The sequence below is a fragment of the Vibrio sp. ED002 genome, assembly GCF_023277445.1.
GTDB lineage: Bacteria > Pseudomonadota > Gammaproteobacteria > Enterobacterales > Vibrionaceae > Vibrio > Vibrio jasicida.
Genome location: NZ_CP080239.1, coordinates 460,762 through 518,432, shown reverse-complemented (window position 1 = coordinate 518,432; position 57,671 = coordinate 460,762). Strand labels below are relative to the sequence as shown.

Annotated in this window: 50 protein-coding genes and 1 pseudogene (1 of these 51 running past the window's edge); 13 read left to right on the top strand and 38 right to left on the bottom strand. The window is 44.9% G+C overall.

The genetic code is table 11. The features are described from left to right. The 3 genes from ITG12_RS19100 to ITG12_RS19090 form a co-directional block, all read right to left on the bottom strand. Nucleotides 1-239, bottom strand: partial view of a BCCT family transporter gene (locus ITG12_RS19100; RefSeq protein ID WP_248874733.1) — the 5' portion only. Its footprint begins 1,297 nt before the window's first position; 239 of the gene's 1,536 nt are visible here — the first part of the coding sequence; it begins with the start codon at nucleotides 237-239; the stop codon falls past the left edge of the window. Next, entirely contained in the window at nucleotides 226-1,128 is a 903-nt protein-coding gene (locus ITG12_RS19095) for a homocysteine S-methyltransferase family protein (RefSeq protein ID WP_038878044.1), read from the bottom strand. The genes ITG12_RS19100 and ITG12_RS19095 overlap by 14 nt, the downstream gene beginning before the upstream one ends. A 188-nt stretch (nucleotides 1,129-1,316) precedes the next feature. Next, nucleotides 1,317-1,742: a TraR/DksA C4-type zinc finger protein gene (locus ITG12_RS19090; RefSeq protein ID WP_020196339.1), complete on the bottom strand. Its 426-nt coding sequence runs from the start codon at nucleotides 1,740-1,742 to the stop codon at nucleotides 1,317-1,319. Between the two features lie 190 nt (nucleotides 1,743-1,932). On the opposite strand from ITG12_RS19090, the gene zigA reads away from it, so the two are divergent. Further along, a complete protein-coding gene (gene zigA, locus ITG12_RS19085; protein WP_038878045.1) occupies nucleotides 1,933-3,132 on the top strand; it encodes a zinc metallochaperone GTPase ZigA in 1,200 nt (399 codons plus the stop codon). A 144-nt stretch (nucleotides 3,133-3,276) separates the two neighbouring features. Here the strand turns inward: zigA and ITG12_RS19080 are convergent, their stop codons facing one another. Beyond that, nucleotides 3,277-4,491, bottom strand: a complete 1,215-nt coding sequence (locus tag ITG12_RS19080) for a GTP-binding protein (RefSeq protein WP_038878046.1) — start codon at nucleotides 4,489-4,491, stop codon at nucleotides 3,277-3,279. A 276-nt stretch (nucleotides 4,492-4,767) separates the two neighbouring features. Between ITG12_RS19080 and ITG12_RS19075 the strand changes: the two genes are divergently transcribed. Next, a complete protein-coding gene (locus tag ITG12_RS19075) occupies nucleotides 4,768-4,929 on the top strand; it encodes a hypothetical protein (RefSeq protein ID WP_162998339.1) in 162 nt (53 codons plus the stop codon). Nucleotides 4,930-5,115: 186 nt separating this feature from the next. Here the strand turns inward: ITG12_RS19075 and ITG12_RS19070 are convergent, their stop codons facing one another. Both ITG12_RS19070 and ITG12_RS19065 read right to left on the bottom strand, forming a co-directional pair. Further along, nucleotides 5,116-5,745, bottom strand: coding sequence for an SGNH/GDSL hydrolase family protein (locus ITG12_RS19070; protein WP_038878047.1), 630 nt, complete (start codon nucleotides 5,743-5,745; stop codon nucleotides 5,116-5,118). Between the two features lie 205 nt (nucleotides 5,746-5,950). After that, complete coding sequence (locus ITG12_RS19065) at nucleotides 5,951-6,796, bottom strand: enoyl-CoA hydratase/isomerase family protein (RefSeq protein ID WP_033006300.1); 846 nt, start codon at nucleotides 6,794-6,796, stop codon at nucleotides 5,951-5,953. A gap of 326 nt (nucleotides 6,797-7,122) precedes the next feature. Here ITG12_RS19065 and ITG12_RS19060 point away from each other — a divergent pair, with 326 nt between their 5' ends. Then, nucleotides 7,123-8,109 (top strand): zinc-dependent alcohol dehydrogenase family protein, encoded by a 987-nt coding sequence (locus tag ITG12_RS19060; RefSeq protein WP_038878048.1) that lies wholly within the window; start codon nucleotides 7,123-7,125, stop codon nucleotides 8,107-8,109. Nucleotides 8,110-8,175: 66 nt separating this feature from the next. Here ITG12_RS19060 and ITG12_RS19055 read toward each other — a convergent pair whose 3' ends face one another. Beyond that, on the bottom strand, nucleotides 8,176-8,616 hold the full coding sequence (locus ITG12_RS19055; RefSeq protein WP_038871730.1) for a YtoQ family protein: 441 nt from the start codon (nucleotides 8,614-8,616) through the stop codon (nucleotides 8,176-8,178). Between the two features lie 375 nt (nucleotides 8,617-8,991). Here ITG12_RS19055 and ITG12_RS19050 point away from each other — a divergent pair, with 375 nt between their 5' ends. Further along, nucleotides 8,992-9,597, top strand: a complete 606-nt coding sequence (locus ITG12_RS19050; RefSeq protein ID WP_038878049.1) for a transcriptional regulator — start codon at nucleotides 8,992-8,994, stop codon at nucleotides 9,595-9,597. 68 nt (nucleotides 9,598-9,665) lie between these two features. Here the strand turns inward: ITG12_RS19050 and ITG12_RS19045 are convergent, their stop codons facing one another. The 5 genes from ITG12_RS19045 to ITG12_RS19025 form a co-directional block, all read right to left on the bottom strand. Beyond that, on the bottom strand, nucleotides 9,666-10,127 hold the full coding sequence (locus ITG12_RS19045) for a hypothetical protein (protein WP_038878050.1): 462 nt from the start codon (nucleotides 10,125-10,127) through the stop codon (nucleotides 9,666-9,668). Further along, nucleotides 10,124-10,810 carry a winged helix-turn-helix domain-containing protein gene (locus ITG12_RS19040; protein WP_038878052.1) on the bottom strand — a complete coding sequence of 229 codons (687 nt, stop codon included), beginning with the start codon at nucleotides 10,808-10,810 and terminating at the stop codon, nucleotides 10,124-10,126. The genes ITG12_RS19045 and ITG12_RS19040 overlap by 4 nt, the downstream gene beginning before the upstream one ends. Before the next feature lie 120 nt (nucleotides 10,811-10,930). Then, entirely contained in the window at nucleotides 10,931-12,256 is a 1,326-nt protein-coding gene (locus ITG12_RS19035) for a diguanylate cyclase (protein WP_038878053.1), read from the bottom strand. A gap of 360 nt (nucleotides 12,257-12,616) precedes the next feature. Continuing rightward, entirely contained in the window at nucleotides 12,617-13,747 is a 1,131-nt protein-coding gene (locus tag ITG12_RS19030; protein ID WP_248874731.1) for an AI-2E family transporter, read from the bottom strand. A 233-nt stretch (nucleotides 13,748-13,980) separates the two neighbouring features. Next, nucleotides 13,981-14,610: a DJ-1/PfpI family protein gene (locus ITG12_RS19025; protein WP_104027206.1), complete on the bottom strand. Its 630-nt coding sequence runs from the start codon at nucleotides 14,608-14,610 to the stop codon at nucleotides 13,981-13,983. A gap of 308 nt (nucleotides 14,611-14,918) precedes the next feature. Between ITG12_RS19025 and ITG12_RS19020 the strand changes: the two genes are divergently transcribed. Next, the gene (locus ITG12_RS19020) at nucleotides 14,919-15,491 is read left to right on the top strand and encodes a YceI family protein (RefSeq protein WP_038878057.1); all 573 of its coding nucleotides are present in this window, start codon (nucleotides 14,919-14,921) and stop codon (nucleotides 15,489-15,491) included. Nucleotides 15,492-15,609: 118 nt separating this feature from the next. Here ITG12_RS19020 and ITG12_RS19015 read toward each other — a convergent pair whose 3' ends face one another. The 7 genes from ITG12_RS19015 to ITG12_RS18985 all read right to left on the bottom strand — a co-directional run bounded on the left by ITG12_RS19015 (nucleotide 15,610) and on the right by ITG12_RS18985 (nucleotide 25,287). Beyond that, on the bottom strand, nucleotides 15,610-16,242 hold the full coding sequence (locus tag ITG12_RS19015; RefSeq protein ID WP_038878059.1) for a cytochrome b: 633 nt from the start codon (nucleotides 16,240-16,242) through the stop codon (nucleotides 15,610-15,612). Between the two features lie 138 nt (nucleotides 16,243-16,380). After that, complete coding sequence (locus ITG12_RS19010) at nucleotides 16,381-19,269, bottom strand: Ig-like domain-containing protein (RefSeq protein WP_038878061.1); 2,889 nt, start codon at nucleotides 19,267-19,269, stop codon at nucleotides 16,381-16,383. Nucleotides 19,270-20,100: 831 nt separating this feature from the next. Continuing rightward, entirely contained in the window at nucleotides 20,101-20,961 is an 861-nt protein-coding gene (locus tag ITG12_RS19005; RefSeq protein WP_038878064.1) for a hypothetical protein, read from the bottom strand. A 123-nt stretch (nucleotides 20,962-21,084) separates the two neighbouring features. Next, nucleotides 21,085-21,963, bottom strand: coding sequence for a helix-turn-helix domain-containing protein (locus ITG12_RS19000; protein ID WP_038878070.1), 879 nt, complete (start codon nucleotides 21,961-21,963; stop codon nucleotides 21,085-21,087). 241 nt (nucleotides 21,964-22,204) lie between these two features. After that, nucleotides 22,205-23,524, bottom strand: coding sequence for a murein DD-endopeptidase MepM (mepM, locus tag ITG12_RS18995; protein WP_038878071.1), 1,320 nt, complete (start codon nucleotides 23,522-23,524; stop codon nucleotides 22,205-22,207). A gap of 235 nt (nucleotides 23,525-23,759) precedes the next feature. Continuing rightward, a complete protein-coding gene (locus ITG12_RS18990) occupies nucleotides 23,760-24,308 on the bottom strand; it encodes an AAA family ATPase (protein WP_038878072.1) in 549 nt (182 codons plus the stop codon). 43 nt (nucleotides 24,309-24,351) lie between these two features. Further along, the gene (locus tag ITG12_RS18985; protein ID WP_038878075.1) at nucleotides 24,352-25,287 is read right to left on the bottom strand and encodes a LysR family transcriptional regulator; all 936 of its coding nucleotides are present in this window, start codon (nucleotides 25,285-25,287) and stop codon (nucleotides 24,352-24,354) included. Between the two features lie 135 nt (nucleotides 25,288-25,422). On the opposite strand from ITG12_RS18985, the gene ITG12_RS18980 reads away from it, so the two are divergent. From ITG12_RS18980 to ITG12_RS18960, 5 genes are all read left to right on the top strand, one after another. Then, nucleotides 25,423-26,511 carry a DUF1254 domain-containing protein gene (locus ITG12_RS18980; protein WP_038878078.1) on the top strand — a complete coding sequence of 363 codons (1,089 nt, stop codon included), beginning with the start codon at nucleotides 25,423-25,425 and terminating at the stop codon, nucleotides 26,509-26,511. A gap of 712 nt (nucleotides 26,512-27,223) precedes the next feature. Beyond that, entirely contained in the window at nucleotides 27,224-28,555 is a 1,332-nt protein-coding gene (locus ITG12_RS18975) for a cytochrome ubiquinol oxidase subunit I (protein ID WP_038878081.1), read from the top strand. Nucleotides 28,556-28,557: 2 nt separating this feature from the next. Continuing rightward, a complete protein-coding gene (locus ITG12_RS18970; protein WP_038878084.1) occupies nucleotides 28,558-29,550 on the top strand; it encodes a cytochrome d ubiquinol oxidase subunit II in 993 nt (330 codons plus the stop codon). Nucleotides 29,551-29,823: 273 nt separating this feature from the next. Further along, entirely contained in the window at nucleotides 29,824-30,825 is a 1,002-nt protein-coding gene (locus ITG12_RS18965; RefSeq protein WP_038878086.1) for an NADH:flavin oxidoreductase, read from the top strand. Between the two features lie 244 nt (nucleotides 30,826-31,069). Continuing rightward, on the top strand, nucleotides 31,070-31,747 hold the full coding sequence (locus ITG12_RS18960; RefSeq protein ID WP_038878088.1) for a response regulator transcription factor: 678 nt from the start codon (nucleotides 31,070-31,072) through the stop codon (nucleotides 31,745-31,747). Between the two features lie 343 nt (nucleotides 31,748-32,090). Here the strand turns inward: ITG12_RS18960 and ITG12_RS18955 are convergent, their stop codons facing one another. The 8 genes from ITG12_RS18955 to ITG12_RS18920 form a co-directional block, all read right to left on the bottom strand. Then, entirely contained in the window at nucleotides 32,091-33,362 is a 1,272-nt protein-coding gene (locus ITG12_RS18955; RefSeq protein WP_038878091.1) for a HAMP domain-containing sensor histidine kinase, read from the bottom strand. A gap of 11 nt (nucleotides 33,363-33,373) precedes the next feature. Continuing rightward, nucleotides 33,374-34,066, bottom strand: coding sequence for a response regulator transcription factor (locus tag ITG12_RS18950; RefSeq protein WP_283102945.1), 693 nt, complete (start codon nucleotides 34,064-34,066; stop codon nucleotides 33,374-33,376). A gap of 17 nt (nucleotides 34,067-34,083) precedes the next feature. After that, nucleotides 34,084-34,626, bottom strand: a complete 543-nt coding sequence (locus ITG12_RS18945) for a prepilin-type N-terminal cleavage/methylation domain-containing protein (RefSeq protein WP_038878094.1) — start codon at nucleotides 34,624-34,626, stop codon at nucleotides 34,084-34,086. A 38-nt stretch (nucleotides 34,627-34,664) separates the two neighbouring features. Next, nucleotides 34,665-36,434: a GGDEF domain-containing protein gene (locus ITG12_RS18940; protein ID WP_038878097.1), complete on the bottom strand. Its 1,770-nt coding sequence runs from the start codon at nucleotides 36,432-36,434 to the stop codon at nucleotides 34,665-34,667. Nucleotides 36,435-36,693: 259 nt separating this feature from the next. Then, the gene (locus ITG12_RS18935; RefSeq protein ID WP_038878100.1) at nucleotides 36,694-37,167 is read right to left on the bottom strand and encodes a type II secretion system protein; all 474 of its coding nucleotides are present in this window, start codon (nucleotides 37,165-37,167) and stop codon (nucleotides 36,694-36,696) included. Nucleotides 37,168-37,389: 222 nt separating this feature from the next. Next, complete coding sequence (locus ITG12_RS18930) at nucleotides 37,390-39,051, bottom strand: SpoIIE family protein phosphatase (protein WP_038878103.1); 1,662 nt, start codon at nucleotides 39,049-39,051, stop codon at nucleotides 37,390-37,392. A 26-nt stretch (nucleotides 39,052-39,077) separates the two neighbouring features. Next, complete coding sequence (locus ITG12_RS18925; RefSeq protein ID WP_038878106.1) at nucleotides 39,078-39,338, bottom strand: hypothetical protein; 261 nt, start codon at nucleotides 39,336-39,338, stop codon at nucleotides 39,078-39,080. Nucleotides 39,339-39,592: 254 nt separating this feature from the next. Further along, on the bottom strand, nucleotides 39,593-40,207 hold the full coding sequence (locus ITG12_RS18920) for a glutathione S-transferase (RefSeq protein ID WP_005450075.1): 615 nt from the start codon (nucleotides 40,205-40,207) through the stop codon (nucleotides 39,593-39,595). Between the two features lie 284 nt (nucleotides 40,208-40,491). Here ITG12_RS18920 and ITG12_RS18915 point away from each other — a divergent pair, with 284 nt between their 5' ends. Next, entirely contained in the window at nucleotides 40,492-41,067 is a 576-nt protein-coding gene (locus ITG12_RS18915; RefSeq protein ID WP_005375904.1) for a TetR/AcrR family transcriptional regulator, read from the top strand. 1 nt (nucleotide 41,068) lies between these two features. After that, nucleotides 41,069-41,473, top strand: a complete 405-nt coding sequence (locus ITG12_RS18910) for a PPC domain-containing DNA-binding protein (RefSeq protein WP_038878110.1) — start codon at nucleotides 41,069-41,071, stop codon at nucleotides 41,471-41,473. A gap of 98 nt (nucleotides 41,474-41,571) precedes the next feature. Here the strand turns inward: ITG12_RS18910 and nirD are convergent, their stop codons facing one another. From nirD to ITG12_RS18855, 11 genes and pseudogenes are all read right to left on the bottom strand, one after another. Then, a complete protein-coding gene (gene nirD, locus ITG12_RS18905) occupies nucleotides 41,572-41,907 on the bottom strand; it encodes a nitrite reductase small subunit NirD (protein ID WP_038878113.1) in 336 nt (111 codons plus the stop codon). Next, complete coding sequence (gene nirB, locus ITG12_RS18900) at nucleotides 41,908-44,427, bottom strand: nitrite reductase large subunit NirB (protein WP_050568836.1); 2,520 nt, start codon at nucleotides 44,425-44,427, stop codon at nucleotides 41,908-41,910. A 10-nt stretch (nucleotides 44,428-44,437) separates the two neighbouring features. Then, nucleotides 44,438-45,274, bottom strand: coding sequence for an ABC transporter ATP-binding protein (locus tag ITG12_RS18895; RefSeq protein WP_038871668.1), 837 nt, complete (start codon nucleotides 45,272-45,274; stop codon nucleotides 44,438-44,440). Between the two features lie 11 nt (nucleotides 45,275-45,285). After that, a complete protein-coding gene (locus ITG12_RS18890; protein ID WP_042604122.1) occupies nucleotides 45,286-46,251 on the bottom strand; it encodes an ABC transporter permease in 966 nt (321 codons plus the stop codon). 80 nt (nucleotides 46,252-46,331) lie between these two features. Next, on the bottom strand, nucleotides 46,332-47,696 hold the full coding sequence (locus ITG12_RS18885) for a CmpA/NrtA family ABC transporter substrate-binding protein (protein WP_005387573.1): 1,365 nt from the start codon (nucleotides 47,694-47,696) through the stop codon (nucleotides 46,332-46,334). Between the two features lie 265 nt (nucleotides 47,697-47,961). After that, nucleotides 47,962-48,543: an ANTAR domain-containing protein gene (locus tag ITG12_RS18880; protein WP_248874726.1), complete on the bottom strand. Its 582-nt coding sequence runs from the start codon at nucleotides 48,541-48,543 to the stop codon at nucleotides 47,962-47,964. 73 nt (nucleotides 48,544-48,616) lie between these two features. After that, nucleotides 48,617-49,534 carry a dienelactone hydrolase family protein gene (locus tag ITG12_RS18875; RefSeq protein WP_038878122.1) on the bottom strand — a complete coding sequence of 306 codons (918 nt, stop codon included), beginning with the start codon at nucleotides 49,532-49,534 and terminating at the stop codon, nucleotides 48,617-48,619. A gap of 229 nt (nucleotides 49,535-49,763) precedes the next feature. Further along, nucleotides 49,764-50,717 carry a glycosyl transferase family protein gene (locus ITG12_RS18870; RefSeq protein ID WP_038878124.1) on the bottom strand — a complete coding sequence of 318 codons (954 nt, stop codon included), beginning with the start codon at nucleotides 50,715-50,717 and terminating at the stop codon, nucleotides 49,764-49,766. Continuing rightward, nucleotides 50,714-51,620, bottom strand: a pseudogene (cobA, locus tag ITG12_RS18865) (uroporphyrinogen-III C-methyltransferase). Before cobA ends, ITG12_RS18870 begins: the two are co-directional and overlap by 4 nt. 20 nt (nucleotides 51,621-51,640) lie before the next feature. Beyond that, the gene (locus ITG12_RS18860; protein WP_038878128.1) at nucleotides 51,641-54,304 is read right to left on the bottom strand and encodes a nitrate reductase; all 2,664 of its coding nucleotides are present in this window, start codon (nucleotides 54,302-54,304) and stop codon (nucleotides 51,641-51,643) included. A 289-nt stretch (nucleotides 54,305-54,593) separates the two neighbouring features. Further along, on the bottom strand, nucleotides 54,594-55,028 hold the full coding sequence (locus ITG12_RS18855) for an N-acetyltransferase (protein ID WP_038878130.1): 435 nt from the start codon (nucleotides 55,026-55,028) through the stop codon (nucleotides 54,594-54,596). A 363-nt stretch (nucleotides 55,029-55,391) separates the two neighbouring features. Here ITG12_RS18855 and ITG12_RS18850 point away from each other — a divergent pair, with 363 nt between their 5' ends. After that, nucleotides 55,392-57,608, top strand: a complete 2,217-nt coding sequence (locus ITG12_RS18850) for an EAL domain-containing protein (RefSeq protein ID WP_038878133.1) — start codon at nucleotides 55,392-55,394, stop codon at nucleotides 57,606-57,608. Nucleotides 57,609-57,671: the final 63 nt, after the last annotated feature.

Sequence of the window (57,671 nt, the reverse complement as noted above, 5' to 3'; positions counted from 1 at the left end):
TATTCAGGTTTTCCTTCACCTAATCGAATGTCGCCGTACTTGGAAAACGCCAACCAAAGTAGAAAGCCAACAAGAGCAAGACTGCAGATTTGCACCAACCAGCCAAACCAATCGGTTACAAACGTCATTGCATTGTTCGCCATAGCTTGAGACTGCTCAGGGAACATCGAAGAGACAAGTAAAATGAGCAGGACAGTGCCAATCGCAGGAATGGTGAGTCCGAGATTAAGATTCTTCAAGGCTGTCTCTCCATGCCGTTAGTTCAGCAATATGGCTAGGCTCAATACCACAACAGCCGCCAATGATACTCGCCCCTAAGCGATGCCACGTTTTCGCGTATTCCAAATATTCTGTTGGAGAGAAGTTTCTAAGCCCTTGGTATGACTCATTCGCTTGGTGATTCGCTTTAATGGGCGCAAAGCTGTTTGCGTAGACACCAATAGTTAACGTCTTACCTGTTCGTTCCAATACCTGATTCACATCTTTGATCGCTTGTTCAATCACTTCAGGAATTGAGCAGTTGAAGAAAATACCGGTCGCATTAGTATCAAGAAGCGCTTCAACTGCGTCTATGACAAGTTCACCAGAACGCAGACGCGAGACTTCGCTGACTTCATCTTCTAACGTGAACGAGATATAAACTGGCTTGTCGGTTTTAGACAGAACTTTGGTGATCACTCGCGCTTCACCAAGGCTTGCAACGGTTTCCGCCAACCAAATATCTACATGTGGCTCTTGCGCTTCAAATAGAGTTACACTGATGTCGTAAGCACGCTTTTCTTCAAATAAATCAGGTCGATAAGAGCCAAAGGCAGGAGGTATCGCGCCGGCAACAAGCACTTCTTTTTGTGACACGGTCACGACATCACGAGCAATTTTCGCTGCCTTCTCTGCCAGCTCGCGTCCCTGCTGTACATACAAATCTTCACCTAGATGAAACGGAACACAGGCATAACTGTTGACGGTAATGATTTGTGCACCTGCATCAATAAAACCTTGGTGCGCTTGCGTAACATGCTGTGGGGATTCGATAAGTGCCTGGGCACTCCAGAGAGGTTGAGAAAAAGGAGCACCGATGCGTTTTAGCTCGCGCCCCATACCACCATCCAATATTGTAAGATTTACCATTTAGACATCCATACCGCTAAAATCTATTTGGCTATTCAATCACAATATGACGTAAGTAAAAGTTACATTTCCTCACACTCAACATGAAGAAGATTCATGTTGAGTGAAAACAAGCAATACCTTGCAAGTTATTATGCGACGCAGGGAGATTTAAAACCCACTTTCCCCCTATTTACTTGGGTAACATTTTACTCTCTGTACCAGTGCTCTTTTGACTCCATTTGCGCTTTTACTTCTGCACTATATTCAGCGGTAGGTCGCGCCAATAACCTTGGAATGCCGATAGGTTCTCCGGACTCTAAACAGTAGCCATACTCCCCTGCGCGCAAGCGAGCCAACGACTGTTGAATCTTAGGTAACAGCTTTTGCTCTCTGTCTATGATTCTTAATGCGATTGCAGATTGCTCCTCACTGGATGCCCTATCGCTTTCGTCACTGAATTCCATTGGCGCAATCATCTCTTCTTTCGCTCGTTCAATATGCGCTAACGTCGATTCATAAAGCTCAAATAATCGGTTTTCAAAAAACGCGAGCTGAGCTTCATTCATATAATCCGCCTCGGGCGCTGCAAGAATTTCTTCTTCTGTCATGACATGCTTTTTCTCTTCGTTCATAGAACCTCCACACCGAGATAAGAGTTCGCTCTCTAAATTCCGTACATCTGAATCTGTATAACTTAACGACGAATGAATGCGCCAATAAGGTGCAGTACTCGACACAGTCACAAACTGCTTGATGCCAGAGTTAAGATCACCGACTATATTAATTGTTATATTATAACATTACACTATAAAGAGCATGAGCATGAACACCCAGAAACTCCCTGTTACGGTTTTATCCGGCTTTCTAGGCGCAGGAAAAACAACCGTTTTAAGTCATATTCTTAACAATAGACAAGGCAGAAAAGTCGCGGTCATCGTCAACGACATGAGCGAAGTCAACATCGATGCGGCGACCGTTCAGAATGAAGTTTCTCTCAATCACAGTGAAGAAAAATTGGTTGAAATGAGTAACGGCTGCATCTGTTGTACCTTGCGTGAGGATCTGCTTGAAGAAGTCACTAAGCTCGCGCAAGAAGGCAGATTCGATTACTTAGTTATCGAGTCCACTGGCATCGCCGAGCCACTCCCCGTTGCAGAGACTTTTACGTTTGCCGATGAAAACGGGCTTTCACTTTCAGACGTTGCACGTTTAGACACCATGGTTACGGTGGTTGATGCGATTAACTTTCTGCGTGATTACGATGAAGCTAAGTTCTTAACAGAGACCGCTGAATCCCTAGGTGAAGACGATGAACGCAGCGTCGCCGACTTACTCGTTGATCAAGTAGAGTTCGCTGACGTTATCTTGATAAGTAAAACCGACCTTGCTGAGAAATCAGAAATCGAAAGGCTTCTTGCGATTCTTAAAACTCTTAATACATCCGCCACTATTCTTCCTATCTCGAATGGTGAAGTAGAACTTGATGCGGTACTCGACACCCAAAGCTTCAGTTTTGAAAAGGCACAACAAGCCCCAGGTTGGTTGAAGGAAATGCGAGGCGAGCACATACCGGAAACCGAAGAATACGGCATTTCTAGCTTTGCCTATCATGCGAGACGCCCTTTCCATCCAGAGAAGTTTTACGACTTCCTCCACAATGCGAAAGATTACGGCAAACTGATTCGTTCCAAGGGTTACTTTTGGTTAGCAACAAGACCAGAATTTGTCGGTCAATGGAGCCAAGCGGGAGGCATCGCACGTTATGGTGTTGCGGGTATGTTTTGGAAAGCGATTCCGAAGGAGGAATGGCCGACGGATCAAGATTACCTCGACGCTATAAACGACATTTGGCAAGAACCATACGGCGATATGCGACAAGAATTGGTGTTTATTGGTCAGGGATTAGAGCAAGAAAAATTGATTGCTCGTCTCAACGAATGCTTGTTAGCAGAAGGTGAGATGGAGCAAGGGCTCGACTATTGGTTATCTCTGGAAGACCCTTTCCCTGAATGGGAACAGTAAACGACTGAGAGACAAAAAGCCTCCCACCATTCGGGAGGCTTTCTCGTTACACAGAGCCAATTTTGGTATACCGAGCCAATTCAGTAAGTCCGTTCTCGAAACAACCCGAGCAAACATGCAGCGAGGGAATCTTCACCAGCGCAATCAAAACGTTTTCTTCTGACTCAACTTAGCTATTTTCTTTGGCCAAGGATCTTCAAATGTTGCCCCTTGTTGCCATTGCTCCAATTCCGCATCCGTTAAAAAGCAGTTTTCCAGCGCATCAATAAACACATCGACTTCGTTTTCTTGACCAATCACCGTTAAGCGACAACGACGATCACCAAAGCGGCTTTCAACACTGTCTATCTTCTCTTGGAGGATTTGACGATGTTCCTCAGTGAAGTTTTGCGATTCGTCATGGATTACCGAAGCGCGCCAAAAGCCTGTGATTTCAAGCCCCACATTTCCGTTTGCTTGGCTCCAAAGCAGTGAAACATCGTCTCGAGTTGGGAACCAAAAGAACCCTTTACTGCGGAACACGCCTTTAGTTAAATACTGGTGGCAGGTATTCCACAAACGCGCAGGATGAAAAGGTCGATCATCTTTGATCACTTTGGCGACAAGGCTTTGTTCGTCTTTATCAGAGAGATTCAACGGCTCATTCACCGTCTCACGAAGTTCTGCGATTAACTGCTCAACGAGGAAGAAATTGTAGTCTTGCTCACCTTTCAACATGCGGATATCCAAGTTTCCCCATGACGTTTTGATTATCTCGGTGTAAACATTAAGCGGATGAATCGCCTGCGCGATGTTGCGAACGGTATTGTCATCCACTTTGTCCGTCTTGGTGAGCATGACACGGTTTGAGAACATGATTTGCTCTACCAACAAGTTTTCAACGCCGCGAACACCCTGCTGTACGTTCTCTTGCCACTTCGGAATTAAAGCAGAGCCTTGTCGATAGTCATCTCGCAACCAAGTCGCATCCACCAACGTAATCACGTCTTTGAGTGCGAATGGTGCGTTGTTTTTAAAATACTCAACCAAAGGCAAAGGATGACTACTGCCCGACGTTTCAATCACAATCCATTCTGGCAATTTTTCTGCGCAGAGCTTTTTAAGGGCTTTATCGAGCTGCTTTACACCACTCGGGCTGCTGATGCTGTCTCCACTGATCGTGACAAAATTGCCCTGCTCTTCACTCACCGCATCGGTATTTAAGATAAGCACGCCATCGACGTCTAACTCACTCATGTCATTCACAATAACGGAAAGATCAATACCAGAAGAATCGGCTTGTTGAAGAATGTTGCGTAAAAACGTGGTTTTCCCGGACCCGAGAAACCCATGCAAAATGGTGACTGGAATTGATGGCATACCTTTGACCTACAAACTCTGGATGAGCGCATGTTATAACATAACAACTTAGTGAGTTATAGAAGGAATCCAATTGCTGTCTTAGACGCAAAACTTAAGAATCGGTAAAGATCACAGGGGCTGATTTCTCAGAACTCGCCTTCGTTTCTCATCACGTTTCATCACCAGCAAAGGTCTAACTATTGATAAAAATAATAAGTGGTTACAAAGCGACCATTGCTTTGTTTATAAAATTGGAGAAAGATGACAATACAACGATTTATAGGAGGTGGTGTTATGACTTTAGTTCTTACCGTTCTTATTTTCCTAAGTTGTATTGCGATGCTCGCAATTGGTGTGATGTTTTCACGTAGGCCGATCAAAGGCGGAGGTTGTTGCAAAGCGTCCGATGTTGCGGATGTGGGCGCACGTAAAAGGCAGTCCCGCAAGGATACATAGAATTCCCGCACACGAGAGCCCAGACAGCGGTTTAGCCTTGGCGTAAACACTCTTCGCATGGATAAAGCACCAAGCTGCTTACGTCACCGCCTTTAGGGCGCAGGCATACTCGCCCTGCTTCTCAACCCTTTCAATACAGGCTTTTCCTTAGACGAAAAGCCTGTTTACTCTGTAATCTCTTAACATCTATGATTTTTGAAAAGCCGCTAACACCATGGGTTGCAGTGCTTTAGCCAATTTTTCATGCTGGTCTTGTTGCCAATGAATTCCTTCGTTCGGACAAGATTCCACCACGGTTCCGGCATCAAAAAATGCACATCCCAGCTCTTCCGCTCGGTTTCGATAATGAAAGCCAAACTCTTTGGACTTCTCCGCTCCGCCAATAAACATACTGCCGAAGAAACCAATCTCATACACGGGTGGCGGCGCGACTAAAAGAACTTGCGGCGCTTCCCGCTTTGCCCAGTTATCAAAGTTAAGAACCTCTTGCGCTAAGCGAGCTGCCCCACGAGAGATATCGAAAGCGGATAAACCCAAGCAGTTTTTCATGTCGTTCGTGCCGAGCATAATGATGACCAAGTCAGGCAGATGAGATTCCAAGCAAGGGCGTAAATAGCGAAGGCCATTTTTCTCACCTTCAAAAGGATCATCGTGCACAGTTGTTCGCCCTGGTTGCCCTTCCTCTATGACCTCATAACCATCCGGTAGAGACATTCGTAACAAGGATGGCCATCGCTCGTTTGGTCCGTAACGGCGGTCTTCATTCGGTACTGCGCCCCAGGTATTTGAATCGCCAAAACAAAGTATGGTCGGCATTAAACGTGTTCCTCACTAAAACTATCGCTTTGCAGTCTATCAAAAACGTTTATCGAGTCTGTGATTTAATTCGAAAGTTCATTCCCATAAACAAGCTCAATTGGCTTGCGAACTTAAGAACGATAAACACGTCAGCAGTTGAACACAAAAAGGCGAACCACTTGGCTCGCCTTTCTAGTGCTTAATAAGAAACTAACGCAGCAGCTTAGTTGATGTCTTGTACCTTCATCACCAAGTCTTCCCAATTGCGTTGGTTCTCGATGTCATGCTCTAAGCCTTGATCATCGGCAATTTGGAAACGCTTAACTGCAGGCGTCTTGCTCGTTGCTTGGTAAAGCCAGTAGGCTTCGGCTTTCAATGCTTCATCAATTGGCTTGTCGATTGACTCGTACACCATCTGTTTACATGCATTGATAGATTCAGCCGGGAACTTAGAAATTCGCTGCGCCAATGCATCAACATAAGGGCCAATTTCATCGGGTTCTAACGCTTTGTTGATGGTGCCGTACGCTTCTGCTTCATCCGCATCGAAGTCACGAGCGCTCAAGATGATCTCTAGGGCACGACCTAAACCCACCTGACGCGCCATACGAGATGCACCACCACCACAAGGCAAGATGCCCATACCCACTTCCATCTGCATGAATTTGTATTTACCGCGAGCGGCAAAACGCATATCACAGGCCAATGCAAATTCATGACCGCCACCACGGGCAAAGCCTTCTAGTTTTGCAATTGTGGCTTGTGGTAGCTTGCTGATTCTTTCAAGAACCGCTTGAAGATCGAGTAACTTCGCTTCTTCGCGAGAAACAGCCTCTGTGGACATCTCTTTAAGCAATTCGGTATCGTAATGACAAACCCAAATCTCCGGGTTGGCTGATTGGAATACAACCACTTTGACACTACGATCACGTTCTAATCGCAGTGCTAACCCATTCAAATCCGCCAACATTTCCTGCCCTTGCACGTTTACCGTACCAAAATCAAACGTGACATAAAGAATTGCGTCTTCTTGCTTTGCAGTAAACGTTTTGTAGCCTTCGTAAGCCATATCCATTTCCTTTTTCCAATAAAATCATTAGGTTGCTATTTTTCAAAGCAACGCAATTAACGTTACGCCTCTAAAAAACATCAAACAATGACGCATAAAAAGAAACAGTATCTACGAAAACTAAAAGGTGATTTCCTCAATAACGGCTAGCAACAAATCACGCAAATCTGATCTTTGCTCTCAACTGGTGAGTAAGTAACTCTGCGGTTTACTACTCGTATTATTATCAACAAAAACTTAAAACTGATTTCTTTTTCAGCCCAATTATCAATTTTGAAATCGCGCCTATACTGAATCCATACAAACGCACAACCGAGGAAATCATAATGAAAGCAGCCGTAATTCGTCAGTTTGGTAGTTCAGAAGTATTTGAAACAGCAGACGTACAAAAACCGGAAGTTAAAGCGGGCCACGTCTTAGTTAAAGTCGCTGCATCAAGTGTTAATACTGTTGACATGATGCTGCGTGAAATGGGCGAAGGTTTACCCTTCCATCCACAACTTCCGGGCATTTTAGGGATGGACTTCGCAGGTACGGTTGAAGCCGTAGGTGAAGGTGTTACCGAGTACGCGATTGGCGATGAGGTTTATGGTTGTGCGGGTGGCCTTGGAGACCTTCAAGGTTCTCTAGCGGAATACATGGTGGCAGACGCGGACCTTATCGCTCACAAACCAAGAAACCTTTCTATGCGTGAAGCGGCGGCAATCCCATTGGTTGGTATTACGGCTTATGAAGGTTTGATTCGTGCTGGTGTTCGCCAAGGCCAAAAAGTACTGGTTCATGGCGGCGCAGGTGGTGTTGGCCACATCGCACTGCAGCTTGCTCGTCACATGGGTGCTCAAGTCTTCGCAACTGGCTCTACGGGTGTGAAGAATGACCTGATTACTGAGCTTGGTGCAACCGCGATTGATTACCGTACTGAGTCAGTAGCCGATTACGTTGCTAAACACACCTCTGGTGCTGGTTTTGATGTAGTCTTCGATTCAGTTGGCGGTGCAAACCTAACTAACTCATTTGATGCAGCAAAACTCAACGGTCAAGTTGCAACAACCGTGTCTTTGCATGAGCAAGATTTAAGTACCGTTCACATGAAAGGCTTGTCATTGCACGTTGTATTTATGCTAATTCCGATGATCCACAATGTTGGTCGACGCGAACATGCCATCATCCTAAAAGAATTAGCCAAGATTGCAGAATCAGGCGCACTAAAACCGGTTCTCGATGAACACGAGTTTACCCTTGAGCAAGCTGGCGCTGCGCATGATCGTCTAGCCAGTGGTCAAGCGATTGGTAAAGTCGTCGTGAATATCTAAGTTTTGTCTTAGTGACATTAACAGCACAATTCAAAAAGACCTCCGTGATGGAGGTCTTTTTTTCAGTTATGGAGTCACGGTGTACGCAATTAACTCGACGATCTGTTCTGGCGTTGTTGCCCATGCTTGCGCTGAAGCATCAACTTCTTTAAGTGCATGGACAATGTTTTCATCATGCAAAGTGATGTAAGGCTTACCTAAAGCGGCACAGAAACCTGCATCAAAAGCCGCATTCCACTGCTTGTATTTGTCACCAAATCGAATCACGGCAAGGTCGCAAGACTTAATGGCGGTCTGAATTCGAATCGCATTTACTTTCGCTGATTTATGATCGCGCCAAAAAGGATTGTCTTCCGAGCCCAAACCATCGCCCGCTGCATCGCTGGATTCATGATGCGTGTTGGCAGAGATAAACGACACATTCAGATCTTTTGCTTCGCAGCCTTTGATGATTTGCTCACGCCAGTCGGTGTGGATCTCACCCGACAAATACACTTTTAACTTCATAATCACTCACATTGTTTTTGTTATGTGCTTGAATTTAAACCGCATGCACACGCCATTTACAAGGTTCTAAGCGCATATCTGTGAATCTGGCATTAAATGCCAAGTTAAAAACAGGCAACGGAATTTCCCGTATTACAACGATAGGTTTGCGTAGGAAGCATTAAAAGTACGAATTTTCAGCCGCTTACCAAAGCGCAAAAAACCATAAATTATTATAAAAACGAACTTTGACCTTTTTTCCGCAACATTCTGCGCAATTCGTTTCTCTTTTTGTTCATCAGTATCTAGCTTAGCCACCACTTTCACCACGATGTGAAAGAGCACAAAGGTAACAACGAGTTATCAATTAGCAGCTATTACACTAGGAAATACATGATGCAAAATAAGACAGCAGCACTTTTCGCTCTAGCAGCATTAACAGCAGCAACAACGTTCAACGTTAACGCAGCAGTAAAATACGAACCGTTTGTTGGTATTGATGCTGGCGCACGCTTAAGTGGTCAAGCTGAATCGAAATATGACGGAAAAGAAGAGCACCTAGACCTAAAATCATCAATGGTATTTGGCGTGGAAGGTGGTGTAATCCTTAACCAAGCGCATCAGTTCAGCATCGGTTACGACTACCGCGGAGTAAGTCTTGACTACAGCGACGATGACCTTGAAGTTGGCACGCTATACGCACAATACGATTACCTTGTACCTATCACGCAAAAACTGGCATGGACCATTGGTGGCAAGCTTGGCTACGAGATGTATAACTCAGATTCTGATGGTGCGGACGAGCTAAATGGCGTCGTTCTGGGCGCGCAAACAGGACTAAACTACCGCTTTAAAGCTTGGAGCGTGGGTACTGAAGTAAGCTACCTGCACCACACAAATGAGGTCGAATATTCAGAGACCTACAACGGCCAAAAACATACTTCATCATATAAGATTGGTGACGAAGTACTGCTAACAGCAAATGTGAAATACCACTTCTAATAACAACAACCTTAGTTGGCTTCTTCTCCCGGGAAACCGGGAGTTTTTTCGTTTTAAAAAGTAAATAATTACCAAACTCGGCTCAGCATTAAGTGATTTCGTTCTCGCGCTATCACATCAAGATTTTCATCGTGATAGATGAGTTGGTTCTTAGACGTACCAGAAAGAAACAGGGAGCTGTAGCTCGCCGCTTGGTAACCATCCAATACCTTAGTCGTTTGAATCGGCTCAGTCTTATAGAAAAACTCAAATTCGCCATTAAATGACTTGGTGATTTTACCTGTGACCGCAAAGAGCGCAACGCCCTCTAGACCATCTCCCTCTATGGATATCGTTGACTCTAGGTTTTCGTTATTTAAATCAACTTCTATGCGTTCTTTCCAAACACCGTTGTCCGCTGAGTATTGTTGTACGGTGGTGGTGTATCTTCCACTAAGTAGAAGCTTCTTACCACTCACGTACAACGAAACACTGTAAAGCATAGAAGCGAGTAAAAACAAACCAATCCAAGGTCTCAAACTGCGTATCATCCGAGCTCCTTAATTACCTTAGGGAGTGTCTCCACTTCAAACAGATAGTTCTCGCTACGTCGGTGCACGTTGTCGTAAACCGATAGGGTGTAAAGTCCTTCTGTTTGTGCCACAGAATAGAAACAATCACATTTGGAATGTTCAATTAAAGATTCTATCTTCAATGGTAATACCATCCCTTTTGGCTTAAGTACCCTATGGTGGTTGAGTTCCATGATCTCATAACCATCATGGCGATAAGAAACCAAATGCGTGTTGGTGACCCTAGAGAAATTGAAGAAAGACAACACTATGAGAACTAGAGAAACAGACGCCAGCAAGGCTTTCGCTAACGTAAGTGAATTGAAAGCACGACGAGTTGACGTTGATTCATTGGCTCCCGCACAGCTGCAATAGAGCATGTATCCGACACCCGCAATGGTTCGTAGCTCTACGCAATCAGAGATGGCAATGGCAAGCCTCAGCTTTTGCACCGACTTTTGCAGGGAAGAGTCCGTTACAATGGTATCCGGCCACCCTGCTTGTTTGAGCGTTTCTTTATCAAGAACTTGACTTGCATTGTCCAGAAACGCTTTAAATAAAAGACATTCGCTGTAATTTAATGAACGTTCTAAACGATCTGTTCTGACGCTCATCTTTTCGATGTCGAATACCAAATCGTCACAAGTGTACTGCTTACTCACTTTACTTTGCCCGAGAGGTCTTGCTTAAAAGGCCGAGCATTGTAGTAGAAATGGCTACCGCACATCTAGGACACAAGAACTCATCAGACCAGCTTTACTACCAATATCCGGGGGGCTTTATCAAGCTTTCACGTAAACCCGATTTCTGCCAGATTGCTTAGCTTTGTATAGCGCTTCATCCGCTTCAGCTAAAGCGATTCTTATACCATCAGCAGAATCAAAATGAGCAACACCAATACTCACGGTAATTTCTATCTTCAAATCATTAATAAGAATTGGAGTAGCAGCGACCTCCTGTCGAAGCTCCTCACAGAACAACATTGCTTCTGAGCTCTTAACACCAGGCATAAGAAGAACAAATTCCTCGCCACCAGTACGTGACAAAGTAAAATTCAAATCGGTCTTCGCCCCACACAGTAAAGCAAACTGAACCAGAACCACATCGCCAATTTCGTGGCCGTAGGTATCATTGATGGCTTTAAAGAAGTCGATATCAAAAACGGCAATAGAACCGGAAACCTCTTGCTCTTTTAACGCATAAAATCGATTTTCTAAGCCACGGCGATTCAACAAGCCAGTAAGGAAGTCTGTGTATGCTTCGTTTTGTAGATCGAAACGCTGTTTTTCAGACCGTCGATACTGATTGAAAAACTTCACGGGAGACATAATTAAAAGCAATGTAATAAACAACGTCGAGAATATAGCGGCTCTAGCCAGTAATCCCGAGTCGCTTTGTGAAATTGAGACCTGCCAGTTGGTATTAAATATTGTCACTATGCTGATATCAACATCACAATCAATATGACCTTTACTACTGATCACTTTTTCATGAAAATTACGATTATCCGGATCGAACCCAACAATCGAATAATTAGATATATTTTTATCTTCCAGAATACTTTCTAATGAATTTAGAATGGTTTCTAAATAAATAATGGAAGACGAAAAACCAATAAATCCAGATTCATTAGTAATTGCTTTACGAAGGATAAAGGCTTGCTTACCATTCTGAACAAGCTTAACCGGACCAATTACCGTATTTTTACGACAATTAATCGACTGCTCTGCTCCTAGCCTTCTGCTTTGATCTTGAAGCACATTGTGACCAATCGCTCGTTTGTTTTCTTCGTATGGGTAGACAAGCGTCACGACGCCTTGTGGCAAATAGAGCAAAGAATCAACGTTGCTATAGGAAAACAACAGAGTTCGGCTCAGTTTGTTAAACGCTTCAAGTGAGATGCTGCTGTCTTCAGAAAGCACCACGACTTCTTTCAAGACTTCAGCCGTGATTAACGCGTCATTAAAAACCTTCTTCATCTCTTTGTTTATCGTACTGATTACATTTGCAGATTCTTTTTGGTTATTAATTCGACTCAACTCAGTCGCAAGGAATTCGGTTAATATTAGTATCGACATGACTAATACTACTTTGATGCTTTTGTTCACTGTAACCTTCCCAGTTCGTGTCGTTCTCCATATCCTTTATTTGATTCTCAAAATTCCATCTATATTTCAGTTATTTCTTTTCTTATCACAATTATTATGATTACGATAATCAAGAAACAGGGATTATACGCATAATAGAATAACCGTCGATGCCCAATGAGTATCGTTAAGACAAAACTTTTTTATCAAAATTGATTAATTTTCTATCGATCGATGTCATTGATCGACACGATCGATTGTGTTGATTAAAAAGATTGATCCAAACGGTAAATTTTTGTGTGGAACGGTTCAATTCACAGACAACAAAAAAGACGGCCATCAGTACCGTCTTTTGCTCAATTGAGTATCTCGTTCGTCTTTCTACTTCCTAGATTCTTGTCCTTGTGTTCCTGCATCCTTAATCACATCAGCAACGTCTTGGGTTTCTGTGTCTACCCACTTCATAAATACTTGGTAACCCGCCGCTAAGAACGCAGCACTAATGAACATGCCAAGAATACCACCCGACATCATGCCGCCCACTGCACCAATAAGAACAATAGGCATAGGAACTTCGAGGCCGCGGCCAAGAATTAACGGCTTTAAGAAGTTATCTATTAAACTTGCAGCAAGGAGCAAAACCGTGAAGACAACATTATGAACCGTGCCGCTATCTCCTGCCCACAAAATACCGACGGCAACTAACGCGATAATGGTGACTGGCAGTTGCACAATCGCAAAGATCAACGCAATAAGCGTAAACAATGCTGCGGCAGGTACGCCGGATAACGCCACGACACCACCGAATGCCATTGCCGTTAAGAAAGCGATACCGATGATGCCCACGGCAACTTGCCGGATGGTGGCGGTGGTGAGTTGATGTAAATCTGGCCCTCTCACCTCATCCGTAAAACTAATGAAGATCTTACGTATCGACGTTGCAGCAGGTTGTGCCCAAGCGAGCATGACACCCGCAATGATAATAGCACCGATGAGCATGAATACACTTTTAGCGGCCCCCGTTGCACTATCGACAAACCAACTAAAGAAGCCTTTTATTTGAGGCTGACGCTTTTCGACAAACGTTGGCAGATCGTCTGCGGCCTCAAACCAAACGGCATGAACTTTTTCACCAACTAAAGGCCAAGTTTTGACGCTGTCTGCAGGCTTAGCGATGACCAAAGTGCCATCTCGATAAGATTCAAATGCACCGAGTGTTTTCGATGCAAAAGAATTACCCACCATGGCCGTTGGCGTGCCAAGAATCAAGACACCAATGATGGCAATTAGTGTTGCAGCACGAGCCGAGCTTAATCCAAGCTTTCTTTCAATGACGAGTTTGACTGGATAGAGCGCAATGGCAAGCACCAGCGCCCAAAGTAAGATAGGAAGAAATGGTAAAAACGCCCACCAACAGACAATAACGATCAGCGTCGTGACTGAGAATCGAATCAAAGACGTGGTAAACGCTTTGGCAAGTACTTTCTCTAAATTTTCATTTGGATTGCTCAACTGTTTTTCCCTTTGGTTTCGCGCCATATTCTTATTTATCGGTAATCCGATAATCGATGACGCGTGAATGGACCCAACACAGTATTTATCCGCACCTAATGAAAGACCGATGGCTTAGATAGCCGCGGTCTTAAAACAAGCGCTTATATAAAACCTAGTACACTTCCCCGTACATTCAACGGTTTAGTGAACAAGTTTGTGTTCAGTCACAAAGGGAAAATCAGAGTTATTGCTTATTCCGCTGCGCAAGGCACTTGGTTAAGCATTTCTGCTTCCATGATTGTGTTCGCGATAAGAGACTCGAATATCTCCAACTGCCCTGCTGGTATCAACTGGTTTTGGATTTCGCGTCGCTTATCAGAATCAAACAGGCGCTCTGCTAACCAACCAATGAGGTACATCAATGATAAACAACCTCCCGCCGTTGCAATATTACCCTCAATAACCAAAGGAACATCTCGAACGTCTCCTCCCATGCCCTTTAACACCGCTTTAGCATCTGGGTTGGTTGTGAGCTTTTTACCGTCAAGCAAGCCCAATTCATGCAAGATAAAAGAACCCGCGCAGATAGAGCCAATTAGCTGCCTGTCTGGGTTGAGCTTCATCGCGGACATGAACTCATTATTTTGAAGCGCTGCTGGTATGCCTTTCTTGCCACTCGCGATAAGCACAACGTCTTGCGTTGCAACTTCAGAGATATGACCGTCCGTCTTTACCGTCATACCGAGATGAGAAACATGCTCTGGCTTGGTCCCTAGCACTTTGACTGTCCAACTGTCTTGCGTCCTTCCTAACAGGTCATACATCAAGAAAAAGTCTACGTCTGTGAAATCATCAAACAACACAATCCCAACGGTATACATAAGCCAACCAACCTAACGAATGATAAAATGTGCGAACAGTGTAACGGCAACCTAAGCAAGTCGCGAATCATCAATTTGAAATAAATTCGCACATTCGCACCTGCTTATTAAGTCATTGCTAATTAGCACATTTTTGACATAAAAAGCGTAAATGGCATCAGTTACATTGATATCAAATCCTCATTATTGAGCGCACAATCACATCGAAAAAATCATCGAAATCAATCGATTTAATTCCTTATTAACTTTTATAAATCCGAACTACTATCAAGTAGAACCGTTGTTCAACGTATATAAGGTTAATAATAATGAGAAAGACTTTATCCACCCTAAGCATCGCGCTTGCGCTATTTTCAGGTGCATCGTTCGCTGCTGATAACTACACGCTAGATTCAAAATTCTCCTCAGTCAGCTTTGCTACCATCAAAAATCAGTTTGTTGTTGAACCCGCGACCATCGATGCCCTCAAAGGCACGCTTAACAGCGAAGGACAATTTGATGTGTCTGTCGACCTAAACAACATCGAGACAGGCATTCCAATCCGTAATACGCGACTCAACGAAATCTTCTTCGAATCGGCAAAACATGCCCCTGTGAAAGTTGTCGGAAAAGTAGATTGGTCGGCACTAGGCGAAGGCTCTCACAAGCTTAAAGTACCTGCTGAAGTGACGCTGTTTGGTAAGACCAAGTCGGTAGAATTCCCTGTTGTGGTACTCAATGCTGGCGATACTGTGATGGTTAGCTCAAGTGCGCCTGTCATTATTGGCGCGTCAGATTTTGGTATCCCAACTGAAAACTTAACAAACCTAGCAGCAACGGTTGGTGGTATTAAGATTTCAGACCGAGTTCCGCTCACTCTGAATCTCACCTTTAAAAAGTAGTTATTTAGCCCAAAGCGGCTTGATAACGCGAAACAAAGGCTTGGAGGCTCACCAAGCCTTTTTTCTTTTGGTTTACGCGCTTTGTTCCATGTGCTTTAAAGCGCCCGTTTCCCTGCTATCAATTTTGCTTGGATGTACTCAACGCCATGCTTCTTAACACATCATTCTTACTCACGAAGTGGTGTTTCAATGCCGCCGCAACGTGCAACGCCACCAGCATCGCTAATGTGGCACAACCAACTCGATGAACCATAAAGAAAAACTCATTCACTTCGGCATTAGAAATTGGGTTTGGAATGGTAAACAGCCAAAAGAATGGGTACTCGTGCTTAAGCATCAAAAAGCCACTGACAAAGACAACAAACATCACAAGATAGATGGTGCCATGAGCCAATTTAGCGATGCTTTTCTGCGTGCTAGGTATCGTGCTTGGCAACTCCGGTGTCTTTCGAAAGAATGACCAACCCCAACGTACAATTAACAACACAGATGCAATGGTCGCGAATGACATGTTGAGCGTCGACAACACATGAAACAGTTGCGGCATATCCATCACAAACAACATGCCATAACCCGCAATGGTGGCGTAGATGATGATCACCGCCATTATCCAATGTAACCATTTACTGAACGCGTCATAGTGTTGTGACGTATTGCTTTGGTGTTGGGGTGAGTCTTTTTTAGGTTTGAATGCCTTATTTTGGGCGTGCGGAATCGCTTTCTGGTGCTGACCAGAATCTAGTTTTGACATATTGTCACCACTGAATTTCAATTGGAATTTGCATGGGAATACGGCGAGCGAGAGGCGTTCCCATGATGAAGATTGAAGAAATAACGGAAGGCATGAGAGCCTTCCGTCGTTCAAGTAGATTACAAGATGAGGTGAGTACTACTTGCTTACACTGATCATGTCGTTAAAGTAGTCAACTTGCTCTGCCATGCTCAAACCTTGGTTGTTTGAACCTAGCGTCCACATGAAGAAACCACCATAACCGTTATCTTTCTGCCATTTAGCACGGTCTAGGTTGTTTTGACGCGTTTCAACAAAGTTGCCACCTGGCGCCCATTGGCTGTTGATCGTGTTACCTAAAACAATCTTCGACTTGTCTCCAATATATTCAGCATAGTTCGCCATCGCGACATCGTAGAGGAAGTTTCGACCTGCGTCATACGTCATTACGTTGAAGAAATCGAAGTCGTTCTTGGTTGCTTTCAGCAAATCGATAACTTCACCGTGGTGAGATGAACGGCCTGATGGTTCAATGTAAGAACAATTTTCGAACACACTCGCATCCATACACTCAACTGGGTCTGCACCTACGTGGTAAGTCGTCAGAGACAGCACTTTCGTATTGCCTACTTTCTCACGGATCAGTTTGATCAGAGCAGTCAGATCTTGGTTCTCTTTGTCCGTGATTCGAGCGGCTTTCTCGAAGTCGAAATCTAGACCGTCAATGTGCACATAGCCTGCTAGCTGGTATTTACTGTAATCACAGCTGCCATCAGGTTTTGATGCAAGACATTCACCTTCCATCTCTTCTGGTGTCAGATTCTTTTTGTACACAGGGAATGGAGTATGTACCAAATCAACCAATCCAGTTGCGACCGCTTCACGGCTTTGTGGCGTGCTGATCGCTGACCAAATGCTTTCGTACGTTTGACCACCAAACGCCACCATCATAGTTACGTTTTCATTGTCATGCTTAAGTGTTGACCAAGCTAGGTACTGCGTTGGCATCCAATCCGGATTGTAATCTGGTGGCGTTAGCATGCCATCGGAGATCGTAATGTTACCGCTCGCGTCCCACTTACCAAATGACAATAGGTAACCGTCACCCTCTGAATTGAACAACTGCTCGTAGTCATTCAAGCCCCAAGATGTTAGGTAACTGATAGAGCGATCTGGGTTATCGACTAAACCACCGCCGCCAGTGCTTTCTTTCACCGTAATGTTAGACGTTGCCGAAGTTTGTTCTTGGCTTGCTGTGTTTACTGCTTTGGCTGTGATCGCGTAAGCGCCCTTCTGTGCACCTAGCCATTCGTATTCGTATGGCGCTTCAGTGTCTTTGAATAGCTCATTACCATTTGCAATAAAGCTTACTGAAGTAATATCACCTTCGTAGCTCTTCGCGTCTGCTTTGATTGAAATTGCACGGCCTTCAAAGTAGCTCGAACCATCAACAGGAGAGGATAGCGAAACCACCAAGTCTTTATCGGTGATCGCTAGAGAAATTGGTGCGGCTTCTGCACTTGCCCCTTGGTCATCGTAAGCGACGACGGTTAGCGTGTATTGACCTTCGTCTTGTGCAGGAACTGTAATGGTGTAGGTATCGCCTTGTGATGGAGTGCTTGATGTTGCCACCACTTGACCATTCAACTGAACGTCAACGCGAGCAACTTCAGTATCGTCAGTCGCATCGACAATCACATCGAACGCTTGGTTTGGTGCAATTTTTTGTCCATCTTGAGGAGATTGAACATCCACCACTGGAACTGGGTTAGGATCACATTGCCCTACTTCGTCCCACGCGTCTTTCCACGCATCTGGATAATCTGGGTGGCCTGTCCCCGGTGTCCAAACTGGGTTTCCACACCAACCTGCTACGGTACATGAATAGATGTTGCCGATATTGGTAACTTCATCACCCACCTTGTATGGCACGCCATCTTCGTATTGAGGAACATCGCCACAGCTGGTGCCCGTGTCTGTCACAGTAATGGTTAGGCTCTTGCGAGTAACATGTTGTTCGTCATCTTGGGCTTCTGCGCGAAGCGTTGCTGAACCCGCTGTTTGTGCAGTCCAATCACAAGAGAAACCTTGTGTCGTTTTCGCGTCTAACTGACATACTTCAGCATCGTTAGCAAAGAATTTTACCGTCGCTAAGTCATCATCCACATCGGTGACATTGGCTGAGATCGAAATCGTGTCACCTTTTTGGTGAGAAGAGCCTGCATCTGGCGAGATAAACTCAATCACAGGAGGATTCGGCGCGGTAGATTCTGATTCAACCGTGACTTGTACCGATTGTTCAGTCAGCTTTTCGCCACTCTCGTTGAACGCCATGACAGCAATTGAAGCGGCGCCAATTTCCGCTGGTAGCCAAGCTTGTTGATACTCAGTCGTACCGTCTACTACAGGTTGCTCTGCCAGCTTGGTATTGTTGACCCAGAACTCTAGCTTGCTTGCACCTACACCCTCTACGCTCGTGATGATGTCTACATTCGAGCCAATGTAAACTACAGAGTTTTGTGCCGGTGCTAAGATATCCAATGAGAACTCTGGTGGAGGAACGACTTCACCATCGACTTTCACCACCACGGAGTCTTCAAACGCATTGAGATCCTTCAGTTCGCCGCCAAAAGAGATGGTTAACGCCGCCGACTCACCAGATGCCAACTCACTGTCTACCCAAGAGCCAGCTGGGAATTTGAGTGTTACAGCGTTAAACACGCCGTCAGCTTGTGTTGTATGAGCGATCTCCCATGATGGGTATGAAAGGTGATTTGATGCCCAACCAATGTCGTTAATTGCGACAGGCAGTACGAACTCAATCACCGCCTCACGCATGTCTGCGCTGTCTGAGCCAGTGTTTTTGATGTCTAACTTATAGGTGCTCCAGTATTCGCTTTCTGATTGTGCAACCGCATCGGTGCTGAATTCCGCCGCCATGGCTTGGGAGATCGGATTCAACAATAAACCAGAACAAAGCATTGTTAACCCTAACGTGCGATAACCAATGGAGTTTGTCTGCGTAGCACTGCTCTTTCTTAGATACATAATTAAGTCCTTAGTCTTATATTAATTATTTAGGTACTGCACAAAAGACCTGCAATTAACGGTTCAATTATTTTTTGCAAGCACACTTAATTTATAAATAAAAATAACCAAGGCAAAAATTCGTTCTTACTTCTGGGATAAATATCAAACTTTATCTTTGATCGCGAATAACCATCCCATTTTATAAAGCTAATTATTATATCAATCAGGTTTAAATTCATGTTAAAGAATAAACTTAATTAGCTTATTTTAATTTAATTCATAGTAGCTTTGTCACAATCAAAAGAAAGGCGTTATTTTGAGAAAATAGACAGCAACTTTTATAGTTCTAACAGCAAGTTAGCAACAAAAGCCTCGTTTCACATTCAACACAAAGAACTCACGCCGAGTTAAATAAAACCGTAAAAACATTAACTTAACTGTTTTTGTTGTAGTATTTTTCGCACAATAAATAAGTAGGGAATATGATTAAATCAATTTAATAATCAGCACAAATGACAGGGGTGTAAAAGTGAAGAAAATCAAATAAATCGATTTTAAGAATATTATTTGGAATTAAAGTCACACATTTTTCATGCGCCACAAACAAAAATACGAAAGAGAAAAATTAGAGCCTTAATTCTATTCATATTTCGTAAAGGCCTTAATAATCCAGTTATCACTTAATGTCGTTAATTTCTGTACAAATAAAAACCAAAGTTAAGCTATTTTTATTTTACATCTGTATTACATTGATTTATTTTCGAACTATTATTGGGTATGTAACTCGCTTAAACGAAAAAAGAGAGCCCACAATGTGACTCTCTTTTTCGTGCATATTGTCTTTAGATGCTATTTAAAGCCGAACTTACCATTGCCGTTCTTCCACTCTGACTTCGATGGAATCGCTTCAATCGTGTCCCAATGCTCTACAATTTTGCCATTGTCGACACGGAATAAGTCATAGAACGCGACGTGTTGGTTCATGAACTGACCTTCGCTCACTGATAACACGAAGTTCCCTTCACCGATAATCAAATGGTTCTTGCTGTATACCATCGGCATGCCCGCTTCCGCTAATTGCTTAAGTGCAACACCCAAACCACTCAAACCGTCGGCCACCGCAACGTTGTGTTGGATGTAGTCACTGTCTTTATCACCGATAAACTTACTGATCTGAGACATATCCCCTTTCATCAGTATGGTTTGTACAAAATCAGAAACGATCGCTTTGTTCTCATCCGTTTTGTTTACATCTGTAATTTCTGTTGCACCGTCAAATTGAGTGCGACCACTTGGATTAGGTTTCGCTACGTCTTGTAAGTTATCCCAGTGCTCGACGATCAAACCCTCTTCAAAACGGAAAATATCAAAGCCCGCTTTCGGTCCGAAAAAGTCGTATTCCGTGTGCAATGCCACGTATTCGCCATCTTGAATGGTACGAATCACTTTCGCTTTAGCACTGCCTTCTGGCAGCATCTTCATTACTTCGCCAAAGCCCGCTAAACCATCTGCAACCGCAAGATTATGCTGAATGTACTTGTTTGGGTTGATGTATGAAATCGCGTTTTGGTCGCCCGTTTCAATGCTTGAGATAACCGCGACGGCTTTATCACGATTCGACAATTCATCGGCATTTACAGCGAAAGAAGCACTAGCAAAAACGGTGGATGCGATAACAGAGCTAGCGAAAAAGCGAGTCAATTTGTTCATATTATTTTCCTCTTGTTGGCTTGAGAACAATAATAGGAATGAATCAAAGACTCGTCTGTGTGGATGTGCGTCGGAAAATGGTCAATATCGAACATGAACACAAAAAGGCGTTCATACTCAACATCATAACTGTGGTTCGGCGTACTGCTTCTGGAATTGGCTTGGTGTCATATCGGTTTGATTTTTAAAGTATCGAACAAAATTACTCGCATCTTCAAAACCAAAGTCAAAAGCTAACTGTTGCGTCGTAACGTTACTCACCACCAAGCGGCGCTTAATCTCTATTGTGACAAACGCGTCGATCATTTGTTTCGCGGTTAAGTTCGTTGCCAGCTTGCAGATAACATTTAACGTTTTATACGTTGACCCCATCTGCCCCGCATACCAGTTCGCATCACGGATATGTTCATAATTCGCCTGGAGCAAATCAAAGAAACGTGCAAGTTTGTAGCTCTGCTCTTTGGTTAACTTATCGTGCCTTTCTTCAGGTCGAAGACGATGCAGCATTAGAGCGAAAGAAGAGAAAAGATACATGACGATCAATGGGTCGGAATGCTGACTTTCAATTTCCTTGATAACCTCGCCAATAAGCAGTTTGGCACTCTGGCAGGTGGCTTCGTCTAAGCTCAATAGTGGCGAACGAGCTTGGTTTAAATGCGTTGGAGTGTAGTTAGGTAAACGCATGTTGGCATGCACTTGGTCTAAAAACGCTTGGGTGAAAATGATCACTTTGCCGGAGGGTTTGTTGGACAAATCGAAAGCTTGCACCTGCTCGCGACGAACAAAGAGGATGCTGCCAGATTCAAACGGATACTGCTTAAAATCCACCATGTGTACGCCACTGCCTTTTTCGATGTAAACCATCATGAAGAAGGTAATGCGATGCGGTTTTTGAGGTGAATGGCTTTCGTACTCTTGGCCATACAAGCTTTCTAGATCGAAGATTTCAATCTCTGCTTGATTCGATTTTTTATGGTCAAAGCCTACGGTTGGTATTTGCATTCACCCTCCACTCGTTACTACTTGTATTTTGGTCAATTTCAGCAGGAATGCGAATCGAACTGTATCACATCGTGCAACCAAGGTAGCGTTTGAGGTGGTGAATGTCTGTCTAATCTCCCTAAACCAACATGCTGCTTAAAATAAGCCAGTTCATAAAACAACATGGTCCATAAAAAACATGGCTCTCAAAACACAAAGGCAAGCCGAAGCCTGCCTTTGTTCATTGATCTATGCAAAGAGTCTAAGACGTCTTTTTACCCTCGTTCGCTTTTGCGTTGCTTGCGTTTTGCTCGGTAGCAACCATGTCATCAAACTCAGAAACTCGTGCTAGGAACGCAGGTTTGTCTTTGTTTGGAATCGAGCTAGCCAAAGGCAAATCGGCGGTCATCGAATCCACTGCACGGTTGCGCACCAGTACTTCGAAGTGCAAGTGTGGGCCTGTTAGACGGCCTGTCGCCCCCGAAAGCGCAATCTTTTGTCCACGCTTAACATGATCGCCTTTCTTGACTAAGAAACGGCTCAAGTGCAGATAACGAGTTTTGTACACACTGTTGTGCTCAATCACCAAGTATTTGCCTGCGTAAGGGTGGTTACGAACAGCAATCACTTTGCCATCACCCGTTGAGTAAACTGGCGAACCCACTGGCGTCGCGAAATCGGTACCATTATGCGGTTGAATGCGGCCTGTTACTGGGTGTCTTCGGTTCGGGTTAAACGGAGACGTAATACGTCGGAATTGTTTGTCGATTGGATAGCGGTTAAAGGCTTGCTCTAGGCTGTTTCCATCACGGTCATAGAAGCGACCATCTTCAGCCAAAAACGCTTCTACGTCTTTACCACGCATCTTGATAGCAATGCCCTGCACTTCTGTATTGCCTGTTAAGTGGTCATCAACGTACTGACGACGCACCAGCACATGAAAGCTATCGCCAGCACGCAACTCGCGGGCAAAATTCACTTTGTCACGAAGTACACGCGTAATGTTGGCAATCTGGGTAGTAGTTAATCCTTGTCGGTGCGCAGAAGATGAGAAACTGCCGTTGATTTCACCGGAGTACATTTCCTCGCGCCATTCACCCGGCTCTTCAACAAAGTCATAAGCGAATGTGCCATCGTCGTTCTGCGTGTAAATCGAACGTTCGACAAGGCTTTCGTGGAAGATTACTTGTTGCAGCGTCTTGGTGTCTCTATCTACCACAAACTCAAGGTGGTCACCTGGTTTGATGGTATCCAGTTTCAAGGAGGTTAAATCGGCTTCAAGAAGCTTTTGCGTGGTTTCGTATGGGACACCCCACGAGGAGAAAATCGTGCTAAGTGTGTCACCTACTTTAACGAAGTAGTGAATACGTGCAATGTTGTCGTGATCTTGTGTTGCCAGTTCGGCGTTTGGTGTCGTGTCGTCTGTCTGAGCCTCATGTACGTGAGCGCTCTCTAGCTCGGAATAAGGCGTGACCTTAATGGTGATTTCTTCTGGTTTCGTTTCTGCTTGATAGGTGAGATAGGCTGCAAGAGAGAATGCGGTAGCAGCGACAGCAATGAGTGAATAACGAACAAACTTCATAGTACTTGGGATAATCGGAAACAGTAATTGTTATGTTATAACATATGAATCTCAAAATTTAAACATTGCGTATTTGAGAACTTTGTTTCTAAGCTTTTCTAGTCTCGCTAAGCGCCTATTTTGCTTAAATAAACCTTACTGTAAAAAAGGGTAAATTCCTTTTACCCTCTCTATGATTGCGTGATCCCAGTTTAGTTCACTCTACTACTCGCAACTTCTATAAATTCTATAAATTCTATAGCAACTGCCGATCTTTTAAGCGTTCGAGAATAAAATCCACACGTTGTTCGACACTCATCGTCGGCACTTCTATCAACTCATAACCATATTGATGATATGCCGCTACCATGGCTTGATAAGTCCTTACGGCTTCAGCAAAGTCTTGTTTTCGTTCTTCATCATTAGCAAAAATGGCTTCCCAAGGTGGAAAGACAAAGACAGAGTTGGCGTAGCGTATATGCTGACACGCATCCATTAATGCGTGTGGAATGGGTAAGTTTTCTAATTGGCTATAACCGTATGAATCCACAATACAGCGGTCAAAGAAGACAAGCTCATTGAGTTGTTCGAAGGCTTGATGGTGTTTTTTCTCTTCACGTACCATCTCATCACGAAAAGAAATTTTGTCTTTCCACGGTAAAGCACCACCATCCAGAGCAACTTGCTGTTTGATCACTTTGCGCCCCACTTCTGGCGCGCAATTGTAACCAAGCTCAATCAGCTTTTCTATTACAGAGGTTTTGCCCGCACCTGGGCCACCTGTAAATACGATTAGGTTGTTCATGTAGACCTCGATTGTTGAAGCGTAATGATCGCCTTCCGCCCTTTTATGTCGGTCGTTGGTTATTCTCGAATCGGTGTTGTAGAAGAAGTTTGATCTCTGAAAGAAGCCAGTTAATCAATGGGGTATCTTGAGTTTGATAGAGGTAATAGGCGTACACATCCATATTTTGCTTGGGTAAGCCTGTGCTGGAAGTAACGTTAGGATGAATAGCGACGATATCGTCTGGAAGTGTCGTCATGACACTGGCGACTGGGAAGAAGGCATCAGAATGTCGGATGGCATTAAAGTTAACCTCCGGCGAATCCGATTTCAACAAAATATCCGGAACATGACCAGCTTTTAACATGGTCTGCTCTGCTGTTTCGTGTCTTGTTTGCCAATCCGGGGTACGAATCAACACCATTGGATACTTAGCTAAATCATGAATGGTAACAACATCAAGTTGAGTGAGCGGATGCCCTTGCCTGACACAAAACATAAAGTGGTTCTTGGGCATCAACTCTTGTTTGATCTGTTTGGAATACCCTTCTGGGCCATAATCCAAAGCGACGTGGATTTTTCGAGACAACAAAGCCGATTCTACTTGTGAACGCCAATCCATAATCTCAAATCTTGCGTTTGGAGCCTTCTCTCGCAAGGTGGAGAACAGATCCACACCAATTGCATTCGTCAGTGCATTGGTCAAACTGATGGAGACTTTTCCTTGATATTTAGAAGGATCAAATGCTGCTTCAAAGGCTAACAGTCCATCAATCTGCTCTACCAATTCAGGAAGACGGCGCTCTAGTTCGTAACAACGTTCTGTCGGCACTAATCCGTAACGCTCACGCACGAACAATGCGTCATCAAAGGTTTCCCTTAATCGACTAAGCGCGTGGCTTACCGCCGATTGACTAAGGTTCAAACGTTCTGCCGCTTGCTTAGTATTTCTGGTTTCGAGCAGCACTCGTAATACTTTGAGTAGGTTGTAATCAAACATACGCCATCTCTTTCATCACTCATTGCATTAGATATTAATACAGTTAATTTCTAACATTCAACAGCTTCACTTCTGAACATATCTTGTTCTGCCTAATATGGGGTCAACGCTTCCTTAACCCTGAAAGGTCCTATTATGAAAAAGACGTCATTAGCACTGACCATGGCTCTGATCTCTTCGGCTGCTTTTGCTGCTGATTTACCAACGACACAACAAGTGATCGACAGCATCGATTCCTCTAACTGGGCAGTAAATCCGCTTGATTACGGCATGACAGCAATGGAGTACCAGCGCAAAGAAGCCGATTTGTTCGCACAAAAGATGCTAAGTCGTGGTGAGTTGAACCAGTTCATCCACTTCCCTGGCCTATCTCAAGCGGGTGATACTTGGGTAGTCACGCCGAATGTCGACAACGTCTATTCCCTTGCGGTTATTGATGCGCGTAAAGGCTTCAAGATTGAAATCCCAGACATGGGTGATCGTTTTGTCTCGCTTCACATCCAAGACCAAAACCATACTTTTGTTCAGTACACTTGGACACCGGGTGTGTATGAATACAAAGCGGGTGATATTGAGACCAACTACGTGTTTATTGGCGTTCGTGTAGGAACAGACGCAACAGCCGATGACTTGGCGTACATCAAGAACGAAATTCAACCCAAGATGAAGATCGAGTCAAACTCAGCCGTTCCATACGCCACTGACACCAAAGAGGAAGACATCGCTGAGTTGCGTTCTGCCCTACTTAAAGAATGGGGTAAGTTGCCTGACATGTACGACACTGTGCAATTCGATATTCATGATGTTTCTAATTGGGAGAAATGGACCTACACCATTGCTGGCTCTTGGGGTTTGAGCCCAGAATCGACGGCAATGTATGCTTCTTGGGCGCCTGAAAACACCAAGGCGAATGAATGTTACACCGCAACGTTTGATCATGTTCCGGCGAAAGCCTTCAGCTCGCTAACCATGTACAACTCAGATAACTACTTGATGACAAACGACCACAATATTGTGAGCACAAACCGTAAAGACTTTAAGATTAACGAAGACGGCAGCTTTACGATCATTTTTGGTGGGGAACAATGTCATGCCATCGCTGACGAAAAAGGCGTGAACTACGCGAAAACACCATTAGATGGATGGCGTGCTCAGCTTCGAGCTTACGTGCCAGATGTGGAGAAGATGAAACACTACCAGTTACCAAAACTCGAAAAGCTGTAGTGAAAACGCTCTAGACAATTTCGATTAATAGTTTTTAAGGACAAGTTAACGCTTGTCCTTTTTTGTTGTTTGTCCTCTCTTGTTTCTTGTCCCTTGTTTTTTAGGGCAAGACAAATAATGGGGTCAATCACTAAGCACTTTCACGTTGGAACTAAAATATGCACTTATGTGCATTATTTAGCCATTAATTAATGGAGAATTAAACGCAGTCAAAAAAGAATGGAATGGTTGGCGAAAACGCCAACGTTCTACTCGATTGTTGTGTTTTTCAAGATCTCCGAGTGATTAGCCAAGCACTCTTATGTATCTAGCAGTCATTGACTCGCGCGGATGACTCCAAGTCCGCGCCGTTTTTTTCTGATAAACCAAAATCGGACATCCAAAGCAACAAGCGCAAATATCCTTACTAAAAACACTGTTTCTGTAATTTTATTTCAGAATTATCGAAACCATCATAAGGATAATTCGAACTAATCTTAATTCATGCAACTTCAGTTACATTTACTTTCTTTTACTCACTTCTCGCGACTATTAGCGGCATTTTGAGACAATTTCCCACACTCCTTTCTTTGTCTTAGTTGATATAAATCATGGTTAGAAGAAAACAGAATCACCTGTATTTCTCGATACATGAATCCAAACTGCCCGATTTTTCGTAACTAAATTACAGATAGACACGATTTTTAGCACGGCACGTTTTTGAGGAACCAAGATGTTAGATACCCTCATGCTGTCGCGGATCCAGTTCGCGACCAATATCAGCTTTCATATTCTCTTCCCGACCATCACCATCGCGTTGGCGTGGATGTTGGTGTTTTTCAAGTGGCGATATAACCGCACACAAGCCCCCGTATGGCTCGATGTTTATTACTTTTGGGTCAAGATATTCGCTCTCACTTTCGCCTTGGGTGTGGTATCCGGCATTACGATGAGTTTCCAGTTTGGTACCAACTGGCCAGGCTTTATGGAACGAGTCGGAAACGTAGCAGGACCATTGCTCGGATACGAAGTGATGACCGCCTTCTTTATGGAAGCCACCTTCCTTGGCGTGATGCTTTTTGGGCGAGGACGAGTACCGGAATGGGTTCATACTCTCGCTACTGTTCTGGTTGCTGTTGGGACAAGTATGTCCGCATTTTGGATTCTGGTGCTTAACAGCTGGATGCACACACCAAGCGGATATGAAATGATTGACGGTATTGTGCATGTAACCAGTTGGAAGGAAGTCATTTTCAATCCTTCTTTACCTTACCGTCTTCTGCACACGCTATTAGCATCGGCGCTGACTGCCAGCTTCTTGATTGCGGGTATCTCGGCTTATCAAATAATGAAAAAGCCAGATCACCGCTCAGCCAGACTTGGCCTAAAAGTCGCGTTGTTCGCGGCGGCTGGATTTATCCCGATACAAATCTTTGTCGGTGACCTGCACGGGTTAAACACGCTTGAACATCAACCTGCAAAAATAGCAGCAATGGAAGGCGTGTGGGAGACCGAGCAAGGCGCGCCCCTTCTTCTGTTTGCGATGCCAAATGAAGAAACTCGCAGCAATGATTTTGAAGTTGGCATCCCGAAGTTAGCGAGTTTGATTCTTACTCATGACTTAGACGGAGAAATCCAAGGACTTAACGAGTTTGCGCCTGACCACCCGCCAGTGAAGCCCTTGTTCTTTGGTTTCCGTGTGATGGTTGGTGTGGGTGTTCTTATGCTGCTGGTTAGCTGGTATGGCGCGGTGAAGCTAGCACGCAAAAAATCGCTACCTAAACCTTACCTGTACACAGTATTAGTCATGACGTTCTCTGGTTGGATAGCCACACTGGCGGGTTGGTATGTTACTGAGATTGGTCGACAACCTTGGTTGGTCAGCGGTGTATTGCGTACATCAGAAGCCGTAACCACGGTTGCGAGCAGCAGTGTGATGACTTCGCTCATTATGTACTTAGCCATTTACGCTGCATTGCTGGTTGCGTACATCCATACCCTGTTCTATTTGGCGCGCAAAGACGTTGCAGCCCATGAAGTCCCACTGACACAACAAGAGGCCTAATCATGCTCGACTATCTACCAGAAATTTACCTTCTGCTGCTTGGCTTCTCGGTCTTTATGTATGCCGTGCTCGACGGCTACGACCTTGGCGTCGGCATCCTATTGCCAAGTGATAATGAAGCTCAGCGTGACCGAATGATAGCGTCTATTGGCCCGTTCTGGGACGCAAATGAAACGTGGTTGGTGTTAGCCGTCGGTATTCTGCTGATTGCCTTTCCTACCGCTCATAGCTTGATTTTGACGGAGCTTTATATGCCGACCGCCATCATGCTTATCGCACTGATCATGCGAGGCGTAGCGTTCGACTTTCGCGCCAAAGCGAACTCAGATCATAAACCTCATTGGGATTGGTGCTTCAGAATTGGCTCGTTAGTCACCGCGCTAACCCAAGGTTACATGGTGGGCCGTTACATCATGGGATTTGAGCAATCAACCGAAGCATTTGGCTTTGCATGGTTAAGCGCACTTTGTGTAACGGCGGCGTATGTTTACATTGGCGGCGCATGGTTGGTACTAAAAACGGAAGGTGATTTGCAAATACGCTCGGCACGTTGGTCTCGTCGTGCTGGTTGGTTGGCAGCTTTGGGAATCTTAGTCGTGAGCGTTGTAAACCCGATAGTAAATCAACAAGTCGCCCTGCGTTGGTTCAGCTTCCCAGAAGTCTTGTTGCTTGCACCCATTCCGTTGATTGTGCTGGCGACCATCTTCCTCGTTGATCGCTATTTGCGTCAGGTTCCAATGGTGAATGATCTGGGTGTGCGCTGGCCTTTCTTTGGTGTCACCGTCATTTTCGCCTTGAGCTTTCTCGGTCTTGCGTACAGCTTCTTCCCAGAAGTTGTGCCGGGGTTGATGACTGCACAAGAAGCTGCGTCATCGCCTGCGACACTAATCATTGTGGGTTACGGTGTGATGATTGTTATGCCGATGATATTGCTTTACACCTTCATGGTGTACCGAATTTTCAAGGGCAAAGCGACAGAGCTCAGCTACAAATAACGACCATAATAGACACGCCGCTGATCTAGCGGCGTTTTAACAACACCCTTTCAATCTTTGATAGCTCAACGACTAACTGGTGATCTCATGAAACGCTGATTACGTAAACAAGCCTCTGAAAAGCAGTCAATATTGGCTGCTTTTTGATTATACTCAAGTAACCTCAAAATTCTTGGGTAATAACGCTAAGCCTTTAGTTCTTAAGTTTCACTTAATGAATAACACTCTCTGGCTTAAAATGACGACGGAATTACAGATATTACGAGGGACCGTATGACCCGCTTCTCTTCATTGACAGTTGCGCACCACCACTTGAAAAACCGCGTTGTTGTGCCACCAATGGCATCTCAAACCTCCACTACCGAAGGTCTCGCAACTTCAAGCACCATAAAACACTACGGCAAACTGGCACAATCCGGTGCAGGTCTTGTTATGGTTGAATACAGTTTTGTCGATTTTTCTGGACGAAGTGAACCGAACCAATTGGGCGCGCACAGTGATGACTGCGTGGAAGGAATGAAAGCGATCGCCCAAGTTATCCACGATCACGGCGCAAAAGCAGGCTTTAAAATCACGCATTGCGGTGGCAAAGCAACGTTAGAAATCTGTCCAAATTTAATGGGGCCTTCCGGAATAACCGTACCCGCTTACGACCGTGTGTTACCGCAGCCGAAAGCGATGACGTTGGAAGACATGCTTTTTTGGCGTAAGCAGTTCATCGATGCAGCGCTTCGTGCCGACAAAGCCGGTTTTGATTTTGTTGAACTGCACTGCGCACACGGCTATGGATTAAACCAAGTTCTCTCCCCAGTCACGAACCAACGTGATGACCTATACGGTGGTTCATTAGAGAACCGCTCTCGTTTAGTGGTCGAGATCATCGAAGCAATCAAAGCCAAGAGCAATATTGGCATGATGGTGCGCATTCCAGGTCAGGACCTTTACCCAGAAGGATTAACGCAAGAAGACATGGCGAAAGTGTGTAAGTTATTCATTAACGCTGGCTTGGATTTGATTAACGTCTCATCGGGTATTGGTGGTTGGAACCGTCCTAAAGACCGCCGCGGCGAAGGCTTTTTAGTCTCAGAATCCGCTTTTCTAAAACAAGCTGACTTGGGTATCCCAATCATTGGTGTGGGTGGTATCGAGAGTGCCGAATACCTCGACCAAGCGGTCAACAACGGTTGGCTCGATTTGGCTGCCGTCGGTCGTGCCATATTGAAAGATCCCCTCGCCTTTAATCAGCAGATCATGCAAAAAGAGGTCAGTGCTTAACAGTAATTCAACACGTGGAGGCTCTTTTTTATCTCAAATCTTGGGCATGTCCCCAGCTCCAATCAACGTGGCTGAATGAAGTATAGCTCGTCGAAACGTTATCTTTCTTATGCCGCACGGAGTGAACTTTTAATGATAGGAAGTGGTTCAAGTCGTCAATAAAGATTTGAAATTAAGTATTTGTTTTTCATCCACTCAGGCTCAATAATCAATTATGCCTTACAGAATTGGATTGGAAAGAATCGTGACGCCACCAAATACGCTTCAACTGCTATTAGTCGAAGACAATCTAGAGCTAGCAGAAACAACCGTTGAACACTTTGAACTAGAAGGTGTTGAATGTGATCACGTACCTAACGGTATTGCTGCTCTCGATTTGATTGCTAAAACACATTACCACGTGGTGATTCTTGACCTCAACTTGCCTCGACTCTCTGGTTTGGAGGTATGTCAAAAGTTACGGGAACAAGGTAACGATGTCCCCGTTATTATGCTGACAGCAAGAGATACGCTGAACGATAAAATCATCGGTTTTGAGACTGGCGCAGACGATTATTTAACTAAACCGTTCGCATTCGAAGAATTGTTTATGCGCGTCAAGGTACTGTCTCGTCGACGCAGTGGCGAGGTAAATCTGCTCCAGCTAAAAGATCTACAAATGAACGTCAAAGAGCGCAACGTAAAGCGTGCCAATGATGAAATTAAACTCTCACCTACGGGTTATCGTATTTTGGAAGTACTCCTTAGAGCGACACCCAATCCAATCAGTCGTGAAGACTTAATCCAGAAGGTATGGGGAGATGAACAACCGGACACCAACAGCTTAAAAGTGCACATGTTCAAATTAAGGCATGCACTCGATGATAATTACGAAGAGAAGCTACTCCAAACCATCAAAAACTTTGGGTTCGTCTTAAAGTAACCTCTCAGACACTTAGCAAGCATCAGTCAGTAATCTTACTTCCGGAGTACTGATGTTTTGGTACATCACTTGGCATTGGAAGTTGATGCTTTTCTTATCCAAATCAGAAGTGAAGAAAATATAGATTTGGTTGTTTGGCGTGCTTTGTCAGTAAACAGATCGGCTGCGTGTCGATCTTTCTGAAACGTCGTCACAGAAACCACATCGGTTTCCATTATTCAACTCTATGGCGTCTTTCTGTGAATTCAAAAATCGAGGGTAACAGCCACCGAAAAATATGAAGAATCACAATCGCGACAACAAACTCGTTTAAGGTAAACCCTTTGCTATCGTCTTAATTCTCTTATGCAAATGTCACTTTCACGACTCTACCGTTGGCTAATACTTGTTCATCATATTGCCAGTAGTACTTGTCACAAATCTTTTTAATCAGTAATAGACCCAAACCAAAACCGGTTGTTTCGTGGGTCAGGTTTGTTTTTGCATCAGTGTTGATGACTTCGACCTCTAAACCAGTTTGCTTAATTATCACTTTACCTTCTATGGTGTGCTGAAACGCATTACGAATTAGGTTAGTAATGACGATTTTGCACATGCCTGATAAGTGCAAGCATTCGAAACTGTCGACGTTGACCTCAACTTCAACGGCCTTCCCATCTAATAAGTAGCGTTGTTCATTCACCACCAGCTCCGCCAATACGCCTAGGCTTGTCATCGTTTCTTTAAGCTCGGTTGAGTTTTCATGATTGAGCCATAACAAGCTTTCACATAGGTCAGACATCGCCAGGCTGTTATTTTCGATTCTCTGAATATTTTTAAGTAATCGCTCTTTTGGCATATCGCTGGCGATCATTTTTTTCATTAACTCAGAATTGGAACGAATTACTGCAATTGGCGTCCGTAACTCGTGGCTCGCATAACGTATGAACTCTTGCTCTTTCTTCACACTTCTTTGAACTGCAGATAAAGACGAATTGATCACTCGGGCCATCATGTTCAATTCAGAAAACTTAAAGTCAGGTATGTTGGAACGATCATCTTTTTCACGAATATTCATCGCCCATGTTTTTAGTTCTTCGACTGGTTTTGTGATTTTGCGAAGAATAAAGAACACACCGATTAAAAACAGGGTTAACAATACCGCGACAAACAACACGATATAATTGAGTTGCGGTAACAAATTTATGTTAAGTGTATCGGTGAAATCATCGAATGCGTTTTTGTTGATTTTGACTGCGACAAATTTGGTTTGAGCATCCACTTCGCTTTTTATCAACAAATAGATGAAGCGGTTGGCGTTTCTCCCTGCGCGATACTCAGTCTCTGTCGCTTTAAATAACTTCCCTACCGCGAGATCCTTTTCAACAAACTTGAGTTGAAATGCCAAAGGTAAGTCATCCCAATTGGCGGTAATGATAAATGGCGGGTTAATGATGGGTTTGCCTACTTGCGGCTCTTCCGTTTCCGCTTTCACCAGCATGACACCTTTGGTCATAAGATCGATACCAGTATAGAGGTTATAGGTGCTATAAGAGCCCGCAACAACGGCAAGGATTAACCCTAACACCGCAGATACGGTGATTACGTACACTCTAAGGCTGTCTTTGATCTTCACTGATGAGTTTCCTATTGATGCCGTGACTTGGACTTGAGCACATAGCCAAAGTTAGGAAGCGTATGAATAAGCTTGATGTTTTGTCCCTTATCCACCGCCTGACGCAGCTTAAACATGTGAAATTTCAAGCTGTTACTTTCTGGTGACGCATCGCCCCAGACCAATCGCATTATCTTACTTCGACTTACTGGTGAAGGACTAGCGCTCATCATCACTTTCAAAATATTGTAGCAAGTCGGTGATAAATTGAGAGAATCTTCCCCTCGAAAGACCTCCCTACTGCTGATATCGAGTACCAAGTCACCCACAACGAGCCGCTCTGGCGCGCCACTTCTACGTTTTAACAACACCTGTACACGAGCGAGCAGTTCTTCAAGGGCAAAAGGCTTGACCATGTAGTCATCAGCACCAACCTGAAAGCCTGCTAATTTATCGCTCAGATCGCTTCTCGCGCTCAGAATCAAAATAGGTAAGTCAATACCATCTAAACGCAACTCTTCACAGACTTTTAAACCTGACAATTGGGGTAAGTTAACGTCCAGAATGACCAGATCATAGTCATCTGAACGAGCTAACTTTAACGCCATCATACCATTGGATGCATGGTCACAATGAATCCCATTCATCTCTAAGTATTCCATGATGGTCTTTGCTAATTCAATATTGTCGTCGACCAACAAAAGGTGCTTGTGCATTACATCCATTTACCTACATTCCATCACTAACAATCTTCGGTCTCTAACGTTGTCATGCTTTTCCCAGTGCGGCTTGCCGTCGCTGGCACGTAATGAATGCGGCAACGAAACGAGGTTAAGTCGTCCCAATCACCATAAAACTGGGGAAAAATCCAAAATCCGCCATCGTAATCAGTTTCAAAATTCAGCGTATCTTCACCATGATAATCTTGATTAAGAGGTGAGACATCGGCATCAACCAACTCATTAAATTGTTCGTATGCTTGGCGCTGGAAGACATCAAACCAAGGATAGTTGTCTTCATTGGTTAAACGAATTTGTTGCCCATTTAGCACCAAACAACGCATTTGCTTGTGGTAATCACAAGGTTGGATATTAGCCGAAGGAAGTTGTGATTTGGCAGATGCCAACGCAAATGCAGACTCGATCGCCCCTTGAGTAGCCTTTAGAGTGGCAACTCTCGCCTCTGATTGTATTCCCAAGAATTTAGGCGCAGCAATAACGGCCAAGATACCTAAAATAACGATGACAACGACCAGTTCGATCAGAGTAAAACCTTTATTCTTCATAAAATCTCCAAACCGTTGAGACATCCTTGTCTATAGATTTAAATAACGTAGTCAACGCTGCGCTGACGTTTAATATGACGTTTGGCTGTGTACATGTTTCTGTCGGCAATTTCGATGGCAGTATTGACATCGTGGTTGTTCACTTTTGATAGGCCGTACGCAAAGGACAAGTCGTACCCTTTTTCTGAAAAGTAACGCGTCATTTTCACGTTTAACGAATTGAGTCTGTTTTCGATATCGTCGTAAGTAGAGGTATCAAAAATGATTACAAACTCATCACCGCCATAACGAATCACCACGTCTTTATCTCGAAGTGATGATTTCAATAAACACGCAAAATCGACAAGGCAGCTGTCTCCGACTCTATGACCAAACGCGTCGTTAATGGCTTTAAAGCCATTCATATCCAAAAAGGCAACGATCCGGTTTTCATACGCTCCTAAGTGGTACTTCAAAAACGAGCGGGTATAACACTTGGTTAGCTCATCTTTACTCACATCCACCAAACCAACGTTTGAGGGGCAAACGGTCGCAATGATGAATTTCTTGCCGTTGTAGACCATTTTTTCGCGAATCGTGTCGTACTCAATACCCTCGAAAAACTCTTTGTCTTTGTGGAACATAAGATGTTCGTCTTGCAGCAAGTTCCTATCTTTCTCTAAGCACAAACGGTAGCTTTCGTTTTCGTGAATGATCTCTTGCGGTTTCACACCAACAATACTGGTTCCGACCAACTCTCGGTGTGCCGCGTTATCAAAAATCACCACACCTTGCTCGTTTCTCATGATGACCAGCTTTTCAGCTGAATCGAGCATCGACACAACGCCATTCGCAATAATCGATGTATTATTGAAATAGATGTCTCTTAGGTTGCTCAGAGTCGTATTTACGTCTTCGTTGTGCACAACGCCCAAGATGTCATGGTCTTCAATAAAGCGATTCACTTCTTCGCTCTGTACATCTTCAATATTGTTTTCAATCAGAAAGTTATAAAGCTTGTAATCTAAATCCAAGCTCATTCGTAGCAGTGCTTCTACAGGTGCATCTTGCTCAAGGTTGGAAAAGCAATCTAGCTCAACAATCTCCTCTAACGGCATTGCTGGATAGAAATAGAAACCTTGAATCGTTGGCTTTTCGGCAAACAATTCGATCAGTTCTTTTTGACGCTTGTTCTCAACACCTTCAAAAACAACTTTGTGTGTACATAGCGTTTTGATCTTTGAGTACAAAAACGACAGATGCTTAAATTTGCTGTAGTTTTTCTCAATGTCATGAACCAACGAACGGTCAAATTTGACTTCATCCGCGCCGATAGTGAGCGCCAAATCCGCTCTCGCGAAATCTTTACCGAAATCATCAATAGACAGCTTGATGCCGTTGTCTTTTAGCAGCGCAACATGATTAAGAAATTCGTCGTTGAGCTCAACACCTTGATGCTCAACCAACTCTAAAGAAACGTTCTTTCCTTTTAGCTGCTTGATCGCACTGAAGACAAAGTAATCATTCAAAACACTGGTTGGGTAGATGTTGATGGATACCGGAATTTGAATGTCAAACTTCGCGATGTCTTCCAAACAACGCTTCATCACTGATAGATCAAGCGCCATGTTGTCTTTCACTTCGGCGAAAAATTCAGGCAGTGTTTTTTCAACGTCGACTGGTCGTAGCAAAGCTTCAAGACCAACGATCACGCCATCTTTTAGTTTTGGTTGGTACAACAAGTTGAAATCTGACATTAAGAGACCTTTATAAGTGTTTTTATTGAGTTGGTATTCACGTAGTTCGCTGACCAACACGTTTAATGACACTCGCCTCTACTTCCTGTTAATCATTAACAAGGTTAAATTCCATCTCAAAGCCAACGCTTTAAGAGGCATAGTGTGTGATATGAGTCATATCTTAAATTTCTCATGGTTAACGCTAAGTTAACGCCCGAACTTGTTTTGATGATTTGTTTTTATCGTCACCATAACGGTATGTTTTAAGCGACTTTTAAGGGAACTTTTTAAGGGAATACGCACAGCTTTTGAGCACAAAAAAAGCCACTTTAAAAAGTGGCTCTAAGAATCATTTTGTTAGCCCACTACACTCTACAGGGTCTTTGACGACCACGGTTGCGGCTGCACTAGTCGCACCGGCTTGTGTGTATTTGATACAAGTTTTGTCATAACCCGCAATGCCGAAGTAGATTGAATCGCCACCAGGGATTTCTTTGTGTGCCCAGTCTTCTCTCAAGCCTTGCACCACAATAGATAGGTCATTCAAGGTTGCTTTTGGGTACCCGTAAGCGATAGCCAAATCAAGCGTACCTGTACCATCAGTATCCAAGTTAGCCTCTTCTGCGCGTTCGACACCCATCAACGCCGCTTTGCCGTAAACAATGCCCATCGCACCGTTCATCGCCCCTCTAAACCCAGCAATTGCCGCGTTTCTTGCATCATCTTGCAAATTCAAGAATCGAGGCGCTGCTGTCACAGATAAAATACCTAAGATGACAATGACCACGACCAATTCAATTAAGGTAAAACCTTTCGCCTTCATTTTTTATTTCCCAACTACAAACGAGAGAAAAATCACGATGACAAGAGGCAGAAGCCCTGACTCTCCATCGGCTGACGGAGAATATACGACGGGGAAAGTTAACGCAGGGTTAACTCAAAACGGGCAGAAAAAATAAAGTTTAGGCAATCGATTAGCGCGGACAAAACTGATGCGTGTTAATGCGTGTAAGAGGAAGATCTTAGCAACATCACAAAGCAAAAGTTACGATTTAGACACTATTGCCACCGTAAAACAATTACGCTCCACTTGATGTGATACAGAAAACGCATCCGTCATTTGGGCAATGAGCATCAAGCCTCGTCCTGAAGGCATCCAACTCTGTTCATCAAATAGATTTGGCGCCTCTATTTGCTTTGAGGTGTAGCTTTGGAAGGTTTCATCAGTAATGCGATTACCATAATCAAATACACGCACTTCTATGTTGTGCTGCTTGCCTTGTATTAGTTCGCATTCTAACTCGACCGTTTTTCCGGTTTGTTCTTGATAGGCATGGATGAAAGCATTGTTCATCAACTCAACCACACACAACTCTAGGGTTTGCATGGCATGAGAAGAAACCGAATGTTGTTGAAGGAACTCAACCAATTCGAGACTCGCTTGGCGTGAAACTTCTAAAGACGCTTGATAGGATTTCTGGAATACCGCACTCGGCGAATTGACGGCTTGCGACTGCCTAGAACCCAACCATTGCACTTTCAACACGCTCACATCATCGTCGAGTTCCGGTTTTCCTTGCCAGTTTTGCACTTGCTCCAAAACGGCATTGGTTTGTGCCTTTTCTGGCATCGCTTGACTCCCTTCAATGTTGGATAGCAGTCGGTCAATGCCGTAAAGCTCCTCACCTTGCTTGGCCTCTGTTAGGCCATCGGAGAAAAACCAAAGGGCGTCATTAGGCTTAAGTTGGATACTTCCACCTTGGTACATCATCGGCTCTAATGCCCCAACAATGAAGTTGTTGTCGCCAACAAGTTCCAAGCGGTTTTGTTCCGTCTGTTGCCAAACGAATTTAGGGTGTCCTGCAGTGCAATAATTCAGCTCACCGGTTTCGGTGTTCAACACGGCGTATTCGATAGTGAAGTAAAGCTTGCTGTTTTGCGCTTGTTGGTAGCGCCGATTAAGCCTTTCAATCACAGCGGCAGGCTCACTGATGCGGTATTCATTGTCGCTCCAGTCTAACGTTATGGACTCCGATTGGTGACGTTGTGACAAAGTTTGCTGGACTGAAAATGCCATCAGTGCTGAAGAAATACCATGGCCCGATACATCAAATACGTAGAAAGCAACATGTTGCTCATCAAGCTCGACATAACCAAACATGTCGCCACCGATCTTGGAACAAGGCACATAAGTAAAGCTGAATTTTGCCGTGTGAATTTGTTCTTCCACTGGTAATAACTGAGTCATCAAATCACTCGCAGCGTCGAGATCTTGTTGAATAGTTTGATAGGCTAAATCGAGCTCTTGGTTTTTTGTCGTGAGCGTATTGTGCAGTTCTAAGGTACGAAAACCCGCTCGGATGCGCGCTTGTAGTTCCTCTACAGATGTCTTCTTGTCGACAAAGTCATCGGCGCCTGCATCCATGCCTTTGATGATGGATTCTTGATCGTTACGGGAAGAGAGAAGCACAAAGAAGATATAACGAGAAAACGCCGACGATTTAAGCTCACGGCAAAGCTCAATACCACTGATGCCCGGCATCATCAAATCACTGAGGACAAACTGAATGTCAGTTCGGTGAGTCAGCACTTCTAACGCAGACTCACCATCTTCAACGGCAATGACCTCGTACCCTTGCTTTTGCAATGCGCTGGTCATATAGAGCAACACCGTTTTACTGTCATCGACCAACAAAATTGATTTCATAATGCTCCCTGCTTATGACGCAGTGCCTAACGAAGGATGGCGTTAGTGGACTGTTCGTCTCTAAATCGAGTGTAATCTTCTGATAATAGTTGGTGTTGGTAACGGGTATAAGACAACGCCTCATTCGAGACAACGATTTGGTTTTCTTTTTCCACCAGTTGCCCGCGCAGCAATTCAATTTGTTGATGTTGTTGAGTGTGGTTTTGATACATCGCAACTAATCCACACACAGACGCTACGAGCAGCGTACACAACACGCCATTGATGGTTTTACTTCGAACACGCATAACCTCTCCTTGTCGCTTGGTGTCCTTCATTACTTGGTGAAGTCCAATAATGATTGGGACGTCTACAAACTAAGAACTCAAGGTTCCAAAACGCCGTGAGAGCCAATTGATGTTGTTTCATTAATTGAGTTAATTATAGGAGAAAGGCAGAAAAAGAAGAGAAAACCCGATAAAATTGAAGATCTTTGCGCTTAAAACGACAAAAAGCAGCAAGTCTACAAAAGCCTTGCTGCTCAGAAAAATCACGCTAGAAGTTAACCTTGAAACGCTTCACGCACCGACACTTGTTCAAACCAACGAGCAATATTTGGGTAGGTTTCGAACACTTCAATACTCAAACCATTTACGGCAAAACCAACAAAAATGTAGCCGGTAATGTCTACGATGGTGAAGTTGTCCGTGGCGATATGCTCGCTTTCTGATAGGCGCTTGTCGAGAATTGGTAGGAATTCTAATACGCGAGATTTCGACTCGTCACCCCACGCAGCCACACAGTTTTCACGATCTTGGTAAATTGCTGTGATATTGCGAAACGCCTGAAAAGCCGTGTACAAACCTTGGAATTCGACAACGCGATGCCACATTTCCACCTGAGCACGTTCGAGCTGGTTAGCACCAAACAGCGCCAGATCATTTTCAAACGCTTCATCTAGGTAGCGACAAATTGCCACGCTTTCACAGATCGTCGTGCCATCATCCAGTTCCAGCAGAGGCACTTTGCCGTTCACGCTTTTCGATTTAAACGGTTCAGATAGGTTATCACCCTCACGAACGTTCAGCGCAATTCGCTCAACCTCGCCACCGATTTCCTTTAGAAAAATGCTAACTCGCTTACAACTTGGAGTCATTGCGGTTTCATAGAGCTTCATTTCACATCCTTTTATCTTTTTCTAACCGATTGGTTAGGATATACTGTAGCCAGTTTATAAACGATCAGTCAAGAACTTCACTATCAAAAATTTTCAAACAGCTGTGGGTCTGTTTGCTGAGCGAGATTTTTGATGCCGTTTGTGAGTTCACATGAATTTGGGGGCTGATACCCAAGAATAGATGGGTATTCATCATATTGGTTCAGTTCGAACGCTAGAGGTTCTCTGTACCATCCCTCCAAAGCAATTTAATTACCCGATAAGCAGACCCAGGCAGGTAATTTATGGCAAGAAAAGCCAACTTCGACCGAGATGAAAAGCTTCTCGTGGCTATGGATGTGTTTTGGCGCAAGGGCTTTGCGAACACGTCTATCTCGGATCTCACAGACGAGTTGAACATCAACCGCTTCAGTCTTTACAACACCTATGGTGACAAGCAACAGCTCTACTACGAAGCGCTCGATACCTACTTGAAAAAGGTCTCGCTACCATCACTGAATGATTTGGAAAAAGACGACGCGTCTTTACCTGAGTTGGAATCGTTCCTTAAATCTTTTGCTGAGCTGCAGCGCAAACGCAACTGTGGGTGTTTTATCCAAAATGCGTTGATTGAGCACGCTGGGGAAGACGATGATGTACTGCGCAAAGGGCATTTTTTGTTTGACCATCTTATCGACATCATTGCGGATGCGCTGACCAATGCACAAAAAGAAACCTTAGTGCCGAAAACGCTGAAACCAGAAGAGCTTGCTCGTTTTGTTCTCAACAACATGCAAGGCATGCGCGTACTTGGCAAAGCCAAACGTTATGCCGACTTGGATACGGCGCTTTCCTGCTTGCTGGTTTTGATTAGGAAGTGACATGTCGATTGAAGTGATAGCGGTACGTCTTACCAAAGGCATGGACTTAAAGCTCAGCCTTGCGAAATTGGTCGAGCAGCATGGTATCAAAGCTGGCTCGATTGCCTCATGCGTTGGCTGTGTCTCTGACCTCAACCTTCGTTTGGCAAGTGCAGAGAGTACGTTAACCAAGCAAGAGCCATTTGAAATCGTCTCTGTGATGGGAACCCTAACGCCTGAACATCAACACGTTCATATCTCGGTGTCTGATCGTGAAGGACGAGTCTGGGGCGGGCATTTAATGGAAGGCACGGTTATTGATACCACCGCAGAATTGATCATCCATTCTTACTCAGAACTTGAGTTTACCAGAACGATGGACGACTCGACTGGCTATACCGAGCTGAAAGTGAATCCTTCCAAATAGTAAAAAGCTCCAGAGCCATACTGTGCTGTCTCTGGAGCTTTATTCGCTTGTCTCTTACGCTAAGAATTTACTCATATCGAGCAAGCTAATTTCGAGGATCATTCTTCGGCTAAATAACAAACCTGATTATCGTCGATCGTTACTTGCCACGTTTTTAGACAGAGCGCTTCGTCTTCCAGACATTGCCCACTCTTTAAACTGAAGTGCTGTTTATACAGTGGTGATGCAACACACATCTCACCATCAATATCACCGACAATCCCTCGACTCATCACATAAGCCTTACCTATTGGGTCCCAATCTTGAACGGCGTAAACACCGCTATCTGGAATGTAGAATAACGCAACGTGCTCGCCTTCAATCAATACAGTAGCACCGATAAACGGCATTAAGTCATCAAGCTGACACAATTTAACTTTGGTTAAAGCTGCCATTTACACCTCCTGTTTCAAGGGAATACGCTGACCGCGCACACGTTGGTACGGCAAGACTTTACTGCCCGACGTGCTGTTCAAGAAAGGACGGAAGCGTTGCAGTTTTTGAGGATTATCCAGCGTACTCTTCCACTCACATTGATAGGTATCTACGACTCGCGCCATTTGTTCATCCAAAGAATCACATAAATTCAGAGAGTCATCCAAAATCACTTGTTTAAGGTAATCTAGGCCCCCTTCCATGTTCTCCATCCACACCGACGTGCGCTGCAAGCGATCAGCGCTGCTGACGTAGAACATCAAAACTCGGTCAATCATGGTGATCAACTCTGACTTAGATAAGTCAGATGCAAACAAATCAGCGTGTCGTGGTCTCATGCCGCCATTACCGCAAACGTATAGATTCCAGCCGTTTTCGGTGGCGATCACCCCAATGTCTTTACTTTGCGCTTCTGCACACTCGCGAGTACAGCCCGATACGGCAAACTTAAGCTTATGGGGCGCTCGCAATCCTTTGTAGCGGTTCTCTAACTCAATGGCTAATCCAACTGAATCATCAACACCATAACGACACCAAGTAGAACCCACGCACGATTTCACGGTGCGCACCGATTTACCGTAGGCGTGCCCTGTTTCAAAACCGGCATCAATTAAGGTTTGCCAGATTTCAGGAAGCTGTTCTAACTGCGCGCCAAATAAATCCACCCGCTGACCGCCAGTGATCTTGGTGTACAGATCGTATTGCTGAGCAACTTCGCCTAGCACGATGAGTTTGTCTGGTGTGATTTCGCCGCCCGGAACACGAGGTACAATCGAGTAAGAGCCATCTTTTTGCAGGTTCGCCATAAAGGCATCGTTGGAATCTTGCAGAGATTGATGCTGTCGCTCCATAATGTGTTCATTCCACAAAGAAGCAAATACAGATGCCGCTGTCGGCTTACAGATATCACACCCATGCCCTTTGCCATGCAGTGCAATTAAGGTGTCGAAGTCTTTGATTTGTTCCACTTGGCAAATATGGAACATCTCTTGTCGACTGAGCTCAAAGTGCTCACAAAGGTGGTTGTTAACCTCTACCCCCATAGCTGCCAATTGAGTATCCAATACCGACTTCACCATATTGCTACAGCCACCACATCCAGTACCGGCTTTGGTATTGGCTTTAAGGTCCGTCAGGTTGGTAGTGCCAGCTTGAATCTCGGCAACTAAGTCGCCTTTTGTGACGTTGTGACAAGAACAGATAATGGCGTTGTCTGGCATCTCTCCATCCAGCATTCCAGTATCAAATAGCAGGTTCGCCGCGTGGTCTGGCAAGACTGTTTTGTTCAAATAACACTGTAAGAGCGCATCGTAATCGCTGTTATCACCGACGAGAATCGCACCAAGTAATTGGGTGCCGCTCGCATCAACCACCAGCTTTTTGTAGATGCCTGCAACCGCATCTTGCAATACCATTTCTTGTGCGCCTTCGGTCTGCATTTGTGCATCGCCGATAGACGCCACATCCACCCCAAGCAGCTTGAGCTTGGTACTCATGTCTGCGCCTTTAAAACCTTCGCTTGGCATACCAGTCAAGACATCGGCAGTGGTTCTCGCCATGGTGTAACCGGGTGCGACTAAACCAAAGATCTTCTGCTCCCAAAGAGCACATTCGCCAATCGCGTAAATATTCTCATCGCTGGTTTGGCATTGGTTGTTAATCACAATACCGCCTCGCTCGCCGACTTCTAGCTCAGCCATTTTTGCCAGCTCATCTTGAGGACGAATGCCTGCGGAAAAGACAATCACATCCACTTCGAGAGGATCTTTGTCTTTAAACACCATACGATGCTTAGCCGTTTCACCATCGCAGATTCGTTCCGTACCCGTTGAGGTGTGAACGGTTAGCCCTAGCGCTTCAATCTTCTCTTTTAGCACTAAGCCAGCACCATCGTCTAACTGCACGGGCATCAGGCGAGGAGCAAATTCAATGACGTGAGTTTCTAACCCCAATAGTTTGAGTGCATTTGCCGCTTCTAAACCCAATAAGCCGCCGCCAATCACTGCGCCTGTTCTTGCGCCTTCACATGCCTTTTTGATTTGTGAAAGATCATCAAGCGTGCGGTAGACAAACACGTTGTTGCGGTCTTTACCTTCAATTGGCGGCACAAATGGGTACGAACCAGTCGCGAGCACAAGTTGGTCGTAACCCAGCACATCTTCACCATCAAGCAGAAGGCGCTTTTGTTCTCTGTCGATGCCTGTTACTTGGCTGCCAAGTACGAGTTGGATGCCATGCATGTCGTACCATTCTTGGTTACTCAGCATCAAATCATCATGAGACTTACCCGCAAACAAAGAGGACAACTGTACACGGTCATACGCAATAAAACGCTCTGCACCAATCACGGTAATTCGGTGCTCCATATGCGCGCTTTTCTGCACTAATTGCTCGACGAGATGCTGCCCGACCATACCGTTGCCTACCACAACGATGTGGCTCAATGCGTTCTTTACTGGGATCGTTAAAGGACTGTTCATCGCTGCCTCCTTATGCCGTTTGCGCTGCGGTTTTGGGTTTCTCTTCTTTCGAAGCAGGAATCTCGACTTTGGATTGCTTCTCATAAAGGAACTTCAACACCGCTTGTCGACACTTCTGATACTGCGCATCATCCGCCAGTGCGACACGCTCACGAGGGCGAGGTAGATTCACTTCTAACACTTCACCAATGGTTGCTGCCGGTCCGTTGGTCATCATCACGATTTTGTCGGATAGCAGCACCGCTTCATCCACATCGTGAGTAATCATGATCACGGTGTTGTTTAGTTCGGCTTGAATCTTCATCAGTGCATCCTGTAAGTGCGCACGAGTTAACGCATCCAACGCACCAAATGGTTCATCCATCAGCAAAACCTTTGGTTGAAGTGCCAATGCTCTCGCAATGCCGACTCGCTGCTTCATACCACCCGAGATTTCATCCGGCTTTTTGTGCGCGGCATGCTGCATTTGAATCAACTCCAAGTAGTGATTCACTTGTTCCTGAATCCACGCTTTGCCCTTTTTGCCGGCAATTTGTTTTACAGCTAGCTCAACGTTTTGATACACGGTTAACCAAGGCAATAATGAATGGTTTTGGAACACCACTGCGCGGTCTGGTCCTGGTCCAGCTACCTCTCGCCCATCGACGATCACGCCGCCGTCTGTTGGCATGTGCAGCCCTGCGACTAAGTTCAATACCGTTGATTTACCGCAGCCAGAGTGGCCAATTAGGGATACAAACTCGCCCTTATTGATTTGTAAATCGACGTTCTTAAGCGCGATGAACTCGCCATCTGGCGTTGGGAATCGCATCCCTAAACGCGTTAGATCTAATAATGCTTTTTCCATGATCTTTTCCCTTATCTCAACGCTTGTTGTTTATTCCAAGACAGCCACTTTTGAAGTTGCAGCATGCCTCTATCGAGCATCAAACCGATAAAGCCGATGGTGATGACAGCCACCATGATGCGCCCCAATGATGCTGAACTGCCGTTCTGGAACTCATCCCAAACGAACTTGCCTAACCCTGGGTTCTGCGCGAGCATCTCTGCCGCAATCAATACCATCCAAGCGATACCTAAAGAGAGACGTAAACCGGTGAAGATCATTGGAATGGCAGAAGGTAAAACGATGGTGCGTATGTGCTGCCACCACGAAAGTTGGAGCACTTTGCTCACGTTGATTAAGTCTTTATCAACGCTCGTTACACCCACAGCGGTATTAATCAGCGTCGGCCATAAGCTACACAGCGCCACAGTGATCAAAGAGTTAATGAACGACTTAGCAAACATCGGGTCATCACTCACATAAGTGGCACTCACCACCATAGTGACGATAGGCAGCCAAGCCAAAGGTGATACGGGCTTGAGCAATTGAATGATTGGGTTGAACGCTTGATACAGCCCTTGATTCAGACCAAGCACGATGCCAAGCGGAATCGCGATAATCGTCGCCAACAAAAAGCCCGCAGTTACAGTCACTAAGCTTGTTATGATTTGGTCGAAGAATGTCGGTTTACCTGTGTAAGGACGAATCTTCACTTCGGCGTCTGGATTCTTGGCTAACTTCGCAGCATTGCGCTTTTCCTGACGCTCGATAAACGCTTGTTCCTTTTCTCGCTCTTGCCAATGGTCATCGACAAGGTTGCTGAACTGTTGAAAAGTTTGCACTGGTCCCGGTAGCGTACCTAATGAGGTTTGCACTTCTCTCGCCGCTAAGTGCCACATTGCCAAAAAGATCAGCAAACCAATGACGGGCAAAAGCACCAACCGACTTCGGTTCACTACCTGCTTAGCAGGAAAAAGGGAAATGACATTACTAGACATACTCACTCCTAAGAAATTTACATCCTTGTTATTGCGGGCAGACTCACCTGCCCGCTGTATTTTTTGTAGGACTGCTCATCCTAAACCTTGTCTTTTCCTTTAAGCCCGATAGAGAACTTCTCTAGATACTTATTTGGCTCACGACCGTCATAAACGATGTTGTCGATAAAGTGTGTTTGTGGCGCACGAAAACCATCTTCAGCACTAAAATCTGGGAAGTCTTTTTTGCTCAACACACCATCTTCAATCAGTGCTTGAGCCGCTTGTTGGTAAATGTCCGGACGGTAAACCTCTTTTGCGACATCCATGTACCAATCATCGGATTTCTCGCTTGAGATCTGTCCCCAGCGACGCATTTGGGTCAGGTACCAAATCGCGTCGCTGTAGTACGGGTACGTGGCGTTATGACGGAAGAACACGTTGAAGTCTGGCACGTCTCGTTTGTCGCCTTTCTCGTATTCAAACGTGCCGGTCATTGAGTTGGCAATAACTTCGGCATCGGCTCCGACGTATTCGCTTTTTGATAGCATCTTCACTGCTTCTTGGCGGTTGGCATTGTCGTTTTCATCCAACCAATGTGCCGCTCGAATCAAGGCTTTTACTACGCGAATGTGCGTGTTTGGATACTTCTCAGCCCAAGCTTTGGAAACACCGAATACTTTCTCTGGGTTGTTCTTCCAGATCTCGTAATCGGTCACAACTGGTGTGCCAATGCCTTTGAATACGGCTTGTTGGTTCCATGGTTCGCCTACGCAGTACCCTTTGATCGTGCCCGCTTCCATCGTCGCTGGCATTTGTGGTGGCGGTGTAACACTCAAAAGAACGTCAGCATCCAACTGGCCACTGTTGTCTCCTGATTCTGGGGCATAAAAGCCTGGATGAATCCCGCCCGCCGCTAACCAGTAACGCAACTCATAGTTGTGCGTCGATACAGGGAACACCATGCCCATATTGAAAGGTTTGCCTTTATCCAGATAGCTGTCGACCACAGGCTTCAGTGCATCCGCTTTGATTGGGTGAACAGGTTTGCCATCTGGTTGTTTTGGAATGTATTGCTTCATCTGCTCCCAAGTATCATTGGAAACCGTGATTGCGTTGCCGTTCAAATCCATACTGAACGCGGTAATCACTTCTGCTTTTGTGCCAACACCAATCGTTGCGCCCAATGGCTGACCAGCAAGCATGTGCGCACCAGCAAGCTCACCATCGATGACTCGGTCTAAAAGCACCTTCCAGTTTGCTTGCGCTTCTAAAGTGACGTACAAGCCTTCGTCTTCAAAAAAGCCTTTCTCATAAGCAACCGCCAGCGGTGCCATATCGGTTAACTTAATAAAACCAAACTTCAGGTCTTCAATTTCTGGCTCACCCAACTCTGCCTTTACGCTGACCGTGGTGAATACTGATAACGAAATTGCTGACACTTTCAGCATCGAACTCCATTTCATTGGTTTGCTCCCATAAAAAAAGCGCCACTACTCCGAAGAGCAGTAGCGCCGTTGCTAAGTCTACAATTACCGCCGTTGATAATTGAGATAAGCGATTCAACAATAAACCCAATTCTACTAATCCAATTACTGTGCCAACTTATTTTTCACAGTAAATACAATAAATTAGCATATTCCGCAGTTCGTTATCCCCCGTTATTGCTTGCTGATAGTGCAACACGCACCACGTTAGAAAGTGCACCCTAACCCCAAAGTAGTAGAACAACTAATCCAACACCTCCAAAGTTGTTATCAAATTCTTGGCAACTTGTGCGAGCGTTTGGCTTGATTGCATGGCTGAATTTCTTAGCGCTTTATAAGCCTGTTCTTCATCAACGCTGTGCATCTTCATCAGCAGACCCTTGGCTTTTTCCACCAGCTTGCGCTCTTCGATCTTATGGGTCAGCGATTCAATTTCCAATTGCATACTTTCGAATTTCGCTCTCACTAATGTCGCATGCTCAATCCAAGGTTGAAGTGCAAACTCACTATCATGTGGCATGAGTACATAGTCCATTTTTTCTGATAACCGATTGATATCATTAGATGATAACTGCTTTAAGACGATAAGAAGTGGTGCCGATTTTCTGCGGCAGAAATCGACGATCAAACGCAGTTCTGCCGTTGGCTGCTGCCATCCAACCACAACGCTTGCTGACGGTTCTCGCTGCATAAGCGTTTCTAGTTGTGCCAATTGGCAACCGATGATGTTGTCGTAATCTTTGCTCAATAAGCCGGCCAATCGAGCCTGCTCTTCGAGGCTATCGCAGCATACTATGATGGGTGTTTTTGACGTTGATTGAGTCATGCACATTCCTTGTTTATATCTCACTCACTAAGAGAGACATAACAAGGAATGTGCCAACTAAAGTAGACGCGTTTTAACTAGAGGCAAGATGTTCTTTGAAGAAGCCGAGTGTGCGCTCCCAAGCGAGTGCTGCTTCTTCCGGTGCGTAGCGTGCTGTTGAGTCGTTATGGAAGCCGTGGTTGACGTTCTCATACATTAACGCTTGATACTGTGCGTCGGTTGCGATCAATTGCTGCTCATAAGCAGGCCATGTGTCGTTAACACGCTTATCGAGCCCTGCAAAGTGAAGCATCAACGGTCCTTTGACTTGCTTTTGGATCTCTTGTGCAGCTGGTGTTCCATAAAAAGGCACACCTGCATCGAGCTCTTCAGGCATTACCGCTGCAAGCATATTGACAATGTATCCACCGAAGCAGAATCCAACCGCGCCCAATTTACCGTTACCACCCTCGTATTGTTTGAGGAAGTTAGCCGCTGCAATAAAGTCTTGTTCGATCTTGGCTCTGTCCATCTCTTTCTGCATGGCGCGCCCCTCATCGTCGTTCCCCGGATAGCCGCCGAGTGGATAAAGTGCGTCTGGAGCGAAAGCAATAAAACCATCTTTTGCAAGTCGTCTTGCGACGTCTTTGATATAAGGGTTCAGACCTCGATTTTCATGAATAACCAACACGGTCGGCGATTTTAAGGTCTTCTTCTGTGGCATCACCAAATAACCACGCCCTTCTCCATGCCCATTTGGAGATGGAAAGGTTTCGTAAGTTGCTTTGATGTCAGGATCGTTAAATGAAACTTGTTCTGCGAGTGCGTAATTCGGGGTTAACGCGTCGACCAGTGCTGTCATGCTAAAGCCAAGCACAGCAAGGCCACCCAGCCTATTTAGAAACTCACGGCGCGTGATTTTTCCGTGGGCGTATTCGTCGTACCAATCGAAGGCTTCTTGCGGGATCGGATGGGAAGCCTTTTCACTAGGAGTGGTATGCTTTAGAACCATTATCCATGTCCTCTGTGTCTTACCATATGGGATTTTCTCATTCTCAAAAGCGCAGGGAGAAACGAACGCGATTGAGGCTAAAACTTTGGTTTCACCATTCTGATACGGAGCAAGGTGGTGAAACACATCATTGGCGAGCTAGGATCTTTTACCTTCTTCAAACAATAGATAATGGATTCAGATTCAACAACTTTGCGTCGTTGGTTTTACATTAATTGACAGTAGTGCGTTATTGCTGGGCGCAATAGGCTTGCCAGTAAGAGAAGGCACGTTCGAATGCTATTTCTCTGTCGTGCATTTGTGCAAACAAGACCACTGTCATGGTGGCAAGAACCGTATTTGCCATTTGGTTCATGTCATCTTCTGACGTCCCAAATGGGCAGTTCGCAGGCATTGGCACCTCAGATAGCATTTGCTCCGTCCAGTAATGCGATGTCACACCACTTGTTTGGCTTAACCATACGGTTTGGCTTACTTTCGGGTTGTATTCTGACTCACCCGATTGTCCTTTGAATGACACAACGGCATGAGCGGTTTGACCAATCTCGAATTCGACTTCAGCATGAAGTTGTTGGAACCCAGGATGGAAGCTACCACGAATACCAACCGTCGCCTGCCCCGGATTCAATGCTCGAACCACGGTATTAATCGGCGTTCTAAGCCCATAACAATTCTTCCAACCGATCATGGTTTCTGCTTGGGGTGCAAACGAACTCAGCGGCAGATACACAATGTTTTGTGTTTCTAACACACGCTTTGCTTCTTCTGCTGATTCCGCTTTGTTGATAGAAAACTTATCGAGGTAATCTTCGGCATGCAAACGACCAGATTGACGGTCGTGATAGCCGTGCATCAGCACTTTATGACCATTATCGGCGAGGATCTTCGCTGCCAACAGGTGCCAAGGCTGCCCTGCCGCTTCACGTTTGCCTGCATAACATGGCCAGTCAATGTCTGCACCAATAGCTGGCATGCGGGATTGGAATGCTTTCACAAAGCCAGCGATTTCTTGTTGAGTTTCGTTCTGTACACGGATCAGCATCAATAGCATTGCCATCTGATCGTCGTCGCACTCACCGTTTAGGTATTCATCCATAACTCGAAACGCTTGGTCAAAGTTCAGTGGTTTTCTACCACGTTCGCCACGACCGACTGTTCTAATACATTCCAAAATGCTGCTCATATTCCCTCGTATTCCGTCACTGACTGTACGGTTTCTATTAGTTGTTCGCGCAGTTTGACAACTTCTCCCATCACAATCAATGCTGGGCTCACGCCTTTAAGTGTAATCGATAAATCATTGAGCTGATTGAGTTGTGTAACATGCACTTGTTGTTGAGGGCTGCAACCATGAGTGATGATCGCGACTGGAAAATCTTCTCTCAAACCAGAGCCTATTAAACCCGTTTGTATTTGCGATGACTTTTCTAACCCCATATAGAAGACTAACGTTTGTCCGCTTTGCATCAGTTGGCTCCACGCTTCAAATGCGCCTGTTACCACTTGCCCCGTCACAAAGGTAACGCTACGAGCAACGCCACGATGAGTCAGCGGAATCAAGCTGTTTGCTGAACATCCAATCGCAGCGGTAATGCCGGGAATGACTTCGTACGCGATTGAGTGTTTGACGAGCGCTAATGCTTCTTCGCCTCCACGGCCAAATACGAAAGGATCTCCCCCTTTTAAGCGCACAACTCGCTTTCCTTGTTGAGCGAGCGACACCATCAAGTCACAAATTTCTTCCTGACCAATACTAGGTTGTCCGCATCGTTTGCCCACGTAAATCCAATCGGCTTGTGGCGGAGCCAACTCCAAAATATCTTTGTTAACCAAACGGTCGTACAGCAGAATCTCTGCCGACATAATCGCTTTCACAGCCTTTACGGTTAACAAGTCAGGATCAGTGCGGCCCTGCTCCGACAATCGAGACAAAACCTTTGTGGTTCGCGTCTAGGTCTACTGAATGGTCTTCTAAAAGTTGGTTCAGTTTGCTTGCTTGGTCATGCTTAGAAAAACGAGACGAGCGTTCTTGTTTCTGACTCGCTTGTCCTTTCTTAAACCAAGACTTTTGATAAGGCGCTTCCATGTGCTTATCCTCTTTATGACTTACTTTATTTGAATAGCCAGACTTTGCTGGTTCGCTTGCTGTTTGCCCTTTTGATGCTGATGGCTGTCGACCATTTGTTTGATTTGAGAAACGCACGAGCCACAGTTAGTGCCGCATTTGAGTTTGTTTTGAAGTTGAGTCAGTGAAGTGCAGTCTTGCTTCTCCATCGCGTCATGGATTTGTTTATCAGTAACACGGAAACAACTACAAACCAGTTTGGCACTGCTTTGCGATTGAGTGATGGTAAGCAGTTGCGATAGCTCCATTGGCTTGCCAATCAAGCCGGTAAAGTTGGTGTAGTCGGTTTGAATCGGTTCATTAGACACCACTAAAACAGAACGAATGATACGAACGTCTCCAACAAGGTCGTAATCCACCGCTAGCCAACCTTGGGCAATATCTATCGTAATTCTGCGGCTCTTTTCCGTTCGACAAAAACTCTGCTTCTTTGGTCGCTTATCGTGTACAAAGCGCCAAATGCCCAAATTGCTTTCTGCTTGAAATGCGCTGTAGAGAAACTTGCCGGAATCAAACTGTGTACCGATGAACATACCGTAGGTTTTTACCGCCGCATCTTGCACTTCAACATAAGATGACTTAAACGCAGGCTGCCCGGAAATAGGGTCTTTTGCGCTGTTTACTATCGCGTTAACACTGCTTTCACCGCCATATCGACCCGCCCAGTGCATTGACATAAATAGCTCTTGAAAACCCAAACCTTCATCAATGGCAACTTTGGCATAAATACTGGTGTTTGAAGTAGGCTGAAACAGCTTAGTGAGTTGTCCTGCTTTTAAGCGGTTTTGAGTAGCAGAGAGTGTGTTCATGTACACGGTTGGTTCTAACTCAGAGGCGGCAAGGTGTGCGATATGCCCTGTGCGCGTCATGGTATGCCATTGGTCGCGTTGCCTGCCCGTATTGAGCCACCAGCTTTTTGTTCTCTCTAAACGCGTTGGAGATTCACTGGTCACGACAAAACGCGCTTTACCATCTGGGTGCGAATAGACGCCATCAGCAAAAGGACGCTCTCCTCCCCATTGTGTTGGCACCCACTCTTCGTATTCATGCTCGGTTAAGTTCGCGTATTGAGAAAGATCTAGCTTCAATGGTGAATCTGCATTCATGCCTGTCATCGCCGCATATTCCCTGAATACCGCCCGCTCTGAAGTAAACGCAAAACCATTTCGTGTCTTTTCCAATGCACACAGAGCTTGTCCGACTTGGCTTATCGCCCACCAATCTGATTTTGCTTCACCCGGAGGCGTTTGAAACTGGCGCTGCCTTGAAAGTCGACGCTCAGAGTTGGTTACCATGCCTTGCTTCTCCCCCCAGCCAGCGGCGGGCAGCAACAGGTCCGCGTAATGCGCGACATCCGAATCCGCTGTGATATCGGAAACAATCACAAACGGACAAATCTCTAGTGCACGTTTTACCAATTGGTTATCTGGTAAAGAGACAACGGGGTTGGTTGCCATGATCCACAGAACTTTAATCTCACCACGTTCTACCGCCTCAAACAGTTCAACGGCTTTTAAACCGGGCTGAGTGGCAATTTCTGGTGAATCCCAGAACGCTTGCACTTGCTTGATAGACTCTGCGTCAAAAGCACGATGAACCGCTAATTGATTTGCCAAACCACCGACTTCTCGTCCGCCCATCGCATTCGGCTGACCTGTAATAGAAAACGGCCCGCAACCTGACTTGGCAATTTTGCCTGATGCCAAATGTGCATTAATAATAGCATTGCCTTTGTCGACACCATTTTCGGCTTGGTTAACCCCTTGGCAAAACAACGTGATTGCGGTTGGGCTTTGCGCAAACCATTGGAAGAATGTCGTGAGTTTTTCTTCTGAAATGCCAATGGAAGACGTTAGATTAGTGACATCGTAACGCGAATCAGAAACTTCTTCTGCAAGCGCATCAAACCCGTCGGTATAAGAATTAATGTATTTAGAATCAACGCATTGCTGCTCAGTAAGAAACTTAAGCAGCCCATTAAAAAGTGATACATCCCCATCATTTTTAATCGGTAGATGCAAATCGGCTTGCTGTGCTGTGACCGTTTCACGCGGGTCAATAACCACCAGTTTGAGATTAGGATTGTCCTCTCTCGCTTGTTGAATACGTCGAAATAAAACAGGATGCGTCCAAGCAGTATTCGCACCGCAGATGACCAACAGCTCGGTATTATCAATGTCATCGTAATTGACGGGAACGACATCTTCGCCAAATGCTCGTACATGAGCCGCAACCGCCGAAGACATACACAAACGCGAGTTAGTATCGATGTTAGCGCTGCCAACATAGCCTTTCATGAGTTTGTTGGCGACGTAATAGTCTTCCGTCAACAACTGGCCTGACACGTACATCGCGACGGAATCCGGTCCAAACTCTGCTTTCGCTTGATGAATCTTTTCTGCAATCAGATCTGTGGCTTGTTGCCATTGCACTTCTTGCCCTTGAGGTCGCTGCTTGGTGACAAGCTTTGGATACAGCAAACGCGAAGGCATATTCAAGCTCTCTGCCAGCGCGACGCCCTTTACGCACAGTGATCCCGCATTTGCAGGATGACACGCATCCCCAACGATTCCTTTCGCATTGACCTCGACACCACATCCAACACCACAATAGGGACAAGTGGTTTTTTTGCATCCTTGCGACATTCCGCCCCCTGATTCTTTCCTTAGAATGACGAGCTACAAGCGAAAAAAAACCTCTCCCGAAACGAGAGAGGCTGCATTGCCTATAAAAGCTCAAAAAGTAATACCCTATCCGCTTAACCGCCTGCTAAGGGAAAGCGGCGCATCGAGTTAACGATGAACATAATCTAAATAGCAAACCCGATGCCAATTTTATATTGCATTACATTTCAATAACTTAACAAAATCCATTTTCACTTTATAATTGGCAATGCACTGATTAGGTGCGATTTTGAATCACAGAAGTGCAAGATTAACGGGCTAGTGCCATGACCAGTCTCGGCTCTCCATCACCGAAATAATCTTCTTCTTTTTCCAGAACCTTAAAGCCTAACGAAGTGTACAACTTGTAAGCCGGCGCATTGTTTGGATCGACAGTTAACTTAATAACAGAATCGGAACTTGCTTTTGCGATTACATTCTCCACAAGCGAACGTGCAATCCCCTTTCCTCGGTGCTGACTATCTACCGCAAGTGACAAGATCCAATGGGTGTTTTGTTCATCACTTTGTGCCATCAATACATAGCCTGTGACTTGCTCGCTTTGCTTGGAAACTACCAACCCCTGTTGCCAGCAATCAAATGCTTGTCTGAAGAAGAATCTTGGGTATGCATGATGCCCAAACAGCTTATGCTCAAGCTCGTATAGCGTAACTAAATCTTGTTTTTCTGCTGAGGTGATCTTCACAACAACTCACTCCTTCGGGACACATTAAGCAATATCTAAAGCCCCATTTCGATAAACTCCAATTATTTCAGTCAGATTCTAGTGCTTTACCAACTTTAGGCAAAGGTTGATTTTTCAAACAAAGAATCGTGTTCATGAGCACTCTTTCATATTAACGGAACGTCGTACCAGTTTTTATTTGATTGTTGGTTGTTTTTTGTAGAATAATCGCCGCTCTTATATACAAAAATAATAAAAACGATAAGGGCTAACCCGCCCACCATGAGCAACTGCACTCACCTTGCTAGGCGAATCATTATAAAAAATGAAGCATCCGCGCTTAAACGGAGACTTCCATTACGCTGTCAAAATTAGAGTTAAATAATGTCGATGTCTGGATTCGAGCAATCACCCCTGTTGCTCGATTATAAAAATAAAAAGTGGTGGCAGTTTTTAGGCATTCAAATCCTAATATTTTGCGCAATACAAGTAAGCTATAGCCTCTCCAACTTTTACGTGATAGCGCAAGATCGTGTCCACGTACTCTCTTTTACGGCCGCTTTCGTTGTAACAGTCATACTCCGATACAGTTGGCGCGTATTGCCAACAATCATTGCTGGGTTACTTTTCTACTATGGGTGCTTTTCCAAACGTCCGTGGGAAATGGCTTTGCTATTTTCTGTGTTGCTACCCGCATTGCCGCTGTTGTTTTGTCACCTCTACCGATCCGCATTAAAACGCGTTGCGGCGTATAACTTCACCTTAAAGCTCAGTTATTATGCGGTAGTAATCGGCATTCTCTATCCTATTGCAAACACTGCTCTACTCATGCTGATTAGTGCCTTTTTAAGTGACGTGACAAATCTCTCTTTTGAGTTTATCGCTTACTCTGTTTTGAGCGCCATTTTGACACAAATGGTACTAACTCCTCTGTTGAGCCTTGGTTTAAGCTATGTCCTTGATGGAGAAAATGCACCGTATATTAAGCTCGATCGTGCAATGATGGCGGCCTACTCTGATCCATTCCACTATCGCTTATGGTTGATGGTATGTGCGCTATTTTTGGTCGCTAGCATATCCACACAAAACCCGCTGACACTTAATACGCTCAGTTTGATGTTACTGTGCCTAGTAGGCATGGGGTTAGGCAAATTAGGTTTACTGCGCCCCATGTTGATTGGTGCAACAACATTGCTGGTATGCGTGGAAAACATCATCAGTCGATACAATCTTGGCTTTATATCTCGTGAACAAGTTTATGCGATGCTGCTGGTTTTGTTTGTACTGACCATGCTCACTTTTATGCTTGGTGCTCATACAATAAAGAACTATGTCACAACACGTAATGCGATTCGAAAAGAACGCATCGATAGCTTCACGGGCTTATACAATCTCGCGCAATTAAAAGAAGATGTCGCAACGCAAACTCACGCGACATTGATCTACATCGATCTTGAACCAACCTTATCTAAACTTCATGGATTAGGACACCAAGGTCGAGCACAGTTAATGAAACAACTTAGCCAATACCTCGCGTATAAGACTGACCACCTAACTCGAGCTTATCTGCCGCCATTCGCTAGCGGTTTACTTTGTTTTGCACCACGCTTGCCAAACATGGAAGCAGAGTTAAACAAACTCATTGGGCTGTTAGACCGTTTTTATTTTTACTTCGACGACAGCGCGGTAAGCCTTGTAAAACGTACCATCCAGTGTGCTTCCATCGACGGAAACCACAATCTTGATCCTTTGATCTCCAAACTGTGCGAGCAACAAGGTCGCGACACCGCATGCGTGAACTGGGTAACACACAATCAAGAAGAAAATAAGACACTTAACCAGTTGAGCTTCATTCAACAGTGCTTTCGCGAAAACGAATTTGAGCTCTATTGTCAGCCTTATCGAGCGCTATCGGATAACGCTCAAAATGCCCACTTTGAGATTTTGCTGCGCCTTAAACCTAAACAGGGAGAGCTTATGTCTCCGGCTGAGTTTTTCCCTTTAATCAATGAGTTCGGTTTAGAAAGAGAGCTAGACAAATGGGTAATCGAACACACTTTCAAAGCGCTAAAAAACCATATTAAAGATTGGGACTCGATCGGACGATGTGCCATCAATCTGACCGCCAAAGCGCTGAATTCACAGGGTTTAGCGGAAGACATTCAAACCGAAGCGGAGCTACACCAGATCCCGATGAATAAACTGTGTTTTGAAATCACTGAGTCGGATGCACTTCGTAACGAACCAATTGCAATTCAAAACTTAAACAGACTTCGGGAAGCAGGTTCCACCATCGCACTGGATGATTTTGGCACCGGTTATGCGAGCTTCGATTATTTGCGTCGCCTTCCCCTTGACGTGCTGAAGGTGGACGGCTCATTCGTGAAAAACATTGTCGACAGTGAAAATGACAGAATAATCGTCCAAGCCATCAGCCAAGTCGCCAGCAGCATGCAGTTAGTCACGGTTGCCGAGTTTGTCGAATCAGAAGATCATATCGACACACTGAAAGCGCTAAATATCCAGTTTGCTCAAGGGTTTGGGGTCGCAAGACCACTGCCGCTTTCGGAACACCTTACAATGTTATCGAACAAAGCTTAACCGCAACATCTAAAACCATAAAATCGTAATATTTCGCGATATAATTTCAATTTATAAACACCA

Excerpts from the sequence above, each read along its gene's own strand:
- ITG12_RS19070 (WP_038878047.1), bottom strand. The coding sequence starts at position 5,745 with ATGCCGACCATACTTTGTTTTGGCGATTCAAATACCTGGGGCGCAGTA.
- ITG12_RS18910 (WP_038878110.1), top strand. The coding sequence starts at position 41,069 with ATGTCGATTGAAGTGATAGCGGTACGTCTTACCAAAGGCATGGACTTA.
- zigA (WP_038878045.1), top strand. The coding sequence starts at position 1,933 with ATGAACACCCAGAAACTCCCTGTTACGGTTTTATCCGGCTTTCTAGGC.
- ITG12_RS19000 (WP_038878070.1), bottom strand. The coding sequence starts at position 21,963 with ATGCAAATACCAACCGTAGGCTTTGACCATAAAAAATCGAATCAAGCA.
- ITG12_RS18870 (WP_038878124.1), bottom strand. The coding sequence starts at position 50,717 with ATGAGCAGCATTTTGGAATGTATTAGAACAGTCGGTCGTGGCGAACGT.
- mepM (WP_038878071.1), bottom strand. The coding sequence starts at position 23,524 with ATGAAGTTTGTTCGTTATTCACTCATTGCTGTCGCTGCTACCGCATTC.
- nirD (WP_038878113.1), bottom strand. The coding sequence starts at position 41,907 with ATGGCAGCTTTAACCAAAGTTAAATTGTGTCAGCTTGATGACTTAATG.
- ITG12_RS18915 (WP_005375904.1), top strand. The coding sequence starts at position 40,492 with ATGGCAAGAAAAGCCAACTTCGACCGAGATGAAAAGCTTCTCGTGGCT.
- ITG12_RS18880 (WP_248874726.1), bottom strand. The coding sequence starts at position 48,543 with ATGACTCAATCAACGTCAAAAACACCCATCATAGTATGCTGCGATAGC.
- ITG12_RS19025 (WP_104027206.1), bottom strand. The coding sequence starts at position 14,610 with ATGTATACCGTTGGGATTGTGTTGTTTGATGATTTCACAGACGTAGAC.
- ITG12_RS19010 (WP_038878061.1), bottom strand. The coding sequence starts at position 19,269 with ATGTATCTAAGAAAGAGCAGTGCTACGCAGACAAACTCCATTGGTTAT.
- ITG12_RS19065 (WP_033006300.1), bottom strand. The coding sequence starts at position 6,796 with ATGGCTTACGAAGGCTACAAAACGTTTACTGCAAAGCAAGAAGACGCA.
- ITG12_RS18860 (WP_038878128.1), bottom strand. The coding sequence starts at position 54,304 with ATGTCGCAAGGATGCAAAAAAACCACTTGTCCCTATTGTGGTGTTGGA.
- nirB (WP_050568836.1), bottom strand. The coding sequence starts at position 44,427 with ATGAACAGTCCTTTAACGATCCCAGTAAAGAACGCATTGAGCCACATC.
- ITG12_RS19075 (WP_162998339.1), top strand. The coding sequence starts at position 4,768 with ATGACTTTAGTTCTTACCGTTCTTATTTTCCTAAGTTGTATTGCGATG.
- ITG12_RS18875 (WP_038878122.1), bottom strand. The coding sequence starts at position 49,534 with ATGGTTCTAAAGCATACCACTCCTAGTGAAAAGGCTTCCCATCCGATC.
- ITG12_RS18975 (WP_038878081.1), top strand. The coding sequence starts at position 27,224 with ATGTTAGATACCCTCATGCTGTCGCGGATCCAGTTCGCGACCAATATC.
- ITG12_RS18980 (WP_038878078.1), top strand. The coding sequence starts at position 25,423 with ATGAAAAAGACGTCATTAGCACTGACCATGGCTCTGATCTCTTCGGCT.
- ITG12_RS18970 (WP_038878084.1), top strand. The coding sequence starts at position 28,558 with ATGCTCGACTATCTACCAGAAATTTACCTTCTGCTGCTTGGCTTCTCG.
- ITG12_RS18930 (WP_038878103.1), bottom strand. The coding sequence starts at position 39,051 with ATGAAATCAATTTTGTTGGTCGATGACAGTAAAACGGTGTTGCTCTAT.
- ITG12_RS18850 (WP_038878133.1), top strand. The coding sequence starts at position 55,392 with ATGTCGATGTCTGGATTCGAGCAATCACCCCTGTTGCTCGATTATAAA.
- ITG12_RS18985 (WP_038878075.1), bottom strand. The coding sequence starts at position 25,287 with ATGTTTGATTACAACCTACTCAAAGTATTACGAGTGCTGCTCGAAACC.
- ITG12_RS18965 (WP_038878086.1), top strand. The coding sequence starts at position 29,824 with ATGACCCGCTTCTCTTCATTGACAGTTGCGCACCACCACTTGAAAAAC.
- ITG12_RS19080 (WP_038878046.1), bottom strand. The coding sequence starts at position 4,491 with ATGCCATCAATTCCAGTCACCATTTTGCATGGGTTTCTCGGGTCCGGG.
- ITG12_RS19055 (WP_038871730.1), bottom strand. The coding sequence starts at position 8,616 with ATGAAGTTAAAAGTGTATTTGTCGGGTGAGATCCACACCGACTGGCGT.
- ITG12_RS18885 (WP_005387573.1), bottom strand. The coding sequence starts at position 47,696 with ATGAAATGGAGTTCGATGCTGAAAGTGTCAGCAATTTCGTTATCAGTA.
- ITG12_RS18935 (WP_038878100.1), bottom strand. The coding sequence starts at position 37,167 with ATGAAGGCGAAAGGTTTTACCTTAATTGAATTGGTCGTGGTCATTGTC.
- ITG12_RS19095 (WP_038878044.1), bottom strand. The coding sequence starts at position 1,128 with ATGGTAAATCTTACAATATTGGATGGTGGTATGGGGCGCGAGCTAAAA.
- ITG12_RS18895 (WP_038871668.1), bottom strand. The coding sequence starts at position 45,274 with ATGGAAAAAGCATTATTAGATCTAACGCGTTTAGGGATGCGATTCCCA.
- ITG12_RS18920 (WP_005450075.1), bottom strand. The coding sequence starts at position 40,207 with ATGAAGCTCTATGAAACCGCAATGACTCCAAGTTGTAAGCGAGTTAGC.
- ITG12_RS19015 (WP_038878059.1), bottom strand. The coding sequence starts at position 16,242 with ATGTCAAAACTAGATTCTGGTCAGCACCAGAAAGCGATTCCGCACGCC.
- ITG12_RS19045 (WP_038878050.1), bottom strand. The coding sequence starts at position 10,127 with ATGATACGCAGTTTGAGACCTTGGATTGGTTTGTTTTTACTCGCTTCT.
- ITG12_RS19060 (WP_038878048.1), top strand. The coding sequence starts at position 7,123 with ATGAAAGCAGCCGTAATTCGTCAGTTTGGTAGTTCAGAAGTATTTGAA.
- ITG12_RS19050 (WP_038878049.1), top strand. The coding sequence starts at position 8,992 with ATGCAAAATAAGACAGCAGCACTTTTCGCTCTAGCAGCATTAACAGCA.
- ITG12_RS19090 (WP_020196339.1), bottom strand. The coding sequence starts at position 1,742 with ATGAACGAAGAGAAAAAGCATGTCATGACAGAAGAAGAAATTCTTGCA.
- ITG12_RS18990 (WP_038878072.1), bottom strand. The coding sequence starts at position 24,308 with ATGAACAACCTAATCGTATTTACAGGTGGCCCAGGTGCGGGCAAAACC.
- ITG12_RS18945 (WP_038878094.1), bottom strand. The coding sequence starts at position 34,626 with ATGAAGAATAAAGGTTTTACTCTGATCGAACTGGTCGTTGTCATCGTT.
- ITG12_RS19005 (WP_038878064.1), bottom strand. The coding sequence starts at position 20,961 with ATGAACAAATTGACTCGCTTTTTCGCTAGCTCTGTTATCGCATCCACC.
- ITG12_RS18950 (WP_283102945.1), bottom strand. The coding sequence starts at position 34,066 with ATGGATGTAATGCACAAGCACCTTTTGTTGGTCGACGACAATATTGAA.
- ITG12_RS19020 (WP_038878057.1), top strand. The coding sequence starts at position 14,919 with ATGAGAAAGACTTTATCCACCCTAAGCATCGCGCTTGCGCTATTTTCA.
- ITG12_RS18925 (WP_038878106.1), bottom strand. The coding sequence starts at position 39,338 with ATGCGTGTTCGAAGTAAAACCATCAATGGCGTGTTGTGTACGCTGCTC.
- ITG12_RS18890 (WP_042604122.1), bottom strand. The coding sequence starts at position 46,251 with ATGTCTAGTAATGTCATTTCCCTTTTTCCTGCTAAGCAGGTAGTGAAC.